57 protein-coding genes, 1 other RNA gene and 2 pseudogenes (2 of these 60 cut by a window edge) are annotated in these 54,404 nt (G+C 62.0%); 18 read left to right on the forward strand and 42 right to left on the reverse strand.

Annotation, left to right across the window (positions count from 1 at the left end; all coding sequences use genetic code 11):
* A protein-coding gene (locus tag NKI59_RS14975) for a BA14K family protein (protein ID WP_352705081.1) crosses the window boundary here: on the forward strand, positions 1-206 show its end. 379 nt of this gene lie to the left of the window's left edge; 206 of the gene's 585 nt are visible here — the last part of the coding sequence; the start codon falls outside the window, past its left edge; it ends in the stop codon at positions 204-206.
* Positions 207-382: 176 nt separating this feature from the next.
* On the forward strand, positions 383-667 hold the full coding sequence (locus NKI59_RS14980) for a PilZ domain-containing protein (protein WP_352570507.1): 285 nt from the start codon (positions 383-385) through the stop codon (positions 665-667).
* A gap of 10 nt (positions 668-677) precedes the next feature.
* On the opposite strand, the gene NKI59_RS14985 is transcribed toward NKI59_RS14980, so the two are convergent.
* From NKI59_RS14985 to NKI59_RS15005, 5 genes are all read right to left on the reverse strand, one after another.
* Positions 678-1,301 carry a hypothetical protein gene (locus tag NKI59_RS14985; RefSeq protein ID WP_352705083.1) on the reverse strand — a complete coding sequence of 208 codons (624 nt, stop codon included), beginning with the start codon at positions 1,299-1,301 and terminating at the stop codon, positions 678-680.
* Positions 1,294-1,815 carry a hypothetical protein gene (locus NKI59_RS14990; protein ID WP_352705085.1) on the reverse strand — a complete coding sequence of 174 codons (522 nt, stop codon included), beginning with the start codon at positions 1,813-1,815 and terminating at the stop codon, positions 1,294-1,296. The genes NKI59_RS14985 and NKI59_RS14990 overlap by 8 nt, the downstream gene beginning before the upstream one ends.
* Before the next feature lie 502 nt (positions 1,816-2,317).
* Positions 2,318-3,295 carry a DUF3592 domain-containing protein gene (locus NKI59_RS14995; protein ID WP_352680204.1) on the reverse strand — a complete coding sequence of 326 codons (978 nt, stop codon included), beginning with the start codon at positions 3,293-3,295 and terminating at the stop codon, positions 2,318-2,320.
* Between the two features lie 257 nt (positions 3,296-3,552).
* Entirely contained in the window at positions 3,553-4,572 is a 1,020-nt protein-coding gene (gene ilvC, locus NKI59_RS15000; protein ID WP_023676662.1) for a ketol-acid reductoisomerase, read from the reverse strand.
* A gap of 135 nt (positions 4,573-4,707) precedes the next feature.
* Entirely contained in the window at positions 4,708-5,361 is a 654-nt protein-coding gene (locus NKI59_RS15005) for a TetR/AcrR family transcriptional regulator (RefSeq protein WP_352705087.1), read from the reverse strand.
* A gap of 156 nt (positions 5,362-5,517) precedes the next feature.
* On the opposite strand from NKI59_RS15005, the gene NKI59_RS15010 reads away from it, so the two are divergent.
* Complete coding sequence (locus NKI59_RS15010) at positions 5,518-5,946, forward strand: anthrone oxygenase family protein (protein ID WP_352705089.1); 429 nt, start codon at positions 5,518-5,520, stop codon at positions 5,944-5,946.
* A gap of 37 nt (positions 5,947-5,983) precedes the next feature.
* Here the strand turns inward: NKI59_RS15010 and NKI59_RS15015 are convergent, their stop codons facing one another.
* Positions 5,984-6,436 (reverse strand): MarR family winged helix-turn-helix transcriptional regulator, encoded by a 453-nt coding sequence (locus NKI59_RS15015; protein WP_352705091.1) that lies wholly within the window; start codon positions 6,434-6,436, stop codon positions 5,984-5,986.
* A 100-nt stretch (positions 6,437-6,536) separates the two neighbouring features.
* Here NKI59_RS15015 and NKI59_RS15020 point away from each other — a divergent pair, with 100 nt between their 5' ends.
* Both NKI59_RS15020 and NKI59_RS15025 read left to right on the forward strand, forming a co-directional pair.
* Positions 6,537-6,842, forward strand: coding sequence for a Rieske (2Fe-2S) protein (locus tag NKI59_RS15020; protein ID WP_352705093.1), 306 nt, complete (start codon positions 6,537-6,539; stop codon positions 6,840-6,842).
* A gap of 1 nt (position 6,843) precedes the next feature.
* Positions 6,844-7,569 carry a glutathione S-transferase family protein gene (locus NKI59_RS15025; protein ID WP_352705095.1) on the forward strand — a complete coding sequence of 242 codons (726 nt, stop codon included), beginning with the start codon at positions 6,844-6,846 and terminating at the stop codon, positions 7,567-7,569.
* Here NKI59_RS15025 and NKI59_RS15030 read toward each other — a convergent pair.
* Together NKI59_RS15030 and NKI59_RS15035 are read right to left on the reverse strand one after the other, a co-directional pair.
* On the reverse strand, positions 7,517-8,755 hold the full coding sequence (locus NKI59_RS15030; RefSeq protein ID WP_352705097.1) for an FAD-dependent oxidoreductase: 1,239 nt from the start codon (positions 8,753-8,755) through the stop codon (positions 7,517-7,519). The genes NKI59_RS15025 and NKI59_RS15030 overlap by 53 nt on opposite strands.
* Positions 8,756-8,829: 74 nt before the next feature.
* Positions 8,830-9,240, reverse strand: coding sequence for a winged helix-turn-helix transcriptional regulator (locus NKI59_RS15035; RefSeq protein WP_352620189.1), 411 nt, complete (start codon positions 9,238-9,240; stop codon positions 8,830-8,832).
* A 136-nt stretch (positions 9,241-9,376) separates the two neighbouring features.
* On the opposite strand from NKI59_RS15035, the gene NKI59_RS15040 reads away from it, so the two are divergent.
* Positions 9,377-10,267 (forward strand): SDR family oxidoreductase, encoded by an 891-nt coding sequence (locus NKI59_RS15040; RefSeq protein ID WP_352705099.1) that lies wholly within the window; start codon positions 9,377-9,379, stop codon positions 10,265-10,267.
* Between the two features lie 41 nt (positions 10,268-10,308).
* Here NKI59_RS15040 and NKI59_RS15045 read toward each other — a convergent pair whose 3' ends face one another.
* The 3 genes from NKI59_RS15045 to NKI59_RS15055 all read right to left on the reverse strand — a co-directional run bounded on the left by NKI59_RS15045 (position 10,309) and on the right by NKI59_RS15055 (position 15,137).
* Entirely contained in the window at positions 10,309-12,228 is a 1,920-nt protein-coding gene (locus NKI59_RS15045; RefSeq protein ID WP_352450049.1) for a potassium transporter Kup, read from the reverse strand.
* A 158-nt stretch (positions 12,229-12,386) separates the two neighbouring features.
* Entirely contained in the window at positions 12,387-14,300 is a 1,914-nt protein-coding gene (locus NKI59_RS15050; protein ID WP_352680211.1) for a potassium transporter Kup, read from the reverse strand.
* A 96-nt stretch (positions 14,301-14,396) separates the two neighbouring features.
* A complete protein-coding gene (locus NKI59_RS15055; RefSeq protein ID WP_352705101.1) occupies positions 14,397-15,137 on the reverse strand; it encodes a pyridoxine 5'-phosphate synthase in 741 nt (246 codons plus the stop codon).
* Between the two features lie 115 nt (positions 15,138-15,252).
* Between NKI59_RS15055 and NKI59_RS15060 the strand changes: the two genes are divergently transcribed.
* On the forward strand, positions 15,253-15,657 hold the full coding sequence (locus NKI59_RS15060; RefSeq protein ID WP_352450052.1) for a SpoIIAA family protein: 405 nt from the start codon (positions 15,253-15,255) through the stop codon (positions 15,655-15,657).
* Positions 15,658-15,676: 19 nt separating this feature from the next.
* Here NKI59_RS15060 and NKI59_RS15065 read toward each other — a convergent pair whose 3' ends face one another.
* From NKI59_RS15065 to NKI59_RS15100, 8 genes are all read right to left on the reverse strand, one after another.
* Entirely contained in the window at positions 15,677-16,804 is a 1,128-nt protein-coding gene (locus NKI59_RS15065) for an ATP-dependent DNA helicase (RefSeq protein ID WP_023720791.1), read from the reverse strand.
* Between the two features lie 147 nt (positions 16,805-16,951).
* The gene (locus NKI59_RS15070; protein ID WP_352705232.1) at positions 16,952-17,284 is read right to left on the reverse strand and encodes a nitrile hydratase accessory protein; all 333 of its coding nucleotides are present in this window, start codon (positions 17,282-17,284) and stop codon (positions 16,952-16,954) included.
* Between the two features lie 19 nt (positions 17,285-17,303).
* On the reverse strand, positions 17,304-17,963 hold the full coding sequence (nthB, locus tag NKI59_RS15075; protein WP_352680213.1) for a nitrile hydratase subunit beta: 660 nt from the start codon (positions 17,961-17,963) through the stop codon (positions 17,304-17,306).
* Positions 17,960-18,565, reverse strand: a complete 606-nt coding sequence (gene nthA / locus NKI59_RS15080; RefSeq protein ID WP_352705103.1) for a nitrile hydratase subunit alpha — start codon at positions 18,563-18,565, stop codon at positions 17,960-17,962. The genes nthB and nthA overlap by 4 nt, the downstream gene beginning before the upstream one ends.
* A gap of 56 nt (positions 18,566-18,621) precedes the next feature.
* The gene (locus NKI59_RS15085; protein WP_352705105.1) at positions 18,622-21,780 is read right to left on the reverse strand and encodes an efflux RND transporter permease subunit; all 3,159 of its coding nucleotides are present in this window, start codon (positions 21,778-21,780) and stop codon (positions 18,622-18,624) included.
* Complete coding sequence (locus NKI59_RS15090; protein ID WP_352705107.1) at positions 21,777-23,024, reverse strand: efflux RND transporter periplasmic adaptor subunit; 1,248 nt, start codon at positions 23,022-23,024, stop codon at positions 21,777-21,779. The genes NKI59_RS15085 and NKI59_RS15090 overlap by 4 nt, the downstream gene beginning before the upstream one ends.
* 168 nt (positions 23,025-23,192) lie before the next feature.
* A complete protein-coding gene (locus NKI59_RS15095; protein ID WP_352450057.1) occupies positions 23,193-23,789 on the reverse strand; it encodes a LysE family translocator in 597 nt (198 codons plus the stop codon).
* A 132-nt stretch (positions 23,790-23,921) separates the two neighbouring features.
* Entirely contained in the window at positions 23,922-24,878 is a 957-nt protein-coding gene (locus tag NKI59_RS15100) for an acyl-CoA desaturase (protein WP_352705109.1), read from the reverse strand.
* 186 nt (positions 24,879-25,064) lie between these two features.
* Here NKI59_RS15100 and NKI59_RS15105 point away from each other — a divergent pair, with 186 nt between their 5' ends.
* Entirely contained in the window at positions 25,065-25,469 is a 405-nt protein-coding gene (locus NKI59_RS15105; protein WP_352450059.1) for a metalloregulator ArsR/SmtB family transcription factor, read from the forward strand.
* Here the strand turns inward: NKI59_RS15105 and NKI59_RS15110 are convergent.
* From NKI59_RS15110 to NKI59_RS15140, 7 genes are all read right to left on the reverse strand, one after another.
* Positions 25,466-26,152 carry an SEL1-like repeat protein gene (locus NKI59_RS15110; RefSeq protein WP_352450060.1) on the reverse strand — a complete coding sequence of 229 codons (687 nt, stop codon included), beginning with the start codon at positions 26,150-26,152 and terminating at the stop codon, positions 25,466-25,468. The genes NKI59_RS15105 and NKI59_RS15110 overlap by 4 nt on opposite strands.
* 2 nt (positions 26,153-26,154) lie before the next feature.
* Positions 26,155-26,727, reverse strand: a complete 573-nt coding sequence (gene ilvN, locus NKI59_RS15115) for an acetolactate synthase small subunit (RefSeq protein WP_023676680.1) — start codon at positions 26,725-26,727, stop codon at positions 26,155-26,157.
* Positions 26,728-26,793: 66 nt separating this feature from the next.
* Positions 26,794-28,545: an acetolactate synthase 3 large subunit gene (locus tag NKI59_RS15120; protein ID WP_352644617.1), complete on the reverse strand. Its 1,752-nt coding sequence runs from the start codon at positions 28,543-28,545 to the stop codon at positions 26,794-26,796.
* A gap of 352 nt (positions 28,546-28,897) precedes the next feature.
* Positions 28,898-30,058, reverse strand: a complete 1,161-nt coding sequence (locus tag NKI59_RS15125) for a PcfJ domain-containing protein (RefSeq protein ID WP_352705111.1) — start codon at positions 30,056-30,058, stop codon at positions 28,898-28,900.
* Between the two features lie 215 nt (positions 30,059-30,273).
* Complete coding sequence (locus tag NKI59_RS15130; protein WP_352570432.1) at positions 30,274-30,801, reverse strand: GNAT family N-acetyltransferase; 528 nt, start codon at positions 30,799-30,801, stop codon at positions 30,274-30,276.
* 21 nt (positions 30,802-30,822) lie between these two features.
* Positions 30,823-31,134, reverse strand: a complete 312-nt coding sequence (locus tag NKI59_RS15135; RefSeq protein ID WP_352570433.1) for a hypothetical protein — start codon at positions 31,132-31,134, stop codon at positions 30,823-30,825.
* Between the two features lies 1 nt (position 31,135).
* Positions 31,136-31,702: a helix-turn-helix domain-containing protein gene (locus NKI59_RS15140; protein WP_352570435.1), complete on the reverse strand. Its 567-nt coding sequence runs from the start codon at positions 31,700-31,702 to the stop codon at positions 31,136-31,138.
* A gap of 150 nt (positions 31,703-31,852) precedes the next feature.
* Here NKI59_RS15140 and NKI59_RS15145 point away from each other — a divergent pair, with 150 nt between their 5' ends.
* Positions 31,853-33,679 carry an ATP-binding protein gene (locus tag NKI59_RS15145; RefSeq protein ID WP_352705234.1) on the forward strand — a complete coding sequence of 609 codons (1,827 nt, stop codon included), beginning with the start codon at positions 31,853-31,855 and terminating at the stop codon, positions 33,677-33,679.
* 36 nt (positions 33,680-33,715) lie between these two features.
* Here NKI59_RS15145 and NKI59_RS15150 read toward each other — a convergent pair whose 3' ends face one another.
* From NKI59_RS15150 to miaA, 3 genes are all read right to left on the reverse strand, one after another.
* Positions 33,716-34,102, reverse strand: a complete 387-nt coding sequence (locus tag NKI59_RS15150; RefSeq protein ID WP_352471649.1) for an ester cyclase — start codon at positions 34,100-34,102, stop codon at positions 33,716-33,718.
* A 132-nt stretch (positions 34,103-34,234) separates the two neighbouring features.
* Positions 34,235-35,029, reverse strand: a complete 795-nt coding sequence (locus NKI59_RS15155; protein ID WP_023676688.1) for a GGDEF domain-containing protein — start codon at positions 35,027-35,029, stop codon at positions 34,235-34,237.
* Between the two features lie 104 nt (positions 35,030-35,133).
* The gene (gene miaA, locus NKI59_RS15160; RefSeq protein ID WP_352705236.1) at positions 35,134-36,102 is read right to left on the reverse strand and encodes a tRNA (adenosine(37)-N6)-dimethylallyltransferase MiaA; all 969 of its coding nucleotides are present in this window, start codon (positions 36,100-36,102) and stop codon (positions 35,134-35,136) included.
* Between miaA and serB the strand changes: the two genes are divergently transcribed.
* Together serB and NKI59_RS15170 are read left to right on the forward strand one after the other, a co-directional pair.
* The gene (gene serB, locus NKI59_RS15165) at positions 36,092-36,979 is read left to right on the forward strand and encodes a phosphoserine phosphatase SerB (RefSeq protein WP_352450067.1); all 888 of its coding nucleotides are present in this window, start codon (positions 36,092-36,094) and stop codon (positions 36,977-36,979) included. The two genes, miaA and serB, sit on opposite strands and share 11 nt — an antisense overlap.
* Positions 36,976-37,547: pseudogene (locus NKI59_RS15170) on the forward strand (GNAT family N-acetyltransferase). The gene serB and the pseudogene NKI59_RS15170 overlap by 4 nt, the downstream one beginning before the upstream one ends.
* Positions 37,548-37,594: 47 nt before the next feature.
* Here NKI59_RS15170 and NKI59_RS15175 read toward each other — a convergent pair.
* The 5 genes from NKI59_RS15175 to NKI59_RS15195 form a co-directional block, all read right to left on the reverse strand.
* A complete protein-coding gene (locus tag NKI59_RS15175) occupies positions 37,595-39,112 on the reverse strand; it encodes a DegQ family serine endoprotease (RefSeq protein ID WP_352705114.1) in 1,518 nt (505 codons plus the stop codon).
* A gap of 144 nt (positions 39,113-39,256) precedes the next feature.
* Complete coding sequence (gene hflC / locus NKI59_RS15180) at positions 39,257-40,219, reverse strand: protease modulator HflC (protein ID WP_352705116.1); 963 nt, start codon at positions 40,217-40,219, stop codon at positions 39,257-39,259.
* Entirely contained in the window at positions 40,219-41,313 is a 1,095-nt protein-coding gene (hflK, locus tag NKI59_RS15185; RefSeq protein ID WP_023676693.1) for an FtsH protease activity modulator HflK, read from the reverse strand. Before hflK ends, hflC begins: the two co-directional genes overlap by 1 nt.
* Positions 41,314-41,475: 162 nt before the next feature.
* Entirely contained in the window at positions 41,476-41,994 is a 519-nt protein-coding gene (locus NKI59_RS15190) for a dihydrofolate reductase (protein ID WP_023676694.1), read from the reverse strand.
* Positions 41,994-43,004, reverse strand: coding sequence for a DUF4424 domain-containing protein (locus NKI59_RS15195; protein ID WP_352471617.1), 1,011 nt, complete (start codon positions 43,002-43,004; stop codon positions 41,994-41,996). Before NKI59_RS15195 ends, NKI59_RS15190 begins: the two co-directional genes overlap by 1 nt.
* A 141-nt stretch (positions 43,005-43,145) precedes the next feature.
* Here NKI59_RS15195 and cobF point away from each other — a divergent pair, with 141 nt between their 5' ends.
* Positions 43,146-43,919 carry a precorrin-6A synthase (deacetylating) gene (cobF, locus tag NKI59_RS15200; RefSeq protein ID WP_352680226.1) on the forward strand — a complete coding sequence of 258 codons (774 nt, stop codon included), beginning with the start codon at positions 43,146-43,148 and terminating at the stop codon, positions 43,917-43,919.
* 33 nt (positions 43,920-43,952) lie between these two features.
* Here the strand turns inward: cobF and NKI59_RS15205 are convergent, their stop codons facing one another.
* From NKI59_RS15205 to NKI59_RS15230, 6 genes are all read right to left on the reverse strand, one after another.
* Positions 43,953-44,294, reverse strand: a complete 342-nt coding sequence (locus tag NKI59_RS15205; RefSeq protein WP_023676697.1) for a winged helix-turn-helix domain-containing protein — start codon at positions 44,292-44,294, stop codon at positions 43,953-43,955.
* An 81-nt stretch (positions 44,295-44,375) separates the two neighbouring features.
* A complete protein-coding gene (gene modC / locus NKI59_RS15210; RefSeq protein WP_352705118.1) occupies positions 44,376-45,488 on the reverse strand; it encodes a molybdenum ABC transporter ATP-binding protein in 1,113 nt (370 codons plus the stop codon).
* Positions 45,485-46,189 (reverse strand): molybdate ABC transporter permease subunit, encoded by a 705-nt coding sequence (gene modB, locus NKI59_RS15215; protein ID WP_023676699.1) that lies wholly within the window; start codon positions 46,187-46,189, stop codon positions 45,485-45,487. The genes modC and modB overlap by 4 nt, the downstream gene beginning before the upstream one ends.
* 15 nt (positions 46,190-46,204) lie before the next feature.
* A complete protein-coding gene (gene modA / locus NKI59_RS15220; protein WP_352705119.1) occupies positions 46,205-46,996 on the reverse strand; it encodes a molybdate ABC transporter substrate-binding protein in 792 nt (263 codons plus the stop codon).
* A gap of 285 nt (positions 46,997-47,281) precedes the next feature.
* On the reverse strand, positions 47,282-48,076 hold the full coding sequence (locus NKI59_RS15225; RefSeq protein ID WP_352705121.1) for a thymidylate synthase: 795 nt from the start codon (positions 48,074-48,076) through the stop codon (positions 47,282-47,284).
* 113 nt (positions 48,077-48,189) lie between these two features.
* The gene (locus NKI59_RS15230) at positions 48,190-48,501 is read right to left on the reverse strand and encodes a DUF2853 family protein (protein WP_352705123.1); all 312 of its coding nucleotides are present in this window, start codon (positions 48,499-48,501) and stop codon (positions 48,190-48,192) included.
* A gap of 163 nt (positions 48,502-48,664) precedes the next feature.
* On the opposite strand from NKI59_RS15230, the gene ssrA reads away from it, so the two are divergent.
* From ssrA to NKI59_RS15245, 3 genes are all read left to right on the forward strand, one after another.
* Positions 48,665-49,020: a transfer-messenger RNA gene (ssrA, locus tag NKI59_RS15235) on the forward strand.
* A gap of 111 nt (positions 49,021-49,131) precedes the next feature.
* A complete protein-coding gene (locus NKI59_RS15240) occupies positions 49,132-49,671 on the forward strand; it encodes an AAA family ATPase (protein ID WP_352705125.1) in 540 nt (179 codons plus the stop codon).
* 171 nt (positions 49,672-49,842) lie between these two features.
* On the forward strand, positions 49,843-50,583 hold the full coding sequence (locus NKI59_RS15245) for an SDR family oxidoreductase (protein WP_352705127.1): 741 nt from the start codon (positions 49,843-49,845) through the stop codon (positions 50,581-50,583).
* A 72-nt stretch (positions 50,584-50,655) separates the two neighbouring features.
* Here NKI59_RS15245 and NKI59_RS15250 read toward each other — a convergent pair.
* Both NKI59_RS15250 and NKI59_RS15255 read right to left on the reverse strand, forming a co-directional pair.
* A pseudogene (locus NKI59_RS15250) lies at positions 50,656-51,471 on the reverse strand (LysR family transcriptional regulator); the annotation flags it as partial.
* Positions 51,472-51,572: 101 nt separating this feature from the next.
* The gene (locus NKI59_RS15255) at positions 51,573-52,778 is read right to left on the reverse strand and encodes a multidrug effflux MFS transporter (protein ID WP_023676705.1); all 1,206 of its coding nucleotides are present in this window, start codon (positions 52,776-52,778) and stop codon (positions 51,573-51,575) included.
* A gap of 167 nt (positions 52,779-52,945) precedes the next feature.
* Between NKI59_RS15255 and NKI59_RS15260 the strand changes: the two genes are divergently transcribed.
* The 3 genes from NKI59_RS15260 to NKI59_RS15270 form a co-directional block, all read left to right on the forward strand.
* Positions 52,946-53,635 (forward strand): TetR/AcrR family transcriptional regulator, encoded by a 690-nt coding sequence (locus NKI59_RS15260; RefSeq protein ID WP_352450076.1) that lies wholly within the window; start codon positions 52,946-52,948, stop codon positions 53,633-53,635.
* Between the two features lie 134 nt (positions 53,636-53,769).
* Complete coding sequence (locus NKI59_RS15265; protein ID WP_023676707.1) at positions 53,770-54,306, forward strand: SspB family protein; 537 nt, start codon at positions 53,770-53,772, stop codon at positions 54,304-54,306.
* Positions 54,307-54,324: 18 nt separating this feature from the next.
* Positions 54,325-54,404 carry the 5' end (the start) of a DUF4169 family protein gene (locus tag NKI59_RS15270; RefSeq protein WP_352705129.1) on the forward strand. It continues 124 nt past the right edge of the window, so only the first 80 of its 204 coding nucleotides appear in the window; the start codon lies at positions 54,325-54,327; its stop codon lies off the right edge, out of view.

Here is a 54,404-nt window from a genome sequence, read left to right on the forward strand (position 1 = left end):
TGGGCCTGGGGTTTGGCCTCGGCAGCCTATACAACAATTACAACTACTACGATGCGCCCGCACCGCGGCGCTACTACCGGACACAGCGGCTTTCCAGCGCGCATGTCCAATGGTGCTACAATCGCTACCGGTCGTACCGCGCCTGGGACAACACGTTCCAGCCCTATAACGGGCCGCGCCAGCAATGCTACTCGCCCTATAGCTGAGCAGGCCGGTAATAATATCGTCTGGCGCCGCGCGTTGCGGCGCCGATTTTTTCTTACGGCCAGCAACCGCGAAAAATCGCCAGCCTCCACTGGTGATAACGCTATTTTTATCAGGCAGGTCTAATAATCCTCCCGATCAGAACGCCCGAGACGCGAAGATGGCTGGATTGCGTGCGATGGCCGAGGACGAACAGAGGGACAAACACCGGCAGCGCGTCTTGAAGGGCGCGGCGATCCTGACCGGCATGACCAACTCCGAGGTCACATGCACACTGCGCAACATGCATGCCGGCGGTGCCGAATTGAAGGTCTCGATCGACGCGCGCGTCCCCGATGAGTTCCTGCTCTATGTTCCGACCGACGGCATTGCCTACAAGGCGGTGGTCCGCTGGCGCCGCGAGGACCGAATTGGGGTGATGTTCACCGGCACCGAACCAAAGCCCAGCTGGCACTACGGCTGAGATCCCGGCGCTATCCGGGTGGCAGGACTTGCAGTGTCTGCTCGTCAAACAGCGGCTCATCCTGGCCGACGCGAACGAATAGAAGCTTCCGCAGTTCGGGTGATTGCACCTCGAAATACTGAATGCCGTCCGGGGCTTCGCCCCATTCGCCGCACGGCGGTTCGCCGACCTCGTCAGGGTTGGCGACGGTCTTCAATTCCTCACGATAGGCGGCATCGGGACTGAAAACATACCGGAGGATGCGCGCGGGCGTCGCCCCTTCGGTGTAAGGCATGAGCACGCAACGTGTGCCGATGGCTTTCTCGGTCTTCTGCGTAAAAATGCGCTGCAACGCAGCATCGGCGGCCTCGCCAGACAGCATATCGAAGACTTCGACGACGGGATCGGCCGGCCCGCCGTCGCTGTATTTGATGGCAAGAGCATTGCCGCCAAGCTCGAAATGAATCCGGCGAAAACCGAAATCGCAGCGCTGCACCCAGGCAGCCAGCCCGACATCCTTGTCCGCCAGCCGTTCCCAAGCGCATTTATCGACAGGCGGACGCGACGGCTTGCTTTGGTCGGCACGAGCGCCGGTTGCCATGGCCATAAGGACCGGCAGGGCGAAGATGCAGGCCGGCAGTCTCTTGCTATTCATCGCTACAACCCGTCAAGCTAAAGGCGTCCCAGGCTGAACCGTCGGGATTGGCTTTGGCGAAATCGGGCCATTCGGTAAAAATCGCGCCGAAGTCAGGCAACAGCAACCCTGCCGGTGCCGGCGAGGCTTCGCGGGAACTCAACTGCTCGGCACCGCCTGCATTGAACGCATAGACCTGCCCATCCCACACTCTGCACAGCCCGGTGCCGTCCTCGAGACCAGCCTCACGATCGTCGTCGGTGCAGGTGTGCCGGATCGTGCCGACAGGAAACGAGTACTTGCCATTGGTCCAGGTAATGTCCGACGGCAGACGAATGTCGGTGTTGGGCACGATCAACGAAAAGACCTCGGTCGTCAGCGCGGCCGGCTCGTTGTTGGTTGGCCGGAACTGTACCGTCGCTCCCGAACGCGGCTCGCGATAGGTCGCATGGCTGAGCGAACATTCTGTTGCGTTCGCTGCTTGCAACAGGCTCAGCATGCTCAGAAAAATAGGCGCTGCTTTGCGGATGATCATTTAAGTCCCTTGGAGCAGCATCATTGTGAAGTTTGAGCATCGATGCTTTAGCATGGCCCAAGGCCACGTCGAAGAGAAAGAATCGATGATGCGAAATCTCTTGATGCTCATTTCGATCTTAACATTTTCGTGCGGCAGCGCCTTTGCCACGGAACCCTATGTGGGCACATGGTCCGGGGACAGATTGAACTGTACCGCCGTTGCGGATGTTCAACGCCAGACTGTCTACACATTGTACCGCGACGCGCTGTCGGTCCCTGCTCTCGGCTGCGAACACGCAACGTTTCTCAAGACGCCTACGGGCTGGGTGGCGCGGGCCAGCCAATGTTACGGATCCGACCCGTCGGCCGAAGAGCCGTTCTCCCGTGTCATCCATATTGTGGTCGACGGGGCGACGTTGAGACTGACATGGCCGGGCTTCGACAGCGGAGTTCTTGTCAGGTGCTGACGACAAGTGTCCTCTTCCTCTGGATCTACAGCGTCTAGGACGGCAGCTTCAGCATTAGATCACCCCGACAAGCAGCGCGGCTCCGCCTATCAAGCCAACGGCGCAGACCCACAGGAGCCAAAGCCCGCTCACCCTGCATTCGAGAACCGCTGCAACTGGGTTGTCGGGATCGTAGTGGACCTCAACCTTGTCGCCCTGGAGGTAGCGCTGTGATTGACCGCTGACGAGGCTCGGCAGCGAAGCCGTCACGTTTGCGCCGAAAGCGATGCGATCGGCGGCGTAGCGCTGGCCGGCGACGCTATAGCTGTAGACGATGCGGGATTTGAAGACTGTTCGCCAGGGCCGATAGCCGCCTCCGGACCTGTCGCGGGTCTCGAATTTCTGCAGGCCCGAAGCATCGATGCGTCCTGCCGTGATCGGCCATTTGGCCGCCTGTTCCGCAAGTGACTTCTGGGCAAAGCCCATGCGCAGGACAAACAATCCCATGAAAAGCAGCAGGGCCGCGGCGCCGAGGTTCTGCGGCCTGGGCAAAAACGGCCGGATCGCTTCGAGGACGCCGCCGACGGAGAAGACCAATACAAGCGCGCCGACCACCAGCCCGGCCGAAAGCTGGACCATGAACTTGAAGGAGCCGTCGGGCATGGTGCGTTCGATCACGGCCTTGGCTGGATCGGCCGGATTGTAGAAGACGGTTACGCCGGCCCCGTTTGGAAATTTCGCAAGGGTTTCCGCCACGGCAAAGTTTCCAAGGTTCTCCTGCACGCTGTAGTGCGAACTGCGAAATGTCTTGCCGTTCACCTTGTATTCGAAGGTGATTGCCGGGAAGTTGCGGATTTCGGTCGACCCTCTGCTGTCCGAACCGGATCCCGAACTGGTCACCTCGCGAGCCTCGACCCGCGACGAGATGATCTTTCCCGGCGTGGGAGACCAGCGGCTGACCGCCCTCACCTCCCACCACTTCAGCAACGTGACGAGGGAGAGCATGCCGGCAACCGCGCAGGCAAACCCGACCAACAGAAATTTGAGTTCCAACTCTCACCCCCTTGGCACTTTTGTGCCATGCCCCGCACAGGCATATCACGGTGATGAGGATAGTGCGCCTGTCCAGAAGCCTGGAAACCACACAATCTTGATGCGAAAAGGCCGGCGGATCGCTCCGCCGGCCTTTCTTGATCGGCAATGAAATCGCGATCAGTTCTTGGCCTTGTCGACCAGCTTGTTCATGGAAATTCCCACGCGCCCGCAGGGCGAAGCCCGAGGACGGGTAACGAAACGAACGTGGATTTCCTTCAGTTCTTGGCCTTATCAACCAGCTTGTTCTTCGATATCCACGGCATCATCGCGCGCAGCTTGGCGCCGACTTCCTCGATCTGGTGGCTGTCGTTGTTGCGGCGGATGCCCTTGAAGCGCGACATGCCGGCGCGGTATTCCTGCATCCATTCCGAGGTGAATTTGCCGGTCTGGATATCCTTCAGCACGCGCTTCATCTCGGCCTTGGTCTCGGCAGTGATGATGCGCGGGCCCGAGACATATTCGCCCCATTCGGCGGTGTTCGAGATCGAGTAGTTCATGTTGGCGATGCCGCCTTCATAGATCAGGTCGACGATCAATTTGACCTCGTGCAGGCACTCGAAATAGGCCATTTCCGGCGCGTAGCCGGCTTCCACCAGTGTCTCGAAGCCGGCGCGGATCAATTCGACCAGGCCGCCGCACAGCACCACCTGCTCGCCGAACAGGTCGGTCTCGCACTCCTCGCGGAAATTGGTCTCAATAATGCCCGAGCGGCCGCCGCCAACGCCGCAGGCGTAGGAGAGCGCCAGGTCGAGCGCATTGCCCGAAGCGTCCTGGTTGACCGCGACCAGGCACGGCACGCCACCGCCCTTCTGGTATTCGCCGCGCACCGTATGGCCAGGCCCTTTCGGCGCGATCATCACGACGTCAACCGAAGCTTTAGGCTCGATCAGGCCAAAATGCACGTTGAGGCCGTGGGCGAAGGCGATTGCCGCGCCATCGCGGATGTTTGGCGCGATCTCGGATTTGTAGATGTCGGCCTGCAGCTCATCCGGCGTCGCCATCATCATCAGGTCGGCCCATTTGGCGGCATCGGCTACGCTCATCACCTTGAGCCCGTCGGCCTCGACCTTCTTGGCGGTCGCCGAGCCGGCCTTGAGGCCGATGGCGATGTCCTTGACGCCGGAATCCTTGAGGTTGAGCGCATGCGCCCTGCCCTGGCTGCCATAGCCGATGATAGCGACCTTCTTGCCCTTGATCAGGTTGAGATCGGCGTCGCGATCGTAATAGACACGCATTTTTCTTCCTTCCCGTTTTGAACCAGAGCATGATGCCGAAAAGTGTGAAGCGGTTTTCGGACGACATCATGCTCCATCTTTTAGTGTAGAGCCGGATTCAGATTTCAGGTCGATTTGACCTGAAATCATCCGGCTCTATGGGCCCTGCGGCCCGGTTTTTGCCCCGTAAAGAGCGAGAAACTGCTGCGTCGCCCGGACGGCATCGCCGCCGATCGCCGCATCAGTCAATTCCAGCCGGTCGCCAAGCAGCAGGCGGATCTGCACGTCGCGGGCGACCAGTCCGAAAAAGGTGCGGAACGCCGTCTCCGCGTCGGAAAACTCGAGGAAACCAGCTTCCTTGCCTGCCTCCAGCACCGGTTTAAGGCGCCGGGCCAGTGCGAAGCGGCCGTTCTCCAGCACGATGGCGCCGAGATCGTCCTTCCCCGAACTAGCATGGCCGACCGCCACCCTGTTCAGCGCGATCGAGGTGTCGCTCGAAATTACCTTGAGCCAGTCCGAAGCGAAGCGTTCGAGGCTCGCCGTCAGCGAAGGGAGGTCGAGCCCCTTGCGGTCGACCGGCACTACCCGCACCTTGGACGCCTGCCATTGTACCGTTGCCGTCAACAGCCCGTCGCGATCGCCGAACCATTTGTAGAGTGTCTCCTTCGAGCAGCTCGCCCGCCGCGCCACGGCGGTCATGGTCAACTGATCGCCCTCTTCGACCAGCAGGCGAAGGGCGGCGTCGAGAACGTCCTTCTGCCGCTCCGTCAGCGCCTCGCTGGTTTCGATGTCGGTCACAGCGTGCAACACAGTCTTCCCTCAGGACGCGAACTCACCCGCAGTTCAGATACGAACTCGATAGCGTACCGTACGTTACGGTTCGGCTTTATGGCGTATTGCCCGACCCGGCGCAAGCCTTTATTTCTGTAGCGTGCTCCATGCGGGGCATCACGGGAGACACTGATCATGCTCGCCGGATTGCTTGCGTTGACCGTTACCGCAGTGTTTGCGGGTGCGGCTATCTACGTCAGCGTCGCCGAACAGCCGGCGCGGCTTCGCCTCGAGGACAAAGCATTGCTGCAGGAATGGCAGCCTTCCTACAAGCGCGGCGCCGCCATGCAGGCCTCGATCGCCGTCATCGCCTGTATTCTGGGCCTCGTCGCGTGGTGGCTGACCGGCAATCTCGCTTATCTGGTCGGCGCCTTGCTGATCATCCTGCCTTGGCCATGGACGCTGTTGGTGATGATGCCGGCAAATAGGTTGCTGGAGGCGATGGACGCGAACTCCGTCAATCCTGAAGCTCGGGCATTGATCGCCAAATGGGGCAATCTGCATCTGGTCCGCGTCGGGCTTGGCGTTCTGGCGATGTTGGCATTCCTCTTGGGCAGTGCCTGACCTCGCCAATCGGTGCCATCTTCGTCATGAAGGCGTGTCACTCCAGGGCGGGCGGATCTCGCAGGCGCCCAAGCAGAGCTGACAGCACATCGAGCTCATCATTTGAAAGCCGGGAGCCGACCAACTCCGCGATCGACTGGCCGTAGACAGCCCACATGCGGCGGCGCGTCTCGCGTCCATTGTCTGTGACGCGGACCGTTTGCCCGCGGCCGTCATCGGCAACTGGAAGCTTCTCGACCTGCCCGTCGGCTTCGAGCCGCGCCAGCAGCCGGGAGATGTTGTACTGGGCAAACAGGGTGCGCTCGGTGAGTTGGAACGGCCGCAATCCGCCCTCGCCCGCCTCGGCAAGCTCATGCAGGACGTCGTACCAGGCAAGCGGTGGCAGGCCACTGTCCTTCAGCGCGTCCTCGGCTCGTTCCAACAACTGGCGCGAAACCCGCATCAGGCGGGCCCAGGCCTTGATGGCTGGAGGTGAAGGAATCCCGGTCATGATTGCATCGTAGGCGATAGATGCAATTGCATCAAGCTTGATGATCGATGCAAATGCATCTATATAGATGCAATCGCATCAATCATGAGAGGCAATTCCGATGAAGCATGAAATCTGCAAGATCGCCGACATTCCGGAAACAGGCAGCCTGATCGCTCCGTTCTTCGGCCGCGAGGTCCATGTCTACCGCAGCGGCGAGCGTATCCGCGCTGCCGCCAACGTCTGCCTGCATTTCGGTGGCCCGCTCGACTGCAAGGACGGCAAGCTCGTCTGCCAGTGGCACGGCGCCTCGTTCGACATGACGAGCGGTGGTCGCCTCGAAGGCCCGGCGCCGAAGGGCTCGCCCCTGATGTTCCTCTCCACCCGCGTCGCGGACGGCGCATTGAACTATGTCTGGGGAGAGTGAGATGATCGACAAGCTCACTCTCGTCAGCCACCATCTTTGTCCCTATGTGCAGCGCGCGGCGATTTCACTTCGCGAAAAGGACGTGCCCTTCGAGCGCATCACGGTCGATCTCGCCAACAAGCCTGCCTGGTTCAAGGCGATATCGCCGCTCGGCAAGGTGCCGCTGCTCCGCGTTGAGCCTGACGGCCAGGAAACGGTGATCTTCGAATCGCTCGTCATCCTCGAATTCCTCGAGGAAACCCAGCCCAATCCGCTGCATCCCACCGACCCCTATGCCCGTGCCCGGCATCGCGCCTGGATCGAGTTCGGCTCGGCAATCCTCAATGCCATCGGCCGCTTCTATTCAGCACTCACCGAAGCCGCCTTCATCGCCGAACGCGGGGCTCTGGCAGCAATGTTCGATCGCCTGGAAGTGGAACTGGCGAACGGCGCGGCTGGGCCATGCTTCGACGGCGAGCGCTTTTCACTGGTCGACGCGGTCTACGGCCCGATTTTTCGCTATTTCGACGTCTTCGACCGGATCGGCGATTTCGGCATCCTGGACGGAAAGCCGCATGTCCAGGTGTGGCGCAAGGCATTGCACGAACGCCCATCCGTGAAGGACGCGGTCGCTCCCGATTATCCGCAACGCCTCCATGCATTCTTGCAGGCTAAGGGTTCGCACCTTTCGGAAATCATCCGCCAAAACGATCCGGCCACAGCGCTTCCGCAAGCCCTATCGGCTTGAATGGATTGAGCACCGTTCCTGTAACCATGGAAGCAAGAAACTGCGGCGCCGGCGGGACTTTTGCCAGCGTCGCCACCAGCCTGTCGCGGACGAACGGCATCACAATCGAATCCGATTGATAAAACGGCGTCAGCACCAGCGACAGCGCCTGGAAGACTCGCACATGCCATCGCCGTGTCCGGACATAGGCCTCCAGTGCAGTATCGATACGGTCCGTTCCTATGAGTGCGTAGTTGAGCGCGGCTGCATCGAGCAGCGCCATGTTCGCGCCCTGGCCGAGCTGCGGGCTCGTTGAATGGGCCGCATCGCCGATAACAGCCAATCGCCGTCCGGCTGGCGTCTTCATCGTGTGATGGCCATAGCGCGCCAGCGAAAGCTGCTCGAAACTGTCGATCTGGTCGATGAAGGCCGCGCATTCAGGCCACAGCCCGACCAATCTCGCCTTCCATGCCTCGAGACCTGCCGCCCAGACGTACTCGGCATCCGCCGGCTTGAGGCTCCAGAAGAATGCCGCCATCTTCTGGGCACCGGGCTCAGGCCGGCCGATTGGCAGCACGCCAATCATCACGCTCGCGCTGTCGTAGCGCTGCAGCAGCGCGTGCTCGTCGAAACCCGCGCCGCGCCAGCCAAGCGATGCCCAGAACGCGCCATAGGCGAGCGATCGCGGTTCGCCCGGATTGTTCACGCACCGCCGCAGTTTGGAGCGTGAACCGCTGGCATCCACTACCAGGTCGAACGACCCCGTCCGTCGTCCGTTGCCGCAGATCAATGTTGCGCGTTCGCCGGTTTCCAGCGTCTCAAGCTCGATACCTGTCTCAATGTGGATCGCCTGGCGCCGGGCGGCGCGGAAAAGCACGCCGAACAGAGCCGCGCGATGCACCGCCAGCCCGAAGCGACCGCCGCGCTGGGCATCGTAGCGGACGTCGAGCACTGTGCGGCCAGTTCTGGCATCTGCACCATGCAGGCGGTCTATGCGGCAGCCCAGCGCCAGAATGTCTTCGAGCAGGCCGAGATCGGCAAGCACGGTCAGCCCGGTCGGCTGCAGGATCAGCCCGGACCCGACCGGTTTTGGCTGGTCGAAGCGCTCGAAGATGGTGACCCTATGTCCGGCGCGCTTGAGATAGAGCGCGGCGGCAAGTCCAGCCGGCCCGGCGCCGGCAATCGCGATGTCCAGAGAATTGCCCATCTGCCCGCCCCAACCCAGGCCGGACAATCCTTCAGCGCTGTCGCTAAATCAAGCCGCCGTCTCGGCCTGGAGGCTCAGCCTTCGGCAGTATCGAAAATCTTCCGCGCCTCGCGTACAGCGCCGTGATTGAGCTCGGCCCATTGGATCAGCTGATGCAAGGGTCCAAACATCGAGCGCCCGAGATCGGTGAGGCTGTATTCGACGCTCGGCGGTTTGGTCGGAAACACCTGGCGATGCACATAGCCGTCGCGCTGCAGATCGTGCAGCGTCTGGGTGAGCATGCGCTGTGAAATATCGGGCACCAGCCGCCGCAATTCGCCGAAGCGGTACGGCTTCTCGGCCAAGGCCTCCATCAGCAGTGAACTCCATTTATTGCTTATGCCCTGGATCACGTCACGAACCGGGCAATCCGCAAGGTTTCCGCCACCGCTGCCTGCTTTGTAGATCTCGAGCTTCGATCTCAGATTGACGATCTTGCCGTCCATGGCTGGTTCCCTGGGTGTGCCTACCTCCCGCAAAACTGCCTTCTTTACGAGGATGGGTCAATTCCTATTTTAGTGCTGGTCTCTTTTTGAGACTAACCTATGCACCCGCCGCTCCGGCGCAACGTCAGGACATCTCATGACCGACACCCTTCTCGTCACCGGCGCCTCCGGCCAGCTTGGCCGCGGCGTCATCAATCATCTGCTTGACACGCTCAAGGTCTCCCCTCAGCGCATCATCGCCGCCACCCGCAATCCGGAAAATCTGGCCGATCTGGCAGCCCGAGGCGTCACCATCAGGGCAGTTGACTTCGACGACACCGCGTCGTTGGCCAGTGCATTTACCGGCGCCGACAGGGTTCTGATCATTTCGACAAACGAGCTCGCCGTTCCGGGCAAGCGCCTGAAGCAACATGAGACTGCGGTCGCCGCCGCAAAAAGCGCGGGCGTTTCGCACCTGCTCTACACGTCGATGCCCAATCCGGAACCAGGATCGCCGGTGCTGTTTGCGCCCGATCACCACGGCACCGAGCAGGCTATCAAGGCGAGCGCCATTCCCTACACCATCTTCCGCAACGGCTGGTACCAGGAGAACCTGTTCATGGCGCTGCCGCACGCCATCGCGTCGGGGCAGTGGTACACATCCGCTGGAGACGGCCGCATTGCACACGGCGCGCGCGACGATATGGCCGCGGCAATCGCCGCCGGCCTCGCTTCGAGTGCAACCGAAAGCACGACATACACACTGACCGGCCCCAAGGCCCACACGATGGCCGAGATTGCGGCCCTCGTCACCGAGGTCACCGGCAACCCGATCGAAGTCGTCCAGCTTTCGGATGAAGCGCTGACCGAGGGATTGAAGGCAGCCGGCGTTCCCGAAGCTTTTGCGCCTGTCATCGTTTCCTTCGACACCAACACCCGCTCCGGCCGGATCGGCATGGTGACCGACGCGGTCGAGACGCTGTCCGGCAGGAAGCCGCAGCCGCTGAAGCAATTTCTTGAAGCAAACAAGGCGGCTCTGGTGAGCTGAGCCTCACAATGGCCGTGCCCTCAAAGGGCACGGCCATTTGTTCAGATAGCCACCTGCGTCCCGATCTCGACCACCCGTCCGGTCGGGATCTGGAAATATTCCGTCGCATCGGCCGCCGTGCGCGCCAGCCCGATGAACAGCTTGTCCTGCCAGACCGGCATGCCGGAATTGGGCGAGGCCTTGAGAGAGCGCCGCGACAGGAAGAAGGAAGTCGTCATGATGTCGAACTTCCAGCCCTGTTTGCGGCAGATCGCCAGCGCACGCGGGATATTGGGCTGCTCCATGTAGCCGAAGGTCAGCGTCACCCGCATGAACAGCTCGTTGACCATTTCCATCTTGACGCGCTCGCTGTCGGGCACAACCGGCTGCGGTGCCGTCACCACCGAAAGGATGACGTTCTGCTCGTGCAGCACCTTGTAGTGCTTGAGGCTGTGCATCAGCGCGGTCGGCGCGCTCAGCGGGTCGCTGGTCAGGAACACCGCGGTGCCCGACACCAGATGCGGTTTCTTCTTCAGCAGATTGCCGGCAAGGAAATCGAGCGGGATCTCGTTCCGGCGCGTCTTGTCGAACAAATAGCGGCTGCCGCGGATCCAGGTCCACATAGTCATCACGATAACTGCGGCGATGGCAAGCGATGCCCAGCCACCTTCAAACACCTTGACTATGTTGGCGGCAAAGAAGCCGGTATCGACGAAGGCGAACACGGCCATCAAGGCGATCGCGACGCCGAGCGGCCATTTCCAGATGCGCGTCATCACAACAAAAAGCAGCACATTCGTCACCAGCATGTTGCCGGTCACCGAAATACCGTAGGCCGAGGCCAGGCGGCTGGATTCGCCGAAGCCGACCACCAGCAACATCACCACCAGCGCCAGCATCAGGTTGATGCGCGGCAGATAGATCTGGCCCGACTGTTTTTCCGACGTATGCTGGATAACGAAACGCGGCAGCATATTGAGCTGCACCGCCTGTCTGGTCAGCGAAAAAGCGCCGGAGATCACCGCCTGGCTGGCGATGACGGTCGCCGCCGTCGCCAGCACGACCATCGGAATAAGCGTCCAGCCCTGGTTCATCTCGAAGAATGGATGACCGACAACGCCGCCATTTGCCAGCACGAAGGCGCCTTGTCCGACATAGTTGAGCAACAGACAAGGGAACACGATTGCCAGCCAGGCGAGTACGATCGGCTTGCGGCCGAAATGGCCGAGGTCGGCATAGAGCGCCTCGGCGCCGGTGACGGCGAGGAAGACCGCACCAACCGTGACGAACGCGACATCGGGCGAGTTGACCAGGAACGACACGATGTAATGCGGGCTGATCGCCAGCAGGATTTCCGGATCGGCGATGATGTGGTTAATGCCGGAAAGGCCGATGGCCAGGAACCACAGAGCCGTGACTGGCCCGAACACCAAACCTACGCCGCCGGTGCCGAATCGCTGTACCGCAAACAGGATCGCCAGGATGGCCAGTGTCAGCGGCACCACATAGGGCTGGAATGTCGGCGTGACGACATTCATACCTTCGACCGCCGATAGCACCGAGATCGCCGGCGTAATGACTGCGTCGCCGAAAAAAAGCGCCGCGCCGACGATGCCGATGCCGAGGATCACCGCCGAGCGCGTCGGGAAACTGTTGCGCGCCAGCGCCATCAGCGACAGCACCCCGCCCTCGCCTCGATTGTCGGCGCGGAGCACGAACATGATGTATTTGATGGTGACGGTGATCGTCAGCGACCAGATGATCAGCGATAACACGCCGAGGATGTCGCCACGGTTGGCGACGTTGCCACCGGCCGATGCATGCAACGCCTCGCGAAATGCATAGATCGGGCTGGTACCGATATCGCCGTAAACCACGCCGAGCGCGCCCAGCATCAGCACCTTGGTGCTGTGCTGCTCGACCTCAGAATGGCTGGATTGTTCGACAGGTTCTGCCTCGTTACCAGCATTGGTAAGGGCCATGGACGACACTCCGATAAGCGGGCGGTGCTCTACGCTTGCTGCGCTGCAATATCAAGTGCCGTCACGTAATGGCTCCGTCCCGATATTGCGAGTCCTCCACGACTTGGCAGACTCAGGCCCATCGGCAGACCACCTGGAATGTCGCAACGGACACGTTTTTAAATAGCCACCTGCGTCCCGATCTCGACCACCCGTCCGGTCGGGATCTGGAAATATTCCGTTGCATCGGCCGCCGTGCGCGCCAGCCCGATGAACAGCTTGTCCTGCCAGACCGGCATGCCGGAATTGGGCGAGGCCTTGAGAGAGCGCCGCGACAGGAAGAAGGACGTCGTCATGATGTCGAACTTCCAGCCCTGTTTGCGGCAGATCGCCAGCGCACGCGGGATGTTGGGCTGCTCCATGTAGCCGAAGGTCAGCGTCACCCGCATGAACAGCTCGTTGACCATTTCCATCTTGACGCGCTCGCTGTCGGGCACAACCGGCTGCGGTGCCGTCACCACCGAAAGGATGACGTTCTGCTCGTGCAGCACCTTGTAGTGCTTGAGGCTGTGCATCAGCGCGGTCGGCGCGCTCAGCGGGTCGCTGGTCAGGAACACCGCGGTGCCCGACACCAGATGCGGCTTCTTCTTCAGCAGATTGCCGGCAAGGAAATCGAGCGGGATCTCGTTCCGGCGCGTCTTGTCGAACAAATAGCGGGTGCCGCGTATCCATGTGGACATGATCAGCCCCATGCCGCAGGCGACCGTGATCGACACCCACCCGCCTTCGAGGATCTTGACGACGTTTGCGAGGAAAAATCCAGTATCGATCGTGCCGAACAGCAGTGTGAGCGCGGCTGCCAGTGCAAGCTGCCATTTCCACCGGAATCGCATCACCACGAACAGCAGGATGGTTGTCATCAGCATTTCGCCAGTCACCGAAATGCCATATGCGGAAGCCAGCGAACTCGAGCTGCCAAAGCCGACCACTAGCAACATCACGCCCAGCGCGACCACCAGATTGACCCGCGGCATGTAGATCTGGCCGGACTGCATCTCGGAAGTATGCTGCACCTCGATACGTGGCAGCAGATTGAGCTGCACCGCCTGCCGCGTCAGCGAGAAAGCGCCGGAGATCACCGCCTGACTGGCGATCACCGTCGCTGCCGTGGCCAGCCCAACCATGGGCATTAGCGCCCAATCCGGCAGCATCTGGAAGAATGGATTGGTGGGTTTGCCGCCGTTGGCCAGAACGAACGCGCCTTGTCCGAAATAGTTGAGGAGCAGACAAGGGAACACCACGGAGAACCACGCCAGCACGATCGGCCTGCGCCCGAAATGGCCGAGATCGACATAAAGGGCTTCGGCCCCGGTGACCGCCAGGAACACCGCCCCGACCGTGACGAACGCACCGGTGGGCGTATTGGCGAGATAAGCGACCGCGTAATAGGGATTGATCGCCAGCAGGACCGACGGGTCGTCCAGCAGATGGTAGACCCCGGCGGCGCCGATCGCCAGGAACCACGCTGCCGTCACCGGTCCGAACACGGCCGCCACCCTGCCGGTGCCAAAGCGTTGCACGGCAAAAAGCATTGCCAGGATGATCAGCGTGATCGGAACAACATAAGTTTCCAGCGTCGGGGTCACCACTTCCAGGCCCTCGACCGCCGAAAGCACGGAGATGGCCGGCGTTATGATGGCGTCGCCGAAAAACAGCGCCGCGCCGCAAAGTCCGATCCCCAGAATGAACCGGGCTCCCTTTGGATAAGCGTTGCGCGCAAGCGCCATCAGCGACAGCGTGCCGCCCTCACCCTTGTTGTCGGCTCTGAGCACGAAAGCGACGTACTTTATCGTGACGATGATCGTCAGCGCCCAGACGATAAGCGACAGCACGCCAAGGACGTCGTTGCGCGCTACCGGTCCCGACGATGCGTGCAGCGCTTCCCGAAACGCGTAGATTGGGCTCGTGCCGATATCGCCGTAAACCACGCCCAACGCGCCCAGCATCAAAACTCTGGTGCTGTGCTGCTCGGCCTTGGAGTGGCTGGATTGTTCGATGGGTTCTGCCTCGCTACCAGCGTGGGCAAGGGCCATGGACGACACTCCCATAGACGTGCGGCGCTCTATGCTGCGGGATGGAAAGGACGCGCTGCCGTGCCGGGAACGCATGGCCTATCGGCTCGCCTTTCTCTACCAGCCACAAGCCTTCAGAAACCGCCTGACCGTTGCGGCCATGCCATACTCCAACGCATCGGCTGTCAACCCATGTCCGATCGACACTTCGGCCAATGCCGGGATGCGCCTGGCCAGCGCCGGCAAATTGCTCACCACAAGGTCGTGCCCGGCATTGACCTGGAGCCCTGCGGCCAATGCGGCATCCGCCGTCTTTCCCAATTTCTCCAATTCCTTCGCCGCTTTTGCCGAATCGGAATGATAGCTGCCGTATGGACCCGTATAGAGTTCGATCCGATCGGCGCCGGTGTCGCGAGCGGCGTTCACGCCAGCGGGATCCGGATCGGAAAACAGCGATACGCGAAAGCCTCCCTTCTTCAGGCGCTTGACGACCGGTGTCAGGAACGCAGCCTCGGCGGCGAAGTTCCAGCCATGGTCGGAAGTCGCCTGCGCCGGGTCGTCGGGCACCAGCGTCACCTGCTCGGGCTGATGCTTTTCCACAAGCGCCAGGAACTCCTCGGTCGGATAGCCCTCGATGTTGAATTCCGCATTCGGGAACTCGTCGTCGATCAGCGCCCTGATCTCAGGCAGATCGGAATGCCTGGTGTGCCGCTCGTCGGGTCGCGGGTGCACCGTCAGCCCATGCGCGCCGGCGGCAAGGGCGATGCATCCAAGCCCGGTCACGCTTGGCCATGGCAGGTCGCGCCGGTTGCGCAGCATGGCGATCGCATTGAGGTTGACGGAAAGCTTTGCAGGCATTTGCACGGCTCCAGGCTGATCTTGGCGCGCATCTATACCGCCTTTAACGGGAACAGACAGAGGGTTTCAGGTGTTCCAAGGTGTGCGAAGAAAATCGAGCGCAAGGAGTTCCCTGTTGAATTTTCTCGAGGCCGTGCCGGCGGTCCGCCGCATCGACACCGATCGCGAAGATCTTTTCGCCATCGATGTCGTCGGCCATGTCGCAGCGGCTGACGCCGAAAACCTGTTCGGATTGCTGGAGGCGGCCTATGCGCTGCATCCGAAGATCGACGTGCTGGTGCGCCTGATCGACCATGAGGGTGTCGACTGGGCCGACGTATCGGACGAGACGATCGAACAGGGCATAGCTCATGCCGTGGAGCATATCGGCCGCTGCGCGGCGATCGGTGAGCCGAACTGGATACCGGAGGCAAGAGCCTTTTTGCCTGCCTCTTTGCCTATCGAACTCCGGCATTTCGAGGCCAAGGACGAAGCCGCCGCCTGGGAATGGCTTGACGCCAGACCGATCGCCCAGCGCTGATACGACGGACCTGACAGCCCTATCGGACGATCGTCAACCGTTCGGCCGCGCGCGTGATCGCGGTGTAGAGCCAACGCTGGCGAGTTTCCTTGAATGCCCAGCTTTCGTCGAAAAGCACGATCTCATTCCATTGCGACCCTTGCGCCTTGTGCACGGTCAGCGCGTAACCGTAATCGAAATCGTCGAAGCGCTTCTTCTGCTGCCAGGGAATGTCGGCGTCGGGATCCTCGAATGCGGCCTTGAGCAGCTTGATCTTGGCGACGCCGCGATCCGGGTCATCTTCCTCCGGTGAGACCAGCAGATTGATGCCGGGCTTGACCGTCTCGCGCGACGAGGTCATCACCTTCCACAGCGAGCCGTTGAGCAGTCCCTTGGCCGGATCGTTGCGCAGACAGACCAGCTTGTCGCCGGCTTGCGGATAATCGGCGTTGAACCCCTTCAGCTCGCGCAGCCGCTGGTTATAACGGCGGCGCGTGCGGTTGGTGCCGACCAGCACCTGGTCCGCTTTCAGCACCAATTCCTGGGTGACGTCTTCCTTGCCGATCACCTGCGCCGCGCCATAGTCGCCGCGCATGAACTCGCGGCCCTCGCGCACGTCAAGCGCCAGCCTGATGATCGGGTTGTCGCGCGCCTGGCGGTGGATTTCTGTGAGCAGAATGTCCGGCTCGTGGTCGGTGAAGAAGCCGCCGCCGGAGATCGGCGGCAACTGGCCGGGATCGCCGAGCACCAGGATAGGGGTGCCGAAGCTCATCAGATCGCGGCCAAGCTGCTCGTCGACCATTGAGCATTCGTCGATGACGACCAGCTTGGCCCGCGAGATCGGGCTTTGCCGATTAAGCGAAAAGGTCGGCGACATCGAGGTCTTGCCGGTCACCTCGTCCGCTACCGATTCTTCGCCTTTCGGCCGGTAGATCAGCGAATGGATGGTGCGGGCATTGACCGCGCCCTTGGAACGCAGCACCTGCGCCGCCTTACCCGTAAACGCGGCGAACTGCACCTGGCCGTCGACATGCTCGGCAAAATAGCGCGCCAGCGTCGTCTTGCCGGTGCCGGCATAGCCGAACAGCCGGAACAGCTGCGGCTTGCCGGCTTTCAGCCAGCCGGCCACCGCCTTCAGCGCTTCGTCCTGTTGAGGAGAGAATTCCATCAGCGCGACAGACCGGATTCGCGAGGGAAAGACAAGGTGACTGCCGTCACCATCAATTTTCATCGCCGGCAATCACCCCGCTGCGACAGGGTCAGGCTATCAGTGACGAACAGGAACGTAAAGAGAACAAAGCCAGGCGACCGCAGCTTACCCGGCCCGCTGTGGATCGTTCTCCAGCAGGATCGGCTTGCCGTGCGGCGTAGCGTGCGCGGCGCGTTCCCAGGCAGCGGCAAGGATATCGACGTCGTTCCTACCGGCAACGCCTTTGGCCGACAGCAGATTCTCCAGTGCCGCCAGCCAGTGCTCGTAGTAATCGTGACCGTCGCTCGCGGCGCCCGGCCGCTTCACCTCGGCCGACAAGGCATCCGCCCATTCGCTCCAGGAAAACAGCCCCCTGTCGTGCAGCGCCACCGTCATGGCGAAGGCCTCCGCTTGCCACGGCTCGGCAAACACAGGCGCCTCGACACCGGCGGGCAGCATGGCGGCGCCTGAGCCCGTCTCACGCCGGCTCAAGGTAGCTCTCCCAGGCATCGATCGACACGACGAGTGTCGGATCGGCGCCCTCGCCCCAGATTTCGCCGCCGGTGAAGGCCACCGTATAGACCCATTGCGGGTTTTCGCCCTGGCCGTGCGCATTGGTGTCGGGAAAGACAAAGCCGTCGCGCACAGCCTCCACGACACCTCGCTTGCCGCGTGCATAGCGCGGCAGTCTGGTGTGGCCGGTCGGATGAAAGTTCCTGGTTCGCACGGGGTCGCCCGCCTTGAACCGCGCAGGCACGGCGACAGGCCGGTCGCAGTGCCCGCCCTTGGCCAGCACCGCCGGAACGTCCTTAGCCTTCAGCACCCGTTTGGGTGTCGCTGCCGGGTCGACTGCGTCGCCCGTAGCCAGGTCCCGGTCGCTGACGAAACCATGGCGTTTGAGCAGCACCTCCAGCGCCTTGATCCATATCTGGTAGTAGCTGGAGGCATAATAATCCGCTGGATGCAGCGATTCCCGCGCGTGCCGACTCTCGTCGATGGTCCAGGCGCCCATGGCGCCGGCGCACAACGTCACGCCCAGCGCCCGCCTTTCCCAATCGGCATGGAAATAGGGTTCGTCCGGTTCGGGCGCGACCGGCCCGAAACCCATCTGGCCGCCGAGATCCTGCGGCCCGTTCATGCCGGCTCCCGCGCCAACGCGGTGCCGATCATGGCATCGCGCGTCACCAGATCGGCGAGCCGTGCCTCATCCCAGCCCTCGGTGCCCCTTGGCTGCATAGGCACCACCAGATAGCGCAGCTCGGCGGTCGAATCCCACACCCGGATTGTCGTCCTCGCCGGCAAGGTCAGACCGAATTCCTCGAGCACGCCGCGCGGATCGATCACTGCGCGCGAACGGTAGGGCGGCGCCTTGTACCAGACCGGCGGCAAGCCGAGCACCGACCACGGATAGCAGGAACATAGCGTGCAGACGACGAGGTTGTGCGTGTCGGCCGTATTGAAGACCGCCTGCATGTGCTCGCCTTGCCGGCCGGTGTAGCCGAGCGATTCGATGGCCGCCGTCGCATCACGCTTCAGCCATGCGGCAAACGCGGGATCAACCCAGGCTTTCGCCACCACCTTTGCGCCGTTGCGCGGCCCGATCTTGGTCTCATAGGTGTCGACAATGACATCGATCGCCGCCGGATCGATCAGGCCTTTGCGGGTGAGAATCGTCTCCAGCGCGCGCACCCGCGCCGCAAAAGGATCAAGCTCGTTGTCGTGGTCGTGATTGTGCGGCATGGCGTCAAATTACGATCGCGGACCTCCGGCCGCAAGCACCACGGCTTGGGCCAGCGCTATTCGGCTGCCGCCTTCTGCGGCACTGGTTCTTCCTCCTCGTCGAACAGTGACGGCTGGTCGACCGCTTCGACCGGCCTCGGCTCGCCCCGGCGCCGCGCCCACAGCCTGACCAGCCAGCCGGAAAAATGCTCCATGTAGACGTAGATGACGGGCGTGACGAACAGCGTCAGTGCCTGCGAGGCGACAAGACCGCCGACCACGGCCACGCCGAGAGGCTGGCGCAGTTCCGCGCTGGCGCCGGTGCCGAGCGCGATCGGGATGGTACCCATCAGCGCGGCAAGCGTGGTCATCATGATCGGCCGGAAGCGCATCAGGCAGGCCTTGTGGATGGATTCGACGGGCGACATCCCCTCGCGCCTGAGTTCCAGCGCCACGTCGATCATCATGATGCCGTTCTTCTTGACGATGCCGATCAGCATCAGGATGCCGATCACCGCGATCACCGACAGATCCATCCCCGCCAGCCGCAGTGCCACCAGCGCGCCCAGCACCGCCGACGGAAGCCCGGTCAGGATGGTAAGCGGATGGATGAAGCTCTCATAAAGCATGCCGAGCACGATATAGATGGTCAGGATCGCGCCGCCGATCAGCAGCCCCTGGTTGGAAAGCGAATCCTGGAACGTCTTGGCCGTGCCCGAGAAGGCGGTCGAGATCGTCGGCGGCATGCCGATCTTGTCCTTCAGCGCGTTGATGTGGCTCACGCTGTCGCCGAGGGCCACGCCTTGCGGCAGATTGTAGGAGATGGTCACTGCCGGAAGCTGGCCGAGCTGGTTGACGGTCAAAGCACCGGCGGTCCGATCGACGCGGGCGAACGCACCGAGCGGCACCAGGCTGCCGCTCGCCGTTCTCACCTTGATGGCCAGCATCCGCTCGGGCGACCACTCGATCTTCGGATCGAGCTCCATGATCACGTCGTAGCTGTCGGCCGAACCGAAGATGGTCGACACCTGCTGGGTGCCGAAACCGCCATAGAGGCTGGAGCGCAACGTGTCGGTATCGACACCGAGGTTCGCCGCCTTGTCGCGGTCGATCACCAGCGTCGCCTGTAGCGCGTTGTTCTGCAGGTCATTGGTGACGTCGGTGAAGGCGGCATGATCGGCAGCTATCGCGTCCGTCAGCCTTTGCGCCCAGACGTTCGTCAGGCCGGTATCGAGGCCCTGCACGGCAAGCTGGTAGGCACTCGCCGAAGAACGCGCGCCGAGCCGCAGGTTCTGCACCGGTTGCATGTAGGTTTCGATGCCGGGCACATTGGCAAGCTGGCGCCGTAGATCCGAAAGCACCTTGTCGATGTTCGGTCGGTGGTCCTTGTCTTTCAGCTGCACAAACAGCTGGCCCTGGTTGAGCGCATTGTTTCCACTGCCCGCCGACCAGCCGACATGCGCCACGTAGGGCGAATGGGTGAAGACATCCGCCACTTGCCCCTGCAGCTTCACCATCGCGTCAAACGAAATGTCCTGGCGCGCGATGGTCGTCACCGAGACCTGGCCGATATCCTCCGGCGGGAAGAAGCCCTTCGGCGAGATCTGGATCAGCCACACCGACAGCCCGGCGGTCACGAGGAAGACAAGGCAGACCAGGAAATTGTGGCGCAGACAGAATGTCAGCAACCAGTCATAGCCCCGCATGAAGACGTTTTGTCTATGGTCCTCGCCGTGCGCTGCCTTCTGCTCGGCTTTCGATAATGACAACAGCCGCGAACACAGCATCGGCGTCAGTGTCAGCGAGACGAACATCGACGCCAGGATGGCGACCGTCACCACCACCGCGAATTCGTTGAAGATGCGCCCGATCACGCCGCCCATCAAAAGCACCGGAATGAACACGGCGACCAGCGAGATCGAGATCGAGATGATGGTGAAGCCGATCTCGCGCGCGCCCTTGAGCGACGCCTCGAGGGCCGAGAGCCCGTCCTCCTCCATATGGCGGAAAATATTTTCCAGCATGACGATGGCATCGTCGACGACAAGGCCGACCGCCAATGTCAGCCCCATCAATGAGACGTTGTCGATGGAAAAGCCGAACAGGTACATCACGCCTAGCGTGGCGATGAGCGAAATCGGCACCGCCACAGCCGGGATGACCGTCGCCGTTACCCGGCGCAGGAACAGGAAGATCACCATCACCACCAGCGCGATGGTGAGCAGCAGCGTGAACTGCACGTCATCGACCGCCTCGCGGATCGATGTCGAGCGGTCGTTGAGCAACTGGATGCTCGCCGCTGCCGGCATCTGATCGTCGAAGGAAGGTAGCATCGCCTTGACGCGGTCGACGACGTCGACGGTATTGGCATCCGGCTGGCGCTGCACCGCCATGATGATGGCGCGCGTGCCGTCATACCAGCTTGCCGTCGTCGTGGTCTCGACCGAATCGATGACGCGGGTCACCTCGCCGAGCCGCACCGGATGGCCGTTCTTGGTGGCGATGATGATGTTGGAGAATCCCGCCGCATCGGTCAGCTGCGTGTTCGCGGTGATCGTCAGCTGCTGTTTGTTGTTCTTGAGCACGCCGAGCGGCGTGTTGCTGTTGGCCGAGGCAATGGCCGTCTGCAGCTGGTCGATCGAGATGCCCCGTGCGGCGAGCGCCGTCGGATCGATCTGGACGCGCACGGCATATTTCTGCTGACCGTAGATCGAAACCTGCGCAACGCCATCGATCGTCGACAGCGATGGCGAAATCACATTCTCGGCAAAGGCATCGAGATCGGTCAGCGGAATGGTGTCGCTGACCAGCGACATCAGCAGGATCGGCGCGTCGGCTGGATTGACCTTGCGATAGCTCGGCGGGCTGGTCATCTCCGGCGGCAATTGTCGTTGCGTGCGTGCGATCGCTGCCTGCACGTCGGCCGCGGCGGCGTCTATGTCGCGGTTGAGCACGAACTGAATGGCGATCGAGGTCGAGCCGAGCGAGTTGGTCGTCGAAATCGAATCGATGCCGGCGATGGTGGCAAACTGCTTGATGAGCGGCGTTGCCACCGAGGTCGCCATGGTTTCCGGCGAGGCCCCGGGCAGCGAGGCCGAGACGTTGACCACCGGAAATTCGGCGCTTGGCAGTGCCGCCACCGGCAGGAATTTGTAAGCAAATAGCCCGCCCAGAACCAGAGCGAACGACATGAGCAGCGTGGCGACGGGCCTGCGGATGCAGAATTCGGAAATCATGGCTGTGTTCCGGCTGTCCGGTCAGCCTCGGCAACCTTCGGAGCCGCCTGATCGCCGGTGCCGGTCGAAGCCTTGCCTTCGCGCACCGCCGCGCCGTTCTTCAGTTTGGTCTGACCCTCGACGACGACACGCTCGCCGCTTTTCAATCCTTGGCTAATTGCGGTGTTGGTGCCTTCTGTCAGCGCGACCTGCACGGGCCGCATTTCAACGGTGTTGTCCGGCTTGATCACATAGACGAACGGGCCCTTCTGGCTGGGCTGGACGGCGACCGTCGGAACGGAGGTCATTTGTGGCATGATGCCGGCATCGAGCACGACGTTGACGTATTGGCCCGGCCATAGCGAAAGATCGGCGTTGGGCACACTGGCCCGCGTTGCGATCGTGCCGGACGCCGTGTCTACGCTGGAATCGACGAAATCCAGCGTTCCCTTGCCGATCTGCTTCGGGTCGCCGTCCTTGGTCAGCGTCACCGCACCTTGCTGCGGCGCTGCCAGCGCCTTGTGCAGCAAGGCAAGATCGCTTTCGGGGAGATTGAAGTTCACCTGCAGCGGGTCGACCTGCGTGATCGTCACCAGTGGAGTCGACGTGCTGCTGCCGTTGCTGGTGGTGACGAGATCGCCGACGGCGACGCTGACTGCGCCAAGCCTGCCGGAGATCGGCGCCCTGATCGTGGCGAAGCCAAGCTGGATTTGGTCCGCATCGATCGTTGCCTTGTCGGCGTCGACGGTGGCCCCGGCGGATTTCTGTGCCGCGACGGCCTGATCGTAGGTCTGCTGTGTTCCGGCCTGCCTGGCGACGAGATTTTTGGCGCGCTGAAGATCGGCCGTGGCGCTGGCAAGCAGCGCCTGGTCTTTTGCGAGCGTCGCCTGATCGCGTGCCAGTTGCGCCTTCAACGAGCGATCGTCCAGCGAGAAAAGAAGGTCGCCGGCCTTCACCATCTGTCCGTCCTTGACCGCGATTGCGACGATCTGGCTCGAGACCCGCGCGTTGATGCTGACCACGGCTGGAGAGGACACAAAGCCGATGGCATAGCGCCGGACCGGGAAATCGGCCGTCGTAGCGGTGGCGGCAACCACCGAAGTCGTACGCGCGGCATTTGCCGCTGCAGCGGGCTTGTCCGCCGTCGCCGTCTGCTTCGCCGACAGCATCTGCTGAAGACCGCTCATTGCGCTGGGCGAAAGATAGAGCCACGCCGCGGCAACGCAGGCTGCAGCGATCACCGCTAATACGATCTTTCCGCGCATCGACAAAAGACCTCTCGATCCGACACGCCGCTATCCGGTGGCCGTAGTCTAGCTCAACTCGCAGCCTCTTGCCGCGCTTTTGCCAGATAATAGAGGATGCCGACGGCGAAAAAGGGCCAAAACCCGTCATTACGAAGATTTAATGTGCAGTGCACAATAGAACGGCAGCTAACGCAGCATCGGCCACAGCGTCGCCGCAAGCATCACACCCATGGCGATGTTGAACCATTTGAGCCGCACCGCATCCGCCAGAAAGCCGCGCAGCGCCATGCCGAAACCGGCCCAGGTCGAAATGCTCGGCAGCATGACGACGGCGAAAGCGGCTCCGATCAGCACCACCGACACAAACGGGCGTTCCGGATTGGTATAGACGGCCATGGCTGTAATCGCCATCACCCAGGCCTTGGGATTGACCCACTGGAAAGCCGCAGCCTCGATGAAGCGCATCGGCTGGCCCTTCGCCTCGCCTTCGCCGCCGAGCGAGCGCGACATGGCGATCTTCCAGGCGAGATAAAGCAGGTAGAGGCCGCCGGCGATCTTCAACCCGGTATGCAGGACCGGAAAGGCCGTCAACACGGCGCCAAGCCCGAAGCCTACGGCAAGCAACAGCACGAGGAAGCCGATGCCGATGCCGAGCATGTGTGGCACGGTCTTGACCAAGCCGAAATTCACGCCCGAGGCCAAAAGCATGAAATTGTTCGGACCCGGCGTGATCGAGGTCACGAAGGCATAAACCAGCAGGGCGAAGAATGCGTCGAATGTCATGGAGGAATCGCAAAGATCAATAATACTAAAATACTGACTTAAATCGATGAAATGCTGAGTGCAAATGCAATTCGTTGGTCCACGCGCCCCAAGCGTTCCTTCATATCTTAGGCCAATATCCGCTGAGAACATCTATCTGCGGTAGGGCTGCACCGACCATAGATCTGAATCCGGGGCAGTTTCGCGCTGACGGCGCACGCGTCGCAGCCCTTTGCGTCTCGGCGTATTCTCCGGAATCTTGACGCTGTGCGCCAGACCCAGGATCGCCAGAACCTGAATGAATAGCCAGCCGAGATCGATCTGTCCGTGTTCCAGACCAAGCCGTGCAGACTCGGGAAACGCGTGATGGTTGCCGTGGAAACTCTCGCCGAACGTTACCAGCCCGAAACGCGGCAAATTGTATCCTTGCACGGCAACGTCGTCGACGCGCCATCCTTGCTCCCCATCCCGGTGCGCAAAATGCCCAACCAACCAATGCCCGGTAAGCGACACTGAAACGCGCACCGCGATTCCCCATACCACCCAATCCCAGCCGCCAAGTGCGAAAAAGAGGATCGCCCAGGGCAGTTGTTGCAGCATCCAGGTGCGTTCGACGAACTTGTAGAACCGGTCATTCCTGATCGAGGGTTCGATGACGAAGGTGGGTGGATTGCGCAAAGCGACCGCGCAATGCATCTGCCAGAAGGCATCGGTGAAAAATGGCCGACGATGGGCATGGAGATCGTGACATGCGGTCTGGCGCTGAGCCCAGTCACGAATATCGTGAGCATAGATCATCCCAAAAGGACCGGCCATGCCGACGAGCACGCCAAGGTAGACCAGCGCATGCTCGACCCAGATATGAACCTTGAACGACCGGTGGATGAGCAGACGGTGCATCCCCACCGAGTGTCCGGCGCAGATTGTCGCCGCCGTTGTCGCAACGAATAAGGCGAAGGCACTCCAGCTAAATGTCATCGGTCCCAACACAATGGCGGCTATCGTCATCGCCCCGACCCAGATCGACTTTGCCGGCACCCACACGACTTTGCCGTCTTCGGCGTCACTGTCCTGTTGGGAAATCATTCTGCCCGTGGATATGGTTTTCATCGGTACCCCTCCTCCTGCATGAACATTTCCGGACCACAGGCTTGCCTTCTGGCGCGTCTTCCGTTACTTAGGCAGTAAGCTAATCGTCTACTACTACGAATTAGGTATTTAGGCAATAGTCTAAATTAAAATGAGAAAAGCGGACCGAGGCGCAGCCAACGCCTCGGCATCACAAGGTGGCAGACAGTGATCGAAGATGCAGAGCACGCAGCGGATGCCGAAACGGCTGCTCACGCAAATGGCGCGATACAGCGCGTGTTTGAAGCGCTATCTTCAGCGCCCCGGCGCAAGATCCTCGCCTATCTTGCGCACTCTTCCCTAACGGCGGGCGAGATCGCGGCGCGCTTCGAGATGTCGAAACCGTCGATCTCGCAGCATTTGAGCATTCTCGAGACGGCCGGGCTCATCGCCAAGGAGCGGCACGGACAGTTCATCCACTACTCTCTGGTCCAGAACAATCTTGTGAACACGCTGAATGGATTTGTTCAGGATGTCTGCCCGGTATCGCGCCCTATCAAGAGAGAAAGCAAAGTACTTGGTCGAGGCGAGGCAGCGCAAAGATCGCACTTGCGCAAATCTGAAAAGCCCTAGCGGCTTTGCATCGTTTTCATGAGCGCCTTGGCGTATCGGCAGGCGTCAAATTCCATAGCGATCTCGCAAGACTTTTTGTAAGCGGCCATCGCCTCGGCTTCGTCCACAGAGACGCCTTCACCATGCTGAAGGGCGCTGCCATACATGGTGCAACCCCAGGCATCGCCCTCATTGCAGCTCAGCTTGAATGTGCGATAAGGGCAAGATTCATTGGCACTACCGGCGGCAAGCAGTTTGTTTAGCCCAAGCCGACCCAAGAGAATTCCCGCGCCGCGATTTGTGCAGCCGCCGATACTGCCAATAGCGCAGGCCTGGGCGAACATCTCCTCGGTCCATTGCTTGTCTTCTGGCGAGTGCTCCTGGATGACCCTGGCCGTCTCGAAACAGGCTTCGCCCCTGCGTCCGTCGAAACACCGCTTGGCACAGGCCAAGACGTCTTTCTCACAACCTTGGTAATCTATTCCCGGCGTGGAAAAGAGCGCGTCATCGACGCCCGACGCCCTGCGCCAAATATCGGCCGGGCATTGTTGGAAATAATAGCTCGGTGTGCCCCTGCGGTCGATTTCTTCAAACAATTTCGGCAGCACTGACTTGTCGAATACCGGCTCCTGGCTGGCCGCCGCCGTCGTGACCGCAAGAACGATTGCGCCGGCGCCTGCTAGAATTGCCGCCGCGAGCATCATGATCACATCCCTTGTGGGCCGCGGTTCATCGCCGCCACTCCGGTACGGCAGATTTCAACTAGCCCGAGCGGTTTCATGATGGCGATGAACTGATCGAGCTTGGAGCCCTTGCCGGTGATCTCGAAGATGAAATGCTCGGTGTTGGCATCGATGACGCTGGCGCGGAATGCATCGGCGAGCCGGAGCGCCTCGACGCGGGCTTCGCCGGTGCCGGCGACCTTGACCAGCGCGAGTTCCCGCTCCAGTGGCCGCTCTTGTCCGAATTCCTGCGACCGCACGGTGAGATCGACGACGCGGTGCACCGGCACGATGCGCTCGAGCTGGTGCTTGATCTGCTCCAGCACGTGCGGCGTGCCGCGCGTCACGATGGTGATGCGCGACAGGTGCTTTTCGTGCTCGGTTTCCGAGACCGTCAGGCTCTCGATGTTGTAGCCACGTCCGGAAAACAGGCCGATGACCCGCGCAAGCACGCCCGGCTCGTTGTCGACCAGGACCGAAAGCGTGTGGTTCTCTGGTTTTTCCGTCTCCTTGGCGATGAAATAGGCGGAGCCGGTCGGTTGCAACTGTGCGTTCATGACATAAATCTCGATTTCAAACTTTTGCGCTAATCTGCTGTTTCCGCACAGCTTCCTCCAACCAGACTACACCAGTTCCCTGCCCTTGGCGTCGATCGCGTTGGCCACAGCTTCGTCCGTCGCCTCGTCCGGCAACAGCATCTCGTTATGCGCCTTGCCGGACGGGATCATCGGGAAGCAGTTGGCGAGCGTCGCCACGCGGCAGTCGAACAGGACGGGCTTCTTGACCGCTATCATCTCCTTGATGGCGTCGTCGAGCTCGTCCGGCTTGTCGCAGCGAATGCCGTGGCCGCCATAGGCTTCGGCGAGCTTGACGAAATCCGGCATCGCCTCGGTATAGGAGTGCGACAGCCGGTTGCCGTGCAGCAGCTGCTGCCACTGCCGCACCATGCCCATATATTGGTTGTTGAGGATGAAGATCTTGATCGGCGCCTCGTGCTGCACCGCGGCGCTCATCTCCTGCATCGTCATCTGCACCGAAGCGTCGCCGGCGATATCGATGACCAGCGCATCCGGGTGCGCGATCTGCACGCCGAGCGCGGCCGGCAGGCCGTAGCCCATCGTGCCCAGTCCGCCGGAGGTCATCCAGCGGTTCGGCTTCTCGAAATGATAGTGCTGTGCCGCCCACATCTGATGCTGGCCGACCTCGGTGGTGATGTAGGTGTCGAGGTCCTTGGTCAGCGCATAGAGCCGCTGGACGGCATATTGCGGCATGATCACCTCGTGGTTCATCTTGTAGGCGAGCGAATCGCGCGCGCGCCATTTGGCAATCTGCTCCCACCACGGGTGAAGCGCTTTCTTGTCGGCCTTGGCGGTTGCCCGCCACAGCCGCACCAGATCCTCCAGCACACGCCCGACATCGCCGATGATCGGCACGTCGGTGTGGACGTTCTTGTTGATCGACGACGGGTCGATGTCGATGTGGATCTTCTTCGAATTCGGCGAAAACGCCGTCAGCCGCCCGGTGATGCGGTCGTCGAAGCGCGCGCCGATGCAGAGCATGACGTCGCAATCGTGCATCGCCATGTTCGCTTCATACGTGCCGTGCATGCCGAGCATGCCCATCCAGTTCTTGCCCGACGCCGGATAGGCGCCGAGGCCCATCAGCGTCGAGGTGATGGGAAAGCCGGTGAGGTCGACCAGCTCGCGCAGCAAATGGCTCGCCTCCGGGCCGGAATTGATGACGCCGCCGCCCGAATAGATGATCGGCTTCCTGGCGCCGGCCATCAGCTCGACCGCCGCCTTGATCTTTTCCAGATCGCCCTGGACCTTCGGTTGGTAGCTGGTGCGCGGCGCCGTCTGCGGCGGGACATAGATACCCTTGGCGAACTGCACGTCCTTCGGAATGTCGACGACGACCGGACCGGGGCGCCCTGTGGTTGCCACATGGAAGGCCTCGTGGATCGTTGCCGCGAGCTCGTTGACGTCCTTCACCAGCCAGTTGTGCTTGGTGCAGGGCCGCGTGATGCCGACCGTGTCGCACTCCTGGAACGCATCCGAGCCGATCAGCGAAGTCGGCACCTGGCCGGTCAGGCAGACCAGCGGGATCGAATCCATCAGCGCGTCCTGCAATGGCGTCACCGCATTGGTGGCGCCCGGCCCTGAGGTCACCAGCATGACGCCGGCCTTGCCGGTCGAGCGCGCATAGCCTTCCGCCGCATGGCCCGCGCCCTGCTCATGGCGGACGAGGATGTGCTCGACCTCGTCCTGCTGGAAGATTTCATCGTAGATTGGCAGAACCGCGCCGCCCGGATAGCCGAAAACATGCTTGACGCCGTTGTCCTTCAGCGCCTGCACCACCATTTCGGCGCCCGTCATTTCGCTCCTTGGCATTTCAGTTCTTGGCATTTCGCGCCGCTCATTCTGTCCACTGCTCATCGGTCTGGTCCCGTACTGTTCGCCATCTGGCGATTGCTGGTCGTTTAGTCGTATTTCGGGCAATAAAAAAGGCCCCCGAGGGAGCCTGTGTCTTGCGCATGGGAGGTCATCGCCCGGCGGTTACACCGCCTTGCCCACGCGCTTTCCTACGAGAATGAGTGCCTTTTTCATGGTGGCGGACAATAGAATTGGTTTGACGCCGCTGTCAACGGCGAATGTGCACTTGGCCTGACGTCGGCACATCCGCCCATTGTGCACCCGCGCGGCCTTTCCGCCGCGCGGGTCTTCCGTTTCAGGCGCAGAGCACCACACCCCTCGCCTTGGCCCAGCGCTCGATGATCTTGCGCTCCTCGAGCGAGGCGAGACGGTTGCCGAAACCGCGCACCTGCACCGCACGGTTTTGCGGGTCGAGTTCGATCGTCAGCAACCGCTCGATCTTGCCGAGCGCCGAGCGCCGCAGCACCCAGATCGAGGCATTGCCGGCGATGCATTTGGCCGCGTATATCGAGACGCAATGATGCATCGCCCGGCTCTCGGCGACCAGATCCTCGGCTGTCTTCAACTGACGGATGAAGAAACGCTCGCCATGCGCCCTTGCCTCTTTGGTCGACGGCTGCCAGTCCCAGTCGTCGAGGCGCGAGCCGTCCCAGGCGCGACCCTGCGACTGCGTCCCGGCAGTACGCGTGGCCCGCCCGGCAGCGCGGCGGCGCATTGCCTCGATGCGTTCGATCGCGGCAATGTCTCGATGCCATTCCAGCATCTGCCGACGCAGCGAGGCGAGCGTGCGACCCTTCAGGCTGTACGCCGCATCGCGCTGGTGCACGGCGCCGATATAGTCGCATAGATCGTCGATCTCCTCCTTCGACGCGGGTTGCCCGCAGAAGAACCGTGTCACCTCGCGCCAGAAGGCCAGATCGTTACGTGGCGTGCGCGCGATTTTCGACTTGGCAAGTCGGGCCGCCAACCCGGAATCATCCGTGTAGGACCGGACGATCGCCACCCAAAATGCCTCGTCGAACGTGAAATCGCCGGGCAAGTTCAAGAAGCAATGCACCTCCTTGCGAGACAGCCACGCACAGGCGCCCGCCTTGTAAAGCGAGTCACCACGCGCCACTGCGATATACCAAGCCTTGCGAAGCGCAATCTCGCCGGCATTCAACCCCGAGCTGTCCAGCCAGATCCCCTCGAGCGCGGCTGTAACCGGGTAGCGCGCATAGAGATGACGCGCCGCGGCCAGCCGCAGCCGCGCGGGGTCGCGCGTCTTCAGCTTTGGACGCCACAGCGCGCCGTCGCGGATCGCCATGCCGGCAAACCCCCGACGTGCCTCGTCGAGCGCCCGCTCGAAATCCGGAGCGGGACGCGGGACGGGAAAAACCCGCCGCAGCGTTACGGCATATGCTTCAATGCGTTCGCGCTCGGCATCCTGCCTGCGCTGGATCATGGACTTTGCCATGGCCGTTCTTCCTGATTGGAACCCTGTCGGCCGCACGCAATTCCAGCGTCGGCACGGAATGTGTCGATCTGGATCGCCGGGTCATTGACAGGTCTCCTTTCAGGACGGATCAGAATGGGCGGCTTCTCTAAGCTCGCCGCCAATTTGACGCAAGAGCTATTCTTTCCATGCCCGCGATGGTCTGACGGTGTTGCAAAGGTGCATCGTTGTCGCCATCACCGTGTCCGGCCGACGCGTTTCCAGTAGATGAGGGTGCCTGTCAGCCCGCCATGCGGCTTCAGCGCATAATCCGGTATTTCGCCGGCCAGCGTGAAGCCGAGCTTTTCATAGAGGCCGGAAGCCCCCTCCTCTTTTGCCGTGTCGAGGACCAACAGCGTGCGGCCTTTCTCCACGGCAACGGCTTCCGCCGCCTCCATCAGGCGGGTTGCGATGCCCTTGCCGCGATAATCGAGGCGGGTCATCAGCTTGGCGATCTCGGCCCGGTGCGGCTGGTTGGGAGGGCAGTCGAGCAGCAAGGTGACGGTGCCGACCAGAGCCTCGCCGTTCCAGGCCCCAAGCACCGCCCTTTCGCCTCTGGCGGCCGCATGAAGCGACCTGTTCCAGAAGGCCGCGGCCATCTCCGGCGCCAGCGGATGCATGAAGCTGACCGAGCCGCCGGCAGCGACTGTCCCGATCAGCAGATCCGCCAGCATTTTTTGCGTTCCGTCAGTACTGGTGAGTGGCCTGATTTCGATCGAACTCATGTGGTTCCCCTGCGCCGTCCGTCAATCGAAATGACTGGTCCGCTTCCGCTTCCTGGCCCGCCGGATTTCCGCGATGCGATCGGCGTCTTCCTCTTGCAGATGTCGCCCGCGTTCCAGCAGTTCGAGCGTGTATTCCTCATAGGTCAGGCCCAGCCGCTCGGCCTTGTCCAGCCGCATCAGCATGATCTCGCGGCTCGGCGCTTTCCACGCCTGGGCATGGGCGGTCCGCCAGGCAAGAAACACATAGGGCTCACCCTTGCCCCAGGGCGGACCGTTATAGTCGTCGAGCGGCGGACCGCCATTGTCGGAGCGTTTCGGACGGCGCGCCTTCACCTCAGCTCCTGGCCAACGCAACCAGATAGTCGGCGGCGTCCGGCCCCGGAGCGTGAAAGACGCAATCGGATGGCGCGCCGAGCGCCAGGCAGTCGCCGGGTTCGAGCCGGTGAACGATGTCCCCCTCGGTGAATTCCAGCCGCCCGGAGATCAGCCATATCTGTTGCCTAATGAAGGCATAGGACGCCGCCGGGAAACTTACCTTGGCGCCGGCCGGCAACTGGATCCGGATCAGTTCGAGGGGCATGTCGGCGACCGGCGAAAGATGCCGCCGCACATAACCCGTAGCCGGATCGCGCCAGAGCGGCTGGTCACGTTCGCGAAGCAGGCCACCGCCCTGCAATTCCGCCCTTGCGATCAATGTGGACAGCGTCATGCCGAAGGCGGCCGCAATGCGCACAAGGAGTGCCGCCGTCGGGCTGGTCATGCCGCGTTCTACCGTGCTCAGCATGGCTTTCGAAACATCGGACCGCTCCGCCAGCTCTGCCAGGGACCAGCCTCGAGCCACTCTTTCGGCATGTATTCTTCTGCCGATGGTCGAGGAGATGTCGTTCGCTATATCATCCATTAATCCAATATATCGAAATTTTTCTACGGAGCAACGGCCGTTTCATCCATTTTTCGCAAACTCCTTAATGTCCGCTAAACCATCCGGCCTCATCCCACCTTAACCCCGTTCGCCTAGGCTCATCGCTTGGGAAAAGGGATCGGCGTGTCCATGCTCGTTGAACGCGAAGCCTCCATTGGGGAACCGACTTTGCTGGAGCGCCGCAGGGCGGAGCAGAACGACAAGCGCATTCTGGGCAATGTCGTGCAATGCGACGGCGCGCGCGCCACCATCAGCGCCTATGCCGACGATATCGAAGGCACGGTCACCGGCCTGTGGAGCGTCGGCAAGATGATCTCGATCAATCTCGGTACATCACGAACCGTCGGCCTGGTCTATGAAATCGCCAAGTCGGATCGTGCCTGGAGCAGCGAGGGCCAGAATCCGATCGAGGTCAGCATCGAATTGATCGGCGAGGTGCGCGACGGTGCCGAACCCGGCGCGAAGCCGATCTTCGACCGTGGCATCACAACCTACCCGCATATCGGCGCCATTGCCCATCGTATCCGCAGCCGCGACCTGCAGGCCGTCTACGATCTCGCCGGTCGTCATTCGATCACCATCGGCACGCTGTCGCAGGACGAGGCCATCGACGCCAATATCGCCATCGACGATACGCTGGCGCGCCATTTCGCCATTGTCGGCACCACCGGGGTTGGCAAATCGACCGCCGTGTCGCTGCTCTTGCGCAAATCGATCGCCGCCCGGCCCGACCTGCGCGTGCTCATCCTCGATCCACACAACGAGTTCGCCGCGTCGTTGCCCGAATATTGCGTCAGGGTCGATTCGACGACGCTCGACCTGCCCTTCTGGATGTTCAAGCTCGAGGAATTTGCCGAGGTGCTGTTTCGCGGCCGCGAGACGGTTCCGGAAGAGGTCGACGCCTTGCGCGATCTCATTCCCGCGGCCAAGAACCTCTACCGCAATCCGAACTCCGGCAACTATCTACGGCGCAGCACCGATGCGCTGACCGCCGACGCGCCGGTGCCCTATCGCATTGCCGACCTCATCAAGCTGGTCGACGAACGCATGGGATTGCTGGAAAGCAAGAACGGTCGCCCGACCCTCAGGTCATTGAAGACACGTATCGAATCGGCGGCATCCGATCCGCGCTACCGTTTCATGTTCAACTCGCGCCTGATCGAGGACACCATCCACGAGACGATCGGCAACATCTTCCGCGTGCCGCATCACGGCCGCCCTGTGACCTGCTTCGAAATGGCCGGCATGCCGTCCGAGGTAGTCAATTCCGTTTGCTCGGTGCTGGCGCGGCTGGCCTTCGACCTGGCGTTGTGGAGCGAAGGCCGCCTGCGGCTGCTCTTCCTGTGCGAGGAAGCGCATCGCTATATGCCGGCCGATCCGCGCCTCGGTTTCGCGCCGACGCGGCACGCGCTGTCGCGCATCGCCAAGGAAGGCCGCAAATATGGCTGTTATCTCGGCGTCGTCACCCAGCGCCCGGGCGAACTCGACCCGACCATCCTGTCGCAGTGCTCGACGTTCTTTGCCATGCGGCTCGCCAACGAGCAGGACCAGGCGATCATCCGCTCGGCGATTGCCGACTCCTCGGCTTCGACGCTGGCGTTCCTGTCTTCCATGGGCCAGCGCGAGGCCATTGCCTTTGGGGAAGGCGTGGCGACGACGATGCGGATGAAGTTCGAAAAGCTCTCCGAGGATTTGATCCCCGGCACGGCCAAGCGCGCGGACGCCTTGCGGTCCGAAACCGGCGACGAGGTCGACCTCGTGGCGATCGTCGAACGGCTGCGCAACGTGCCGAAATCACAGCAGGCAATGCCTTTCGCGGAAGTCGTCGATCAGGGCCGGCAGGCCGGCGATTCGGACTATCGCAAGCAGTCGGCCGCACGCACCCAGCGAAACGACGATTTCGACTTGCGCTACGGCCTCAAGCCGGCGACCTTCGGCCTGCGTCCCCCAGAATGATTGAGCCGAGCGACTTTTAGGCAGCGCTCGCAGATATCAAAGCTGAGTTTCGATGGCTGTCTTGTCTATAACTGACCACACCTGGCGAATTTTCCCTCTCTGAAACTCATAGAATACGTTCTCGGCAAACGAAATTCTCTTCCCGCTTACATCGAGCCCAAGGAACGTTCCCCTTGGCGCGCAGTCGAAGCTTAGCCGGCTCGCTATATAAGGCGGATCGGCAACCAATAGCTGAATGTCGAAGTAAAGGTCCGGAATTTCGTCGAAGTCTCTCACCAACATTTCGAGATAGCCGGACAATCCGAGCTTGCGACCGTTGTGGGTCACTTCATCATGAACAAACCGCCCCAGATTTGGCCAATCCTGCTTGTTCAGGCATGCAATATAGCCCCGATAAAGACCGGAGAGGTCGGATTTAGTCACGGCAACACCTCTATTTCCGGCAAGCCCCGCAAAGGCAGCATCTCAGCTTGACTGGGTGATGTCGGTCTGCGTGCACCGGAAACGCAGAAAACGATACCAGACGGCCGGCATCACGAATTCAATGACGGAATTTCAGGCGCAGACGCGGTTGCGCCCTTGCCTCTTCGCCTCATAGAGCTGGCGATCGGCGCGGCGATAGAACTCCTCGGCGGTTTCCTTGCGATCCCAGACGGCAAGCCCGACGCTGGTGGTGATTTTCAGTCGGACATTGCCCGTCAGCACCGACATGTTGGCGATCGCCTTGCGGATGCGCTCCGCGAATTTGGATAGCAGCTCGGCGTCCATATTGGGCGTGACCACCGCGAACTCCTCGCCGCCCAGGCGCGCCACCACGTCGTGATAGCGTGTCATGTCCTTGAGACAGTTGGCGACCGCCCGCAACACCTCGTCGCCGACATCGTGGCCGTGGCTGTCGTTGACCTGCTTGAAATGGTCGAGGTCGAGGATCATCAGCCCTACTGGTTTCTCGATGCGACGGAACTCTTCGAGATATTCCTTCAGCGCATCGTCGAAATAACGCCGGTTCTGCATGCCGGTGAGGCTGTCGGTGAGCGCCGCATGCTCTAGCGTCTCCGAACGCGCGCTGAGCGAAACGGTCATGGCGCGCAGCTTGCCTTCTTCCGTCGCCTGCTTTCGGATCAGCGGGTAGATGAAGAAAATGCCGAAGAACAGCGCAGTCGCCAGCAGCACGCCCGTCGCAAACAGCAGCTTGTTGAGATAGACGATTTCATCGAGTTCCGAAGGCGTATTGCTAATGTCGGCGGCCAGGGTTTGCAGGAGCCCATAGGCGTAAAGCGTCACCAGGCCGGCGGCCAGGATCACAAAAATAAAGACGAAAAAGGCTGATTCCGCCTTGTGGAAACGCATCTGCTCCCCGTTGGAAAGTTCGTAACGATCTTATGGCATGCGGGAACTTACGGACAGTTAACCTGGACAACTTCAACGCGAAATGTCCCCTCGGTGTCGACTTTTCAGGTTGCGCTCGAAGGAGGGAGTGAGAGCATCGAGTCGATCCCCTCACCAGGACGCAATCTCTGCCATTCCGGGCCCAATTGGTGCCTGAACCAGGTCGCCTGCCGTTTGGCATATTGCCGCGTCGCGATTTTCGCGCGCTCGATGGCCTCGGGAAAACTGAAGGCGCCGGCCAGCGCGGCCTGAAGCTCGCGAACACCGATTGCTTTCATCGCCGGCAGGTCGGGATCGAGGCCGAGCGCTGAAAGCTGTTTCACCTCGTCCAGTGCCCCCTTGTCCAGCATGCGGTCGAAGCGAGCATCGATCCGTTCCACCAGCGCCGCTCGCTCCGGCTCGATGACGAAAAAGCGCGCGCTGCTCCTGTCGATCAACGGCCGGCCACGCGCGGCCTGCCAGTCCAGGATGGAACGCCCCGACGCGTCGAGCACCTCCAGCGCCCGCACGATGCGCTGGCCATCCGTCGGCTTCAGCATCATGCCGGCCGCAGAATCCTCGCGCAACAGGATGCGGTGCAATCTCACTGCGCCCTGTTCCTGGAGCTCGTAACGCCAGCGATCGCGGATCGACTTCGGAATGTCGGGCATCTCCGAGATACCTTCCGTGAGCGCCCGGAAATAAAGCCCGGTACCGCCGACGAAAATCACTGGCCGCTCCGAGAGCGTGCGGTCGTCGATCAGCTTCGTGACATCACGCAACCAGGCGCCGGTGGAATAGGCGGTGGACGGATCGACGTGTCCATAAAGAAAGTGGGGGACGCGGGCGAGTTCGGCAGGACCAGGCCGCGCCGTCAGCACGTCGAGCACCGAATAGCCTTGCATGGAATCGGTGTTGACGATGACACCGCCATTGCGCTCGGCGAGGTCGAGTGCGAGCGCCGACTTGCCGCTGGCGGTCGGCCCGGCTATCAGGATCGCGTTCTTCACGCGGCCTTCGCCCGCCTGTCCGCTGGAATTTTCGATGCCGCTGATCGCCACGCTTCTATCCCATCCCGCCGGCCGCGCATTGACGCCGACGCTAGCGAATATGGCCTCGCGGTCGGTCGGCGCAAGCGCTGTTCGCTGGCTGGCCGAAGGCATTGCCTGCGAACTCGACTTGCCGGAGACCGCCGACGCTTCCGAAATAACGGCGCGCCTGCAGGCCGCGCTTGCTTCCGAACCGATCGACGTGGCCGTCCAGCCGGCTGAGAACAGGCGCAAGAAGATCCTGATCGCCGACATGGATTCGACGATGATCGACCAGGAATGCATCGACGAGCTTGCCGACGAGATCGGCGTCAAGGATCGCGTCGCCGCCATCACGGCGCTATCCATGAACGGCGAGATCGCATTCGAGCCGGCCTTGCGCGAGCGCGTGGCGCTGCTCAAGGGTCTCGATGCCGCAATCATCGACCGCATCATCGACAATCGCCTGACGCTAGCCTCCGGCGGCCGCACGCTCGTCCAGACAATGGCGGCCAATGGCGCCTGGACGGCGCTGATCTCCGGTGGTTTCGACATCTTCACCACCCGCATCGCAGCATTGCTCGGCTTTCACGAAAATCGCGCCAACCGCCTGATCGAGCAGGATCGCCGCTTCACCGGCTTGGTCGCCGAACCGATCCTCGGCCGCGCCGCCAAGGCCGAAGCCCTTATCGAGATTTCCGCCCGCCTCGGCCTGACGCCTGCCGATGCCATTGCCGTCGGCGACGGCGCCAACGATCTCGACATGATCCGTCTTGCCGGCATCGGCGTCGCCTTGCATGCCAAGCCGGCCGTGGCAGCCGAGGCAAAGATCCGCATCGACCACGGCGACCTCACCGCCTTGCTTTATCTGCAGGGTTATCGCCGGGAGGAATTTGTCGAATGACGCCGATCCGCACCGAGCGCCTGATCCTGCGCAACTGGGGAGATCGTCACCGCGAGCTCTTCCATCGCATCAATTCCGACGAGTTGGTCATGGAATTCTTTCCGTTTCGGCGCGACCGTGCCCAGTCGGACGCCAAGATGGAGGAGTTGCGCGCGGCTATCGATCGCGACGGCTTCGGCTTCGCGGCCGCTGAGATCGCAGCCACAGGTGAATGCATCGGCTTCGTCGGCATAACCCGAACCGATCATTTGCCATTCCTGCCGCCCGGCACGATCGAGATCGGCTGGCGGCTGGCACCCGAATTCTGGGGCCGCGGCTATGTCACCGAAGCAGCCGAAGCCTGGCTCACCTATGGCTTTGAAAGACTTGGCCTCGACGAAATCGTGTCCTTCGCAGTCGAGGATAACAGCCGGTCCACTGCCGTCATGGAGCGCCTGGGCATGATCGCCGAGCCGCCTCCGACTTCGACCATCCCGGTGTTCCGGACAGCCACACCGCACTCAGGCGACATGTTTTCTACAGGCTGCCGCGCACAGACTGGCAGGCAAGAAAAAGGGCGGCCCGCTAGCCGCCCTTTTTCGTTTCAAGATCAGTGTGTTGCAGGCTCTTCCGGACTCAATCCATCCGGATTGTCACAAACCTCAGCTCGCCTGTCTTCGACGCCAGCATCAAAAGCGCGTTCTTGCGCCCCTGCTCCTTCAGCGCGCCGATCCGGTCCATGACGTCCTTGGGCGTGGCGACCGATTCCTGCGCGATCTCGGTGATCACCTCGCCCGGCTGGATGCCGCGTTCGGCTGCCGCCGAATCCTTGGCGACGTCGGTCACGACGACGCCGGAGACATCGGTGGCAATGCCGAATTTCGTGCGCGTCTCGTCGTTGAGCTCGCCGATCGTCATGCCGAGCACGGCAGCCGTCGAAACCGCAGGCGCCTTGTCGGCATCGTCCTGGTCGGTGTTGCCGTTTTCACCGCCGCTGGCAAGCTTTTCGCCGTCCTCGAGCCGGCCGAGCGTCACCTTGACGGTCTGCTCGACCCCTTTGCGCACGATGATCACGTCGACCGCCTTGCCGACCGGGCTCTCCGCCACGACGCGCGGCAGGTCACGCATTTCATGGATGTCCTTGCCGTCGAATTCGATGATGACGTCGCCGGCCTGGATTGTGCCGTTGTCAACCGGCCCGCCCTTGATGACGCCGGCGACCAGCGCGCCCTTGGCGGTCGCCATGCCCAGGCTTTCGGCAATGTCGTCGGTCACCGGCTGGATGCGCACGCCGAGCCAGCCGCGCCGCGTCTCGCCGAACTGGCGAAGCTGGTCGACGACGCCCGAGGCAAGCTGCGACGGGATCGAGAAGCCGATGCCGATCGAGCCGCCCGATGGCGAGATGATTGCCGTGTTGATGCCGATGACCTCGCCGCTGCTGTTGAACAGCGGTCCGCCGGAATTGCCGCGGTTGATCGCGGCATCGGTCTGGATGAAGTCGTCATACGGGCCGGAATTGATGTCGCGATTGCGTGCCGAGACGATGCCGACCGTCACCGTGCCGCCGAGACCGAACGGATTGCCGATCGCCATCACCCAGTCGCCGACACGCATCGTGTTGGAATCGCCGAACTTCACCGCCGTCAGCTTGTGCCCTTTCGGATCGACCTTCAGCACCGCGACATCGGTCTTGGTGTCGGTGCCGACCAGCGTCGCCTTGAGCGTCACCCCATCGGAGAAATTCACCTCGATGTCGTCGGCATCGGCAATGACGTGGTTGTTGGTCACCACGATGCCCTGCTCGGCGTCGACCACGAAGCCGGAGCCCAGCGACTGCACCTTTTGCCCGCCGCCGCCCTTGTCGCCGCCACGGTTCTTGAAGAAATCGTCGAAGAAGTCCTGGAAGGGCGAGCCCTCCGGCAGCTGCGGCATCGGCACTGCGCCCGGCCCCTCAGTGCCTTTAACAGTCTGCGACGTCGAGATGTTGACCACGGCGCCAAGCAGGCCGGCGGCGAGATCGGCAACCGAGGGCGGCCCGTCGGCTGCCATCGTCGGCGCCACGAACGACGGAACGGCAACGGCGCCGACCAGAAGCGCAGCGGCCCCGGCGATGAACGTCCGCCTCGCTGCACGCAGAAGGATGGTGGATGTCATCGAAAGGCCTCCGGGTGTTCTGAAAAAAACCGCTTCGGCAAAAATGCCGGTCCGCGTCATGTTGGCAAGAAATAAGGCACGTTTGCGGCTATGGCTACCGCCAGAGGATAAATCCTCCGTTACGCCGGCGCCCCTGCACCGGCCCTATTGGCCGGTGCCTGGCTGTGCCGCCGGTGCGGCGGGAGCGGTAGGTGCTGGCGCTGGTGCCGCCGGTGCCACAGGCGTTTCCTTGCTGTTCGGGTCGCGGAAGAAGCGGAAGAACTCGGAATTCGGCGACAGCACCATCGTCGTTCCGGCGCTGTTCAGCGCCGTGCCATAGGCATTCATCGACCGATAGAAATCGAAGAAGGCCGGATCGCGCAGATAGGCCCCGGCAAACGTGGCACTGCGCTGGGCTTCACCTTCACCGCGCAGGATTTCAGACTCTTTTTGCGCTTCGGCGACGATTTCGACCACTTCGCGGTCGGCGCGAGCCCTGATCCGCTGCGCTGCCTCATTGCCTCGCGCCCTCAGCCGCTCGGCTTCGGCGAGACGTTCGGCCTTCATGCGGTCGAAGGTCTGCTGCGAGACTTCGGCCGTGAGATCGGTGCGGCGGATGCGGACATCCTCGATCTGCAGGCCAAGCGAGGTGGCATCAGGCCTCAGCTGATCGCGCACCTCGCGCATCATCACGGCGCGCTCTTCCGAGAGTGCCGCCTCGAAGTCGCGCAGGCCGTAGACGCGGCGCAAGGCGGCGTCGAGACGCGTCCTCAGCCGGGCCTCGGCCAGTTCGATCTGGCCGGAAACCGCGGCGCGGAACACACGCGGATCCGAGATACGATAGGCGATAAAGGCATCGACCTCATAGAACTTGCCGCCCGAAACCTGGACGCGGATGTTGTCGAGGTCGAAGCGCAGCACCCTGTTTTCGATCAGCTGCACGGTGTCGGCATCGAAGAAGGAGAATGGCGCCTTGAAATAGATGCCCGGCTGGTTCTTGACGTCGACGATTTCGCCGAACCTGAGCACCAGCGCCTGCTGGCGCGCATTGACGACGAAGACCGACGAATAGAGCAGGAACAGGATGACCGCGGCGATGACCGCAATGACGGGAAGACGGTTGGCCATCACTGGTTTCCTCCGGTGGCCGGTGCCGGCGCCTTCTGCTGCAATGCCGGCAGCGGCAGGTAGGGAACGACCCCTTGCCCGTTGCCTTGCTCGACGATGACCTTGCTCGAATCCTTCAGCACCCTCTCCATCGTTTCCAGGTAGAGTCGCTTGCGCGTCACCTCCGGCGCCTTGGCATATTCGTCATAAACCGAGATGAAGCGCTGCGCCTCGCCTTCGGCCTCCTGCACGACCCGGTTTTTGTAGGCGGCCGCGTCTTCGCGGATCTGTGCGGCCGCACCGCGCGCCTGGCCGAGCTTCTGATTGGAATACTGATTGGCCTGCTCGACGAACTTGTCCTCGTCCTGCTCGGCGCGCTGCACCTCGTCGAACGCGTCTGCCACCTCGCGCGGTGGCGCGGCGTCCTCGATCGAAATGGCGTTGACGTTGAGGCCGGCCTTGTAACCGTCCAGCGTCGTCTGGATGATCTCACGCACCGACGCCGCGATGCCTTGCCGGTCGTCGCGGAAAATGTCTTGCGCCGGGCGCCGGCCGACCGCTTCGCGCATCGCGCTTTCGGCGACCTGCTGCAGCATGCCGTCCGGGTCGGACACGTCGAACAGATAGGCCTTAGGGTCGGAGACCTGATAGGCCACAGAGAACTGCACATTGACGATGTTCTGGTCGCCGGAAAGCATCAGGCCATTGCCGCTGGAACTGCCGCCGCCGATACTGACAAGCTGCTCGGCGATGTTGGCGGTCTCGACCGTTTCGATGGGCCACCAATGGAAATGCAGGCCAGGCTGCGACAGCTCCGCCTTCGGCTTGCCGAACCTGAGTTCCACCGCAACTTCGTCGGGCTGCACGGTGTAGACCGCCTTGAACGCCCATAGCACCACCAGCGCCGCGGCAATCAGCCCGAACACGGCAGGGCTCGCGCCACCGCCGCCCGGCAGCGCGCGCCGCAACCTGTCCTGCCCGCGCCGGATGATATCCTCGAGATCGGGAGGCGAGCCCTGCGGGCCGCTGGGTCCTTTTGGTCCCTGACCCCAAGGCCCCTGATTGTTGCCGCCGCCCCACGGGCCGCCGCCGCCGCTCTTGTCGTTCCAGGGCATGAATGTCCTTTCGCTTGGAATTCCCTCAAGCGCCGGCTCACCGGCGCAAAATCCAATATTATTATTCTATAGGGATGCAGCGGCACGCTTTCAACGCGATCGGCTGCCGCCACTGTCCGCCTTTTGGGTCCATCTAGACCTGTCGCGACCCCTTTGTCGCCTTCAATGCACGTCGCGGCGCCGCTCGTAAACCGAATAGCGTGTCGCATGGCTGTCCTTTTCGCCAGCCTCCACCTCCTGCGAGCGGACGATCCGCCACAGCGCCGGATCGATCGGCGGGAAATGGGCATCGCCGTCGACCGCGGCCAGAACATGGGTCACGTGCAGCCGATCGGCCAACGGCAGCGCCTGAGCGTAGATCTCGCCGCCGCCGATGACGCAGATCTCGTCGGCGCCGGCCATGCAGCGCCCGCGCACCGTCGCCAGCGCGATTGCGTCCTCGATCGAGTGCGCGACTTCGACGCCCTCGGCGCGCCATGCCCTGTCTCGTGTCACCACGATGTTGAGCCTGCCCGGCAATGGGCGGCCGATGCCTTCATAGGTCTTGCGGCCCATGATGATGGGCTTGCCCATCGTATCGGCTTTGAACCGCTTGAGATCGGTGGACAGCCGCCACGGCAACCCACCCTCGCGCCCGATCACGCCGTTCTCGGCGATGGCGACATAAATCGCGAGGTCCATCAGCCGCCGTTTCCGCCATCGGATGGCTCCAGCAGCAATATGTCGATATCGTGCTCGGGGTAGAAGTTCTGCGCCTTCATCTCGAACGTCGTCGGTCCGATCTTCCTGACGTTTTCGCCGCAAAACGAGACCAGGTTCTTCGCATCGCCCTTGTCGACGGTCAGCTTGAAACTGCCGATGTTTCCCGACGCCCAGTTGCCGCCCGTGGTCAGGATATAGGCGATGCGGTTCTCGAAATATTTGGGGTAGCCGTCGGGATCGTCCTTGGCTGCCTTGCGCACGGCATTCTCGAAGGCATCGTCCATGCAGTAGCGTGTCTTGTAGGCGGCATACTGACCCTGGAACTGGCCGTCATAGAAGAAGCTGACCGAGGAGGTGCCGCCGACGCTCGGCTTGTAGCGATGCGAGACATGGACCGCCTTGTTGGCCGGAAACGTCGAGCGCCACCAATAGGTCGAGCGCAATTGCCAGAACGGCGTATAGACGGTCTTCATGCCCGAACCGTCGTCGGCAGTGTCCTCGATGATGATGCCGCGGTTGACCCAGTCGTCGGCGACCGCTTGCGGCAGCTTTGCCAGCGCTGCCTTGGCCGCATCGCCGAACGGATAGAACGGCACGCCCTGCGCCTTCAGGTCAGCGCCGATGTCGATGCCGAGCGCGAACACCTTCTGCTCGAGCTGCGGCTTTGCCGGCTCCCCGTCGATCGTCACTTCGAAGCCGAGGAAATTGTCGCTCTGCGCCTCCGGAATCGCCGGTATTTCTTCGGGGTCGCCTTCGATGTCGGGCATCGGAAACGCGACGATCGCATCGACATCCTTGTCGGTGTTGTTGCGGAAGACGTAATCGACCATCACTTTTTCCGGCGAGATGTAGAGATCCTCGCTTTCCATCGCCACCGCATCGCTGCGCGAAAGAATCAGCCCACCGGTGCCGAGTTCGGCGACCGAATCATTGGCGAGCGCAGGCGTAGCCGAGAGCGCCAAGGCTGCGGTCAGGACGTAACGGAACATGGAAACTCCCCCGGCGAGAATGCCAACATGACTCTAGCTGTTCAATGTGGCGTTTCAAAGCCTTTCGGCAAATGCGCCGGCGCCTGCCGGCATGTCGTGTCGGTCTAGACACGCCGGTCCCGATCGGGCAGGAGTTCGCCCATGCGCAAGCTTCTCGTCATCGGCATCGGCGCCGGCAATCCGGAGCACATGACGGTCCAGGCCATTAACGGTCTCAATCGGGCCGACGTGCTGTTCATTCCCGACAAGGGCGCCAAGAAGAACGATCTCGCCGAATTGCGCCGCCAGATCTGCGACCGCTTCGTCATTAATCCGAACTCGCGCCGTGTCGAATTCGAGGTGCCGGTGCGCGCCGAGCCGGCGCCTTCCTACCGCTCGACCGTCGACGACTGGCACGAGGCGATCGCCGCGATCTACGAAGGCCTGATCCGCGACGAACTCCCTGAAGATGGCTGCGGCGCCTTCCTGATCTGGGGCGATCCGTCGCTCTACGACAGTGCGCTGCGCATCCTCGAGCGCGTGCGCCTCAGAGGCAATGTAGCGTTCGAGCTGGAGGTCATCCCTGGCATCACCGCCATCCAGGCACTCGCAGCCAGCCACAAAATGGCATTGAACCGGATCGGCGACGCCATTTTGATCACCACCGGCCGCCGGCTCGCCGAGGAAGGTCTGCCCGAAAACGCCGGCAGCACCATCGTCATGCTGGACGGCAAATGCGCCTTCAACACGCTGGACGACAACGACGTCACCGTCCACTGGGGCGCCTATCTCGGGACGCCCGACGAGATCGTCATCTCGGGCCGGATTGGCGACGTCGGCGACAAGATCGTGAGCACCCGTGAGCAGGCCCGCCGGAAAAAAGGCTGGATCATGGACACCTATCTGCTGCGCAAGCCGGGCGAGCCAAAGAAGTAACAGGGATCACACGCGGCATGAATTCCGCCGGCGTCACGCTGCGTCGATCTCGGCCTGCAGCGCCTCCATATGCGCCGCCGCTGCTGAAGACGCAGCCCGCTCGATCGCGCGGAAGCGGCTGACCACAGCAAGCCCGACCGACGTCAACTGGGCGCCACCGCCTTTTTTGCCGCCCGTCTGTGCCGCAACCAGCGGCTTGCCGAACACGCGGTTCATGTCTTCGACCAGATCCCAGGCGTGCTTGTAGGACATCTCCATGCCGCGTGCTGCGGCCGAAATCGAGCCGAAGGCGGCGATCTGTTCCAGAAGCTCGATCTTGCCCGGTCCGATGCGGCCATCTGGATCGAGATTTATCCGCAAACTCAGCGACGGCATTTGCTCCTCCGCGGTCACGCTATTCTACAAGTTCTCCAGCGATACCGCTATTCCAAAACGATATAGCGAATCATCGGCCGTTCACTCATCCGCCTCGGCGGGCAGGCCGGCGCCGGTATTCGCCCGGTCGAAGCTCACCGTCTTGACCACGGCGAAGACCTGTCGACCAAGCCGAAGCCCCAGTGTCTGCCGCGACTGTTCGGTGATGCGGGCAAGCACGGTTGCGCCATTGCAGTCGAGGCCAATCTCGACCGTAGGTCCTTCGCCCGGCTCTATCGCCACGATCATGCCCGGCAATATGTTGAGCGCGCTGAGGCCAACCGGTTGCTCGGTGGCGATCATCACGTCGCGGGCACGGATGCGGACGCGCACCGGCGCACCGACTGGCGTTGCCAGAAGCGGCACCCGGATCTCGCCCGCCGATGAGCCTAGCACCGTCATGCCAAAGGCTTCGTCGTGGCGCAGAACCGCGGTATCCAGCACGGCACCGCCCTCGCCGCGCTCTTCGGCCGGCAATAGATCCAGACGCTGCATGATCGCTCCGGTCGGACCGGAAGCGGCGACCTTTCCTTGCATCAGCACCACGACGTCGCTCGCCAGCCGCGCCACTTCGGCGATCGAGTGGCTGACATAGACGATCGGGATTTTCGTCTCGTCGCGCAGCCGCTCGATATAAGGCAAGATCTCGGCCTTGCGCCCCTCGTCGAGCGAAGCCAGCGGCTCGTCCATCAGCAGCAATTTCGGACTGGCAAGCAGCGCCCTGCCGATTGCCACACGCTGCTTCTCGCCACCGGAGAGTTTTGCCGGCCGCCGGTCGAGCAAATGGCCGATCCCGAGCAGTTCGACCACGCCATCGATATCCGCGTAACGCTCAGCAGCCGGCGTGAACCAGCGGCCATAGCGCAGATTGCTCGCCACGCTCATATGCGGAAACAGCCGCGCATCCTGGAACACCATGCCGATCCGCCGTTTGTGCTTCGGCACGAACAGACCGGCATCGCTATCGACCAGCACGCGGCCCTCGGCCGCGATACGACCTTTGTCGGGGCGGATCAGCCCGGCAATCAAATTGATCAGCGTCGTCTTTCCGGAGCCGGAAGGCCCGAACAGCGCAGTCAGCCGCCCGGCGCTTTCGAAGCGGGCATTGACGGTGAAACCGCCAAGCCGGTGGCTGATGTCGACCTGAACCGTCATTCGATGTCCATCCGCCGGCCGACGCGCCGCGCCAGCACTTCCGAGGCAACAAGTGCCGCCATCGAGATGACGATCGAGATCAGCGTCAGCCTGAGCGCGCCGGCGTCGCCGCCGGGAACCTGCGTGAAAGTGTAGATCGCCGACGGTAGCGTCTGCGTCTCGTTCGGAATGTTGGAGACAAAGGTGATCGTCGCGCCGAATTCGCCCATCGCCTTGGCGAAGGAGAGGATCGCACCGGCGATCAGCCCGGGCAGGATCAGCGGCAGCGTGATCGTGCCAAATACCCATAGCGGATTGGCGCCGAGCGTGCCGGCGGCCGCCTCGATTTTGCGGTCGACGGCCTCGATCGACAGCCGGATGGCCCGCACCATCAGCGGAAAGCCCATCACGCCGCAGGCGAGCGCGGCGCCAGTCCAGCGGAAGGAAAAAACGATGCCGAAATGTTCGGCCAGGAAAGCGCCGGCCGGACCACGCTTGCCGAAAGTCAAAAGCAGCAAATAGCCGGTCACCACCGGCGGCAGGATCAGCGGCAGATGCACCAGACCATTGAGCAGCGTCTTGCCCCAGAACTGGCCGCGGGCAAGCACAAGAGCGATCAGAATGCCCGGCGGCAGGCTGGCAATCATCGCCACGGTCGCCACCTTGATCGACAGCCGGACCGCATTCCATTCGTCGGGGGCGAGATCCAGCAGCCAGTTCATGTGCGGTGCCGTACGTCAGTTGCTCGGCGCGAGGATTGTAAAACCTTGCGCCTTGAAGAGTTCGCCAGCCTTGGCGGATTGCAGGCATTTCAGGAATGCCGGGGTATCCCTGCTCTTCGAATCCGCAAGCTGGGCGACTGGATAGATGATCGGCGGATGGGTACCCGCGGGGAAAGTGCCGACCACCTTCACGCCAGGCTCCGCATGCGCATCCGTGGCGTAGACGATGCCGAGTGCTGCCTCGCCGGTCGATACCAGTTTTAGAGCGGCGCGGACATTCTCGGCCTGCGCCACCTTGCCTTCGACCGAAGACCAGGCACCGAGCGATTCGAGGGCTGCCTTGCCGTATTTGCCCGCCGGCACAGCTTTGACATCGCCCATGGCAAGTTTGCCGTCACCGACGAGCTTGGCAAGATCGAAACCCTTTTCGATCCTGGTTTCAACCTTGGAATCCCGCGGCGCAACCAGCACGATCTGGTTACCGAGCAGTTTCACTTGGGTTTCGGGCTTGGTCAGCTTCCTGTCAGCAAGATATTTCATCCAGTCGAGATCGGCCGAGATGAACAGGTCTGCCGGCGCGCCGCTTTCAATCTGCCTGGCCAGCGCCGAGCTCGCCGCGTAGGAAATGGTTGCCACCTCGCCGACATCGGCCTCGCAGGCCTTGTTGACGGCATCGAGCCCGTCCTTCAGGCTCGCCGCGGCAAACACGACCACCTTGTCATCGGCATGGGCCGCCGGCACCGCGGCCATCAGCATGGCGGCGAGACCCGCGATGGCAATCGTCGTCCAACCTTTGCGCGCCAGCATGAAACTCTCCTCGTCTCGGAACGCCCGAAGCCGTCCATCGATATATCCATGTGAACATAACAAGGAAAGGCTCTTTACCGGCGACGGCATTCTGAGCTGAGGTTTTCCCGGCCTGCGATAATCTTCGTTGGATACAGCGGTACCGAGGCCGAAGGAAATATTCACATGAAAATCAGCGACTAGGGATTGCGCGTCAAGTCGACGTCGGCCGATCGAGATTGATGCTGACAAGGCCGAGGGCGCAGCCGCAGTAGGCAATTTCGATATGGATGGTCAGGTATGGTGCTAGACCGCGATCGGCGCCTTGATCGTCGCGTCGGCGAAATAGTTCTCGAGCCGGAAATCCTCGAAGCGGAAGGCAAAGAGATCCTTCACCTCGGGATTGATCCACAGCGTCGGCAACGCCTTGGGCGTGCGCCGCAATTGTTCGCGCGCCTGCTCGAAATGGTTCGAGTAAAGATGCGCGTCGCCGAGCGTGTGGATGAAATCGCCGGGTTTCAATCCGGTCACCTGCGCCACCATCAGCGTCAGCAACGCATAGGAAGCGATGTTGAACGGCACACCGAGAAAGATATCGCCCGACCGCTGATAGAGCTGGCAGGAAACCTTGCCTTCAGAAACATAAAACTGGAACAGGCAATGGCAGGGCGGCAACGCCATGGCCTCCACCTCGGCCGGGTTCCACGCCGAAACAATCAGCCGCCGCGAATTAGGATTTTTGCGTATTTCCTTCAGAAGATTCGCAATCTGGTCGATGGCGCCGCCATGGCCGTCCGGCCACGACCGCCATTGTTTGCCATAGACCGGGCCGAGATCGCCGTTCTCGTCGGCCCACTCATCCCAGATCGAGACGCCGTGATCGTTGAGATATTTGATGTTGGTGTCGCCGGCCAGGAACCATAAAAGCTCGTGGATAATCGACTTCAGGTGCAGCTTCTTGGTGGTGGTGACCGGAAAGCCGCGGGCCAGGTCGAAGCGCATCTGGTAGCCGAATACCGAGCGCGTTCCGGTGCCGGTGCGGTCGCCGCGATCGGCGCCGTTTTCCAGCACATGCTTCAGAAGGTCGAGATACTGGCGCATCGGCTCCGGTCCGATTCGGGTTGTCAGCCATCATAGCCGAATGACCGTCGGCCGAACACAGCAAAGCGAGACGATTCCAGCAGAAGCCTCACCAGCACCGGCGGCGAGGTTGCTCAGAGCGAGCCGAGCATGCCCAGATCCTTGGCGACGAGGTAATAGAATGTCACCCGGCTCTTGCTGTTGTCGGCCGCCATAGCCTTGCAGGTCTTTTCGATAGCCCCATCCGCCTTGGCACCGTCGGTGACGCCGAGCTTGCCGGCGACCCAGCTGTTCCTGACACGCTTCAGTTCCTCCGGGTCGGTGCAGGACACCAGCGAGGAATCGCGGTTCCTGAGCGCGATGCCCAGATGCTTGACGATCTTGGCGACCGCGTCGGCATCGGCCGCCGCATCATACTTCTTTACGTCTGCGAGATAATCGGCCATCGAATTTCCCCTCGTCGGCGCCACGGGATCCGGTCAGTGAGGATTGTGGCGCGCTGCCGCAAATAATGCGCTAGGTCTCCTCACCGCCACAAAGCTTCGGTTGAGACCGGCTGCAAGTCAACCCCTTGATGATCCACTTTGGCACGGACGAAAGTGGTATTCCGGCCTTTCATTTTCCACCGCCAGTCCCTATATTCGCTTCGTCGGCTCGACCGACTATGGCGATAAACAGGCGATGAAATAAGCCGTTCGGACCCGGGGGCGGTACCCGGCGCCTCCACCAAAAACCGCTGCTCAAGAGCGGCTTTTGCTGGGGGCGAAATAGGATCGACGAAGGTGTAAAGATCGTACTTTTGCCCGGCATTGTACCACCGTTATCGGGCTAAACTTATAGTTGCCAACGACAACTATGCGGAAGCACGTCTCGCCGCGTAAGCGGTGCGATAGCTTCAATTCAAGCCCTAGTGGTTCGCACTTCTAGGCGGGGTTCGGAGGTACCTGGCAACAGAAACCTCCATTTCTCCCTCTCGACATATGCAGAAGCAGGCCCCGCCGGCCGGGCTTTCATGTGCCCTGACGGGTCCAAAACCCCTGTCTTCATACTTCCCCCATCCAATCCATGGATCAGAAATGCGAAACGATTCCAATCGGTTTTTCGTGCTGACCGGCGGTCCGGGCCCAGGCAAGACAACGTTGATCGAGGCTCTTAAGGTGGCAGGCCTCGCAACCTCGGGCGAAGCCGGGCGCAGCATCATCACGACGAATTGGGCGATAGGCGCCAAGCCTGCCCTGGCGGCTCTGTTCGCCGAGTTGATGCTGTCTTGGGAGTTGCGCTCCTACCGGATCGCGGGCGAGCAATCCGGTCTGGTCTTCTTCGATCGCGGCGTGCCGGACACTCTTGGCTATCTGCGCCTGACCGGGGTGCCGGTTCCCGATCACGCCACGAATGCCGCCCGACGCTTCCGCTATGCCAGGCGCGTCTTCGTCGCGCCGCCATGGCCGGAAATCTTTCGGCAGGACAACGAACGCAAGCAAATGATGGACGAGGCTGAACGCACCTTTCACGCACTCGTCGCCGTTTACACGGAACTAGGCTACGAGCTGGTGCCGCTGCCCTTGGCGCCCGTCGAAACGCGGCTGCGGTTCGTCCTCTCCGAGACAGCGTCGTAGCGAAGCACCGCAAGCGACGGTTTTGCGAAAGTCCAAGGGCCTCCCATCATCGGAACCTCTGATGGCAGCATTCGTTTCTTCCCGTTTCCCTTCTTCCACGCCTTTGCGGGACAAGGCCTCAGTTTCTCGCCGCGTGGTCATGCCCGGCGAGCTGCCTCATGGAGAGATAAGATGAACCAGGAAACCACACCAAAACACGAACGCATCCTGATCGTTGGCGGCAGTTCCGGTATGGGGCTGTCGCTGGCCGAACAGCAGCTTGCCGCCGGCGCCGAGGTTACGATCGTCGGCCGCTCCGAGGACCGGTTGTTGACCGCACGGCAGCGCTTGCCTCACCCGGAAAGGCTGAGGACGATCGCAGCCGACGTCACAAGCGAGGACGAGGTCCAGCGCCTGTTCCAGGATGTCGGCACGCTCGACCACATCGTCTCGACCGCCGCCGACGTTACCGGCGTCTATGAGTTGCTTCCCGAGATGGATATCTCGGTGGCGCGCAAAGTGATGGATTCCAAAGTCGTCGGACCGCTTCTTCTTGCCAAGCATGGCGCGCCTCGTCTGACGCCTAGGGGATCAATCACGCTGACCTCGGGCATCGCCGCCTATCGTCCGGCGGCGAAAGGCTCGGTGGTGGCAGCCGTTAATGGGGCACTTGGCTCACTCGCCTACGCGCTTGCCGTCGAACTGGCGCCGATCCGCGTCAACGTCGTCTCGCCGGGCTGGGTCGACACGCCGATTTGGGATGCCGTCGTCGGCAGCGGAAAGATGGCTGCGCTGGAGGCCATGGCAAAGCGTCTGCTCGTCGGCCGGATCGGCCAGGCAACCGACATTGCCCAAGCCATCACGTCCCTCATGCACAACGGCTTCATCACCGGAACCGTGCTTCATGTCGATGGTGGCCAGCGGCTGGTCTAGTGACGGCCAGATTTCACGAACCATTGGGAGGAACAGCCGCATGACCGGCGCTTGAATGCGCCGGTGGCGCCATACCATGATGACCGGCGTCACCGGGCTGCTTGCGACCCAAGGCAACACGACAATATTGGCGTCAGCCGCGGAAGCCACGAGACGCGGAACCAGCGCGCAGCCAAGACCGGCTGCGACAAGGCCCCGTATCGCACCCATGCTGGCGAACTCGCCGACGAGTTTTGGACGGTCAGGCAACATTGCGGCAAACGTTTCGTCGAACATCCGCCTATAGACGCAACCGGGCTGGGTCACGAGGAAGGCCTCGTCAGCCAGATCGTCGGGCGTTATGGCAGAATATCCGGCCAACCGGTGATTTGCCGGCATTATGGTGACGAGCTCTTCCACTGCCACTTGCTCGCTTCGCAGCTCCGGCGCCGCCGCCGGGACGGCTCCGAAATGGAAAGATACGTCCAGCGCCCCGCTTGTCACGCCGGCACGCAACCCACTGCTATCGTCCGCCCTGAGGTTCAGTTCCACATCGGGATGGCGCCGACGGAATTCCGCCAGCAGAGCTGGCAAGCGTGTCGAGCAAAGCGTTTCCAGGCCGCCGACAGTCAGGCGACCGGCAACGGTGCCGCTCGCGTCGGCGACTGCGGAACGGGCTTCGTCCGCGAGGTCGAGGAGATCGTTTGCGTAGTCCAGCAGGCGTTGTCCCGCCGCCGTCAGCTTCAAGCCACGCCGTGATCTATCGAACAGCGACGTGCCTAGATCGCTTTCCAGCGCCTGGATCTGTTCGGTCACGCTCGATTGGGCAAGATGAACCCGCTCGGAAGCGCGCGTGATATTCAAGGCGGTGGCGACCGCCACGAAGGTTTTGAGATGTCGAAGCTGCATGTCCTGAACCCGTCATATAGGCATAGGCTGCTTTGAACCGGGACCGCAAACGTGAAAAGGCCGGGAACATCGCCCGGCCTTTTTGTCTCGATAGGCGAAGTTTACTCCGCCGGCGCCTCCGCGACGTCCCGGCTGCGGCCGAGCGTTATTTTGGCCAGTGTGAAGGAGATCGCCGCGCAGAGCGTGATGCCCGCCACCATCGGCAGCGGCGTGCCGTCGAAAAACACGCCGGCGACGCCCATGGCGACCGCGCCGATGGCGAAGTGCAGCGTGCCCATCAGCGCCGACGCGGTACCGGCGATCTCGCCATGCTCTTCCATGGCCAGCACCGACGTCGTCGGGATGACCAGGCCGAGAAAGCCGTAGCCGATGAACAGCAGCGCCGCCATCACGTCGAGCCGGTCGACACCCGATGCCATCACCGCGAACAGCACCACCATCGTCGTCGCATAGCCGGTCACCGCGACACGCACCACGCGCTGCAGCCCGAACCGCTCCGACAGCAACCCGGTCAGCTGCGACATGCCGATAAAGGCAACCGCATTGATCGAGAAGAACACGCTGTAGACCGAAGGCGACAGGCCATAATGGTCGATCAGGATGAAGGACGAGCTCGACAGATAGACGAAGAAGCTCGCAATGCCGAAGCCGGCGATGGCCGTCAGGCCAAGGAAGTTGCGGTCGCCCATCAGGAAGCGGTAGCCGGAAAGTGCCGTCCCGAAGGACGACCCGGCGCGCTCCTCGACCGGCCGTGTCTCCTTGAGCGAGGTCGCCAGCAGGATGGTGGCGAGCACGGCCGCGCCCGTCACCGTCCAGAACACGGCGCGCCAGCCGAAATTCTCGATGATCTGGCTACCGGTCAGCGGTGCCAGGATCGGCGACACCGAAAACACAAGCATCAGCAGCGACATCAGCTTGGCGGCCTCGGTGCCGGTATGCAGATCGCGCACGATCGCGCGCGGCACGGCCATGCCGGCGCTGGCGCCGAGCCCTTGCAGGAAGCGGAAGGCGATCAGCCATTCGATCGAGGGAGCCAGCGCCGAGCCGACGCCGCCGACCATGAACAGCGCCAGGCCGCCGTAGAGTGGCAGCTTGCGGCCGACCATGTCGGAGATCGGTCCGACGACGATCTGGCCGAAGCCCATGGAAAGAAAGAAGATCAGCAGGCTCATCTGCACCGCGGCAGTGCCGGCATGCAGATCCTCACCGATTGAAGGCAGGGCCGGAAGATACATGTCGATGGCAAATGGGCCGATCGCGGACAATAGGCCGAGCACGACCGCAATGCGGAGGAATTTGGCGTTCATGATAGCAGGCTCTTTCGAATTCTGGTTGCCGCCGAGGACCGGCGCGTAACCCTAGGACGTTCCATCCCGTGGAGTTCCGACTCTTCTGCGGAACGAAACCCCCTTCGTGCAGTCCACAAATTTAGACAGGCTTGTCTAATTCGTCAACCACCTCTATATAGTTTTACATGAAGGCCAACGTTTCTCCTGACATTTTCCCGCCGCGGGGCCATGAGGCCAAGCGGATGTCGATTGTCGATGCCGCCGCCTCGGTCTTCTGCCGCGAAAGCTTTGCCGGTGCCAATATCGACATGATTGCCGCCGAGGCCGGCGTCTCCCGCCAGACCATCTACAATCATCACGGCGACAAGGAAAAACTCTTCGTTGCCATCGTCCGCGACCTCACCGAACGTTGCAATGCCGGCATCTTTGCCACGATTTCCACTTTTCCCGATCAGCCGAAGGATCTCGAGGCCGACCTCATCGCCTTTGCTGTGCGGATGAACCATAACTGCATCTGCAACCGCGACGGCAAATTCCTGCGCAAGCTGATCCAGACCGAGGGCGGGCGCTATCCCGAGTTGTTCGCCGAATGGCGCGAAGAAGGACCGGGCAGGACATGGCCGGCGATCGCCGCCCGCTTCGCCCGCCTCGCTCATGCCGGCTTCCTTGACATCGACGATCCCGATGTCGCAGCGCGCCAGTTCATGGCGCTTGCCAATGCCGAGTTGCAGACGACGTTCATGCTCGGCGGCACACCGACCGAGGACGAGGTGGTGCAATCGGCGACAAATGGCGTGCGCACCTTCCTGCGCGCCTTCGGCAAGCGGCAGCCTGTGGCCCGGGCGAGCAAACAGGGCGCGCTCGCCAGCGCTTGACGATCAAAGCCGTTTGACGATCAAATCGTCGCCAATGGGCTTCGCTTCCGCACGCCGGCGATCTATATCCGGTTTACGCCGCGCTCAAGCTTGATTACAGCTATCAGGACGATTCAACGGAACCCGACAGCCACATGGCCGACGACCACATCCGCTACGACATTCTGGCCCAGGAGGCGTTGCGCGGCGTCATGCGCAAGGTCCTGGCCGAGGTCGCGCGCACCGGTCTCCCGGGCAACCATCATTTCTTCATCACCTTTCTCACCGGCGCGCCGGGCGTGCGCGTGTCGTCGCGGCTGCGCGAGCGCTATCCCGAACAGATGACCATCGTCATCCAGTTCCAGTATTGGGACCTGAAGGTGAGCGACACCGGCTTTGAGGTTGGGCTGTCGTTTTCCGACGTGCCGGAGAAACTGGAAATCCCGTTCTCGGCCGTACGCGGCTTTTACGACCCGTCCGTCAACTTCGAGCTCGAATTCGACGTCAAGACCGATACCCCGGCGGAACAGGAGACAAAGGCCAAGCCTGCTCCCGAACCGCTGGCCATCGTCGCCGAGAAAAAGCCCGAGACGAAGAAGAAAACCGCCGAGGCGGAAAAGAAGCCTGCCGCGGCCGACGCCGGCGCCAAGGGCGCCGACGTGGTGTCGCTTGACGCCTTCCGCAAGAAGTGACCCGACGGGCGGCGTGACATGACCGAGATCGTCAATCTCCGTCAGGCACGCAAGCAGAAGGCTCGAGCCGAGAAGGAGCGCCTGGCCGAACAGAACCG

Origin of the sequence: Mesorhizobium sp. M0598 (genome assembly GCF_040320865.1) — a bacterium.
In the GTDB taxonomy this organism is placed as follows: domain Bacteria; phylum Pseudomonadota; class Alphaproteobacteria; order Rhizobiales; family Rhizobiaceae; genus Mesorhizobium.

What these genes read in the sequence shown, in the direction of transcription:
- NKI59_RS14980 (WP_352570507.1), top strand. Translation starts at nt 383, where the DNA reads ATGGCCGAGGACGAACAGAGGGACAAACACCGGCAGCGCGTCTTGAAG.
- NKI59_RS14985 (WP_352705083.1), bottom strand. Translation starts at nt 1,301, where the DNA reads ATGAATAGCAAGAGACTGCCGGCCTGCATCTTCGCCCTGCCGGTCCTT.
- NKI59_RS14990 (WP_352705085.1), bottom strand. Translation starts at nt 1,815, where the DNA reads ATGATCATCCGCAAAGCAGCGCCTATTTTTCTGAGCATGCTGAGCCTG.
- ilvC (WP_023676662.1), bottom strand. Translation starts at nt 4,572, where the DNA reads ATGCGTGTCTATTACGATCGCGACGCCGATCTCAACCTGATCAAGGGC.
- NKI59_RS15010 (WP_352705089.1), top strand. Translation starts at nt 5,518, where the DNA reads ATGCTCGCCGGATTGCTTGCGTTGACCGTTACCGCAGTGTTTGCGGGT.
- NKI59_RS15015 (WP_352705091.1), bottom strand. Translation starts at nt 6,436, where the DNA reads ATGACCGGGATTCCTTCACCTCCAGCCATCAAGGCCTGGGCCCGCCTG.
- NKI59_RS15020 (WP_352705093.1), top strand. Translation starts at nt 6,537, where the DNA reads ATGAAGCATGAAATCTGCAAGATCGCCGACATTCCGGAAACAGGCAGC.
- NKI59_RS15025 (WP_352705095.1), top strand. Translation starts at nt 6,844, where the DNA reads ATGATCGACAAGCTCACTCTCGTCAGCCACCATCTTTGTCCCTATGTG.
- NKI59_RS15030 (WP_352705097.1), bottom strand. Translation starts at nt 8,755, where the DNA reads ATGGGCAATTCTCTGGACATCGCGATTGCCGGCGCCGGGCCGGCTGGA.
- NKI59_RS15035 (WP_352620189.1), bottom strand. Translation starts at nt 9,240, where the DNA reads ATGGACGGCAAGATCGTCAATCTGAGATCGAAGCTCGAGATCTACAAA.
- NKI59_RS15040 (WP_352705099.1), top strand. Translation starts at nt 9,377, where the DNA reads ATGACCGACACCCTTCTCGTCACCGGCGCCTCCGGCCAGCTTGGCCGC.
- NKI59_RS15045 (WP_352450049.1), bottom strand. Translation starts at nt 12,228, where the DNA reads ATGGCCCTTACCAATGCTGGTAACGAGGCAGAACCTGTCGAACAATCC.
- NKI59_RS15050 (WP_352680211.1), bottom strand. Translation starts at nt 14,300, where the DNA reads ATGGCCCTTGCCCACGCTGGTAGCGAGGCAGAACCCATCGAACAATCC.
- NKI59_RS15055 (WP_352705101.1), bottom strand. Translation starts at nt 15,137, where the DNA reads ATGCCTGCAAAGCTTTCCGTCAACCTCAATGCGATCGCCATGCTGCGC.
- NKI59_RS15065 (WP_023720791.1), bottom strand. Translation starts at nt 16,804, where the DNA reads ATGGAATTCTCTCCTCAACAGGACGAAGCGCTGAAGGCGGTGGCCGGC.
- NKI59_RS15070 (WP_352705232.1), bottom strand. Translation starts at nt 17,284, where the DNA reads ATGCTGCCCGCCGGTGTCGAGGCGCCTGTGTTTGCCGAGCCGTGGCAA.
- nthB (WP_352680213.1), bottom strand. Translation starts at nt 17,963, where the DNA reads ATGAACGGGCCGCAGGATCTCGGCGGCCAGATGGGTTTCGGGCCGGTC.
- nthA (WP_352705103.1), bottom strand. Translation starts at nt 18,565, where the DNA reads ATGCCGCACAATCACGACCACGACAACGAGCTTGATCCTTTTGCGGCG.
- NKI59_RS15085 (WP_352705105.1), bottom strand. Translation starts at nt 21,780, where the DNA reads ATGATTTCCGAATTCTGCATCCGCAGGCCCGTCGCCACGCTGCTCATG.
- NKI59_RS15090 (WP_352705107.1), bottom strand. Translation starts at nt 23,024, where the DNA reads ATGCGCGGAAAGATCGTATTAGCGGTGATCGCTGCAGCCTGCGTTGCC.
- NKI59_RS15095 (WP_352450057.1), bottom strand. Translation starts at nt 23,789, where the DNA reads ATGACATTCGACGCATTCTTCGCCCTGCTGGTTTATGCCTTCGTGACC.
- NKI59_RS15100 (WP_352705109.1), bottom strand. Translation starts at nt 24,878, where the DNA reads ATGAAAACCATATCCACGGGCAGAATGATTTCCCAACAGGACAGTGAC.
- NKI59_RS15110 (WP_352450060.1), bottom strand. Translation starts at nt 26,152, where the DNA reads ATGATGCTCGCGGCGGCAATTCTAGCAGGCGCCGGCGCAATCGTTCTT.
- ilvN (WP_023676680.1), bottom strand. Translation starts at nt 26,727, where the DNA reads ATGAACGCACAGTTGCAACCGACCGGCTCCGCCTATTTCATCGCCAAG.
- NKI59_RS15120 (WP_352644617.1), bottom strand. Translation starts at nt 28,545, where the DNA reads ATGACGGGCGCCGAAATGGTGGTGCAGGCGCTGAAGGACAACGGCGTC.
- NKI59_RS15125 (WP_352705111.1), bottom strand. Translation starts at nt 30,058, where the DNA reads ATGGCAAAGTCCATGATCCAGCGCAGGCAGGATGCCGAGCGCGAACGC.
- NKI59_RS15130 (WP_352570432.1), bottom strand. Translation starts at nt 30,801, where the DNA reads ATGAGTTCGATCGAAATCAGGCCACTCACCAGTACTGACGGAACGCAA.
- NKI59_RS15140 (WP_352570435.1), bottom strand. Translation starts at nt 31,702, where the DNA reads ATGGATGATATAGCGAACGACATCTCCTCGACCATCGGCAGAAGAATA.
- NKI59_RS15145 (WP_352705234.1), top strand. Translation starts at nt 31,853, where the DNA reads ATGCTCGTTGAACGCGAAGCCTCCATTGGGGAACCGACTTTGCTGGAG.
- NKI59_RS15155 (WP_023676688.1), bottom strand. Translation starts at nt 35,029, where the DNA reads ATGCGTTTCCACAAGGCGGAATCAGCCTTTTTCGTCTTTATTTTTGTG.
- serB (WP_352450067.1), top strand. Translation starts at nt 36,092, where the DNA reads ATGCCGCTGATCGCCACGCTTCTATCCCATCCCGCCGGCCGCGCATTG.
- NKI59_RS15175 (WP_352705114.1), bottom strand. Translation starts at nt 39,112, where the DNA reads ATGACATCCACCATCCTTCTGCGTGCAGCGAGGCGGACGTTCATCGCC.
- hflC (WP_352705116.1), bottom strand. Translation starts at nt 40,219, where the DNA reads ATGGCCAACCGTCTTCCCGTCATTGCGGTCATCGCCGCGGTCATCCTG.
- hflK (WP_023676693.1), bottom strand. Translation starts at nt 41,313, where the DNA reads ATGCCCTGGAACGACAAGAGCGGCGGCGGCGGCCCGTGGGGCGGCGGC.
- NKI59_RS15190 (WP_023676694.1), bottom strand. Translation starts at nt 41,994, where the DNA reads ATGGACCTCGCGATTTATGTCGCCATCGCCGAGAACGGCGTGATCGGG.
- NKI59_RS15195 (WP_352471617.1), bottom strand. Translation starts at nt 43,004, where the DNA reads ATGTTCCGTTACGTCCTGACCGCAGCCTTGGCGCTCTCGGCTACGCCT.
- cobF (WP_352680226.1), top strand. Translation starts at nt 43,146, where the DNA reads ATGCGCAAGCTTCTCGTCATCGGCATCGGCGCCGGCAATCCGGAGCAC.
- NKI59_RS15205 (WP_023676697.1), bottom strand. Translation starts at nt 44,294, where the DNA reads ATGCCGTCGCTGAGTTTGCGGATAAATCTCGATCCAGATGGCCGCATC.
- modC (WP_352705118.1), bottom strand. Translation starts at nt 45,488, where the DNA reads ATGACGGTTCAGGTCGACATCAGCCACCGGCTTGGCGGTTTCACCGTC.
- modB (WP_023676699.1), bottom strand. Translation starts at nt 46,189, where the DNA reads ATGAACTGGCTGCTGGATCTCGCCCCCGACGAATGGAATGCGGTCCGG.
- modA (WP_352705119.1), bottom strand. Translation starts at nt 46,996, where the DNA reads ATGCTGGCGCGCAAAGGTTGGACGACGATTGCCATCGCGGGTCTCGCC.
- NKI59_RS15225 (WP_352705121.1), bottom strand. Translation starts at nt 48,076, where the DNA reads ATGCGCCAGTATCTCGACCTTCTGAAGCATGTGCTGGAAAACGGCGCC.
- NKI59_RS15230 (WP_352705123.1), bottom strand. Translation starts at nt 48,501, where the DNA reads ATGGCCGATTATCTCGCAGACGTAAAGAAGTATGATGCGGCGGCCGAT.
- NKI59_RS15240 (WP_352705125.1), top strand. Translation starts at nt 49,132, where the DNA reads ATGCGAAACGATTCCAATCGGTTTTTCGTGCTGACCGGCGGTCCGGGC.
- NKI59_RS15245 (WP_352705127.1), top strand. Translation starts at nt 49,843, where the DNA reads ATGAACCAGGAAACCACACCAAAACACGAACGCATCCTGATCGTTGGC.
- NKI59_RS15255 (WP_023676705.1), bottom strand. Translation starts at nt 52,778, where the DNA reads ATGAACGCCAAATTCCTCCGCATTGCGGTCGTGCTCGGCCTATTGTCC.
- NKI59_RS15260 (WP_352450076.1), top strand. Translation starts at nt 52,946, where the DNA reads ATGAAGGCCAACGTTTCTCCTGACATTTTCCCGCCGCGGGGCCATGAG.
- NKI59_RS15265 (WP_023676707.1), top strand. Translation starts at nt 53,770, where the DNA reads ATGGCCGACGACCACATCCGCTACGACATTCTGGCCCAGGAGGCGTTG.